This is a genomic window from Pseudomonas profundi, from assembly GCF_008638305.1.
GTDB lineage: Bacteria > Pseudomonadota > Gammaproteobacteria > Pseudomonadales > Pseudomonadaceae > Halopseudomonas > Halopseudomonas profundi.
This window is the reverse complement of record NZ_VTPZ01000003.1, coordinates 57,672-113,676: the sequence shown is the minus strand read 5'-3', so window position 1 is coordinate 113,676 and position 56,005 is coordinate 57,672. Positions and strand designations below refer to the sequence as shown.

Annotated in this window: 58 protein-coding genes (1 of these 58 running past the window's edge); 31 read left to right on the top strand and 27 right to left on the bottom strand. The window is 59.2% G+C overall.

The features are described 5' to 3' along the window. Positions 1-31: 31 nt before the first annotated feature. The 5 genes from FZE95_RS05600 (at position 32) to FZE95_RS05580 (ending at position 3,860) form a co-directional block, all read left to right on the top strand. The gene (locus FZE95_RS05600) at positions 32-373 is read left to right on the top strand and encodes a con-10 family general stress protein (RefSeq protein ID WP_150299859.1); all 342 of its coding nucleotides are present in this window, start codon (positions 32-34) and stop codon (positions 371-373) included. A gap of 175 nt (positions 374-548) precedes the next feature. Beyond that, the gene (locus FZE95_RS05595) at positions 549-1,100 is read left to right on the top strand and encodes an ATP-dependent Clp protease proteolytic subunit (RefSeq protein ID WP_150299858.1); all 552 of its coding nucleotides are present in this window, start codon (positions 549-551) and stop codon (positions 1,098-1,100) included. Between the two features lie 222 nt (positions 1,101-1,322). Then, positions 1,323-2,447 (top strand): alpha/beta hydrolase family protein, encoded by a 1,125-nt coding sequence (locus tag FZE95_RS05590; RefSeq protein WP_223824980.1) that lies wholly within the window; start codon positions 1,323-1,325, stop codon positions 2,445-2,447. Between the two features lie 14 nt (positions 2,448-2,461). Next, positions 2,462-3,298: a penicillin-insensitive murein endopeptidase gene (mepA, locus tag FZE95_RS05585; RefSeq protein WP_150299856.1), complete on the top strand. Its 837-nt coding sequence runs from the start codon at positions 2,462-2,464 to the stop codon at positions 3,296-3,298. After that, positions 3,288-3,860, top strand: coding sequence for a sugar O-acetyltransferase (locus tag FZE95_RS05580; RefSeq protein WP_223824979.1), 573 nt, complete (start codon positions 3,288-3,290; stop codon positions 3,858-3,860). The genes mepA and FZE95_RS05580 overlap by 11 nt, the downstream gene beginning before the upstream one ends. 5 nt (positions 3,861-3,865) lie before the next feature. On the opposite strand, the gene FZE95_RS05575 is transcribed toward FZE95_RS05580, so the two are convergent. The 5 genes from FZE95_RS05575 to nirB all read right to left on the bottom strand — a co-directional run bounded on the left by FZE95_RS05575 (position 3,866) and on the right by nirB (position 10,082). Further along, positions 3,866-4,402 carry a DUF1523 family protein gene (locus FZE95_RS05575; RefSeq protein ID WP_150299855.1) on the bottom strand — a complete coding sequence of 179 codons (537 nt, stop codon included), beginning with the start codon at positions 4,400-4,402 and terminating at the stop codon, positions 3,866-3,868. A 109-nt stretch (positions 4,403-4,511) separates the two neighbouring features. Further along, a complete protein-coding gene (locus tag FZE95_RS05570; protein WP_223824978.1) occupies positions 4,512-6,281 on the bottom strand; it encodes a bifunctional protein-serine/threonine kinase/phosphatase in 1,770 nt (589 codons plus the stop codon). Between the two features lies 1 nt (position 6,282). Then, a complete protein-coding gene (locus FZE95_RS05565; RefSeq protein ID WP_150299854.1) occupies positions 6,283-7,110 on the bottom strand; it encodes a formate/nitrite transporter family protein in 828 nt (275 codons plus the stop codon). A gap of 42 nt (positions 7,111-7,152) precedes the next feature. Beyond that, complete coding sequence (gene nirD, locus FZE95_RS05560) at positions 7,153-7,524, bottom strand: nitrite reductase small subunit NirD (RefSeq protein WP_150299853.1); 372 nt, start codon at positions 7,522-7,524, stop codon at positions 7,153-7,155. Further along, positions 7,521-10,082 carry a nitrite reductase large subunit NirB gene (gene nirB, locus FZE95_RS05555; RefSeq protein ID WP_150299852.1) on the bottom strand — a complete coding sequence of 854 codons (2,562 nt, stop codon included), beginning with the start codon at positions 10,080-10,082 and terminating at the stop codon, positions 7,521-7,523. Before nirB ends, nirD begins: the two co-directional genes overlap by 4 nt. Positions 10,083-10,637: 555 nt before the next feature. On the opposite strand from nirB, the gene FZE95_RS05550 reads away from it, so the two are divergent. Then, a complete protein-coding gene (locus FZE95_RS05550; RefSeq protein ID WP_150299851.1) occupies positions 10,638-10,832 on the top strand; it encodes a hypothetical protein in 195 nt (64 codons plus the stop codon). Between the two features lie 99 nt (positions 10,833-10,931). Here the strand turns inward: FZE95_RS05550 and FZE95_RS05545 are convergent, their stop codons facing one another. Continuing rightward, positions 10,932-11,294, bottom strand: a complete 363-nt coding sequence (locus FZE95_RS05545; RefSeq protein WP_150299850.1) for a hypothetical protein — start codon at positions 11,292-11,294, stop codon at positions 10,932-10,934. Between the two features lie 176 nt (positions 11,295-11,470). On the opposite strand from FZE95_RS05545, the gene FZE95_RS05540 reads away from it, so the two are divergent. Then, a complete protein-coding gene (locus FZE95_RS05540; RefSeq protein WP_150299849.1) occupies positions 11,471-12,016 on the top strand; it encodes a glutathione peroxidase in 546 nt (181 codons plus the stop codon). On the opposite strand, the gene FZE95_RS05535 is transcribed toward FZE95_RS05540, so the two are convergent. Next, positions 11,988-12,326, bottom strand: a complete 339-nt coding sequence (locus FZE95_RS05535) for a hypothetical protein (protein ID WP_150299848.1) — start codon at positions 12,324-12,326, stop codon at positions 11,988-11,990. The two genes, FZE95_RS05540 and FZE95_RS05535, sit on opposite strands and share 29 nt — an antisense overlap. Before the next feature lie 131 nt (positions 12,327-12,457). Between FZE95_RS05535 and FZE95_RS05530 the strand changes: the two genes are divergently transcribed. From FZE95_RS05530 to FZE95_RS05495, 8 genes are all read left to right on the top strand, one after another. Further along, positions 12,458-12,982 (top strand): cytochrome b, encoded by a 525-nt coding sequence (locus FZE95_RS05530; protein WP_178100941.1) that lies wholly within the window; start codon positions 12,458-12,460, stop codon positions 12,980-12,982. A 112-nt stretch (positions 12,983-13,094) separates the two neighbouring features. Beyond that, complete coding sequence (locus tag FZE95_RS05525) at positions 13,095-13,700, top strand: paraquat-inducible protein A (RefSeq protein WP_150299847.1); 606 nt, start codon at positions 13,095-13,097, stop codon at positions 13,698-13,700. Continuing rightward, the gene (locus FZE95_RS05520; RefSeq protein WP_150299846.1) at positions 13,697-14,320 is read left to right on the top strand and encodes a paraquat-inducible protein A; all 624 of its coding nucleotides are present in this window, start codon (positions 13,697-13,699) and stop codon (positions 14,318-14,320) included. Before FZE95_RS05525 ends, FZE95_RS05520 begins: the two co-directional genes overlap by 4 nt. Then, the gene (locus tag FZE95_RS05515) at positions 14,304-15,983 is read left to right on the top strand and encodes a PqiB family protein (protein ID WP_150299845.1); all 1,680 of its coding nucleotides are present in this window, start codon (positions 14,304-14,306) and stop codon (positions 15,981-15,983) included. Before FZE95_RS05520 ends, FZE95_RS05515 begins: the two co-directional genes overlap by 17 nt. Further along, complete coding sequence (locus FZE95_RS05510; protein ID WP_150299844.1) at positions 15,980-16,591, top strand: PqiC family protein; 612 nt, start codon at positions 15,980-15,982, stop codon at positions 16,589-16,591. The genes FZE95_RS05515 and FZE95_RS05510 overlap by 4 nt, the downstream gene beginning before the upstream one ends. Positions 16,592-16,765: 174 nt before the next feature. Further along, on the top strand, positions 16,766-17,281 hold the full coding sequence (locus tag FZE95_RS05505; RefSeq protein WP_150299843.1) for a DUF1440 domain-containing protein: 516 nt from the start codon (positions 16,766-16,768) through the stop codon (positions 17,279-17,281). 49 nt (positions 17,282-17,330) lie between these two features. Continuing rightward, a complete protein-coding gene (locus FZE95_RS05500; RefSeq protein ID WP_150299842.1) occupies positions 17,331-17,894 on the top strand; it encodes a hypothetical protein in 564 nt (187 codons plus the stop codon). A gap of 60 nt (positions 17,895-17,954) precedes the next feature. Next, a complete protein-coding gene (locus FZE95_RS05495; RefSeq protein ID WP_150299841.1) occupies positions 17,955-19,406 on the top strand; it encodes a hydroxysqualene dehydroxylase in 1,452 nt (483 codons plus the stop codon). Here the strand turns inward: FZE95_RS05495 and FZE95_RS05490 are convergent. After that, on the bottom strand, positions 19,385-20,044 hold the full coding sequence (locus FZE95_RS05490) for an acetoacetate decarboxylase family protein (RefSeq protein WP_190324503.1): 660 nt from the start codon (positions 20,042-20,044) through the stop codon (positions 19,385-19,387). The two genes, FZE95_RS05495 and FZE95_RS05490, sit on opposite strands and share 22 nt — an antisense overlap. Before the next feature lie 133 nt (positions 20,045-20,177). On the opposite strand from FZE95_RS05490, the gene FZE95_RS05485 reads away from it, so the two are divergent. From FZE95_RS05485 to FZE95_RS05475, 3 genes are all read left to right on the top strand, one after another. Continuing rightward, positions 20,178-20,717: a type 1 glutamine amidotransferase domain-containing protein gene (locus tag FZE95_RS05485; RefSeq protein WP_150299839.1), complete on the top strand. Its 540-nt coding sequence runs from the start codon at positions 20,178-20,180 to the stop codon at positions 20,715-20,717. A gap of 93 nt (positions 20,718-20,810) precedes the next feature. Further along, a complete protein-coding gene (locus FZE95_RS05480) occupies positions 20,811-21,032 on the top strand; it encodes a CopZ family metallochaperone (protein WP_150299838.1) in 222 nt (73 codons plus the stop codon). 99 nt (positions 21,033-21,131) lie between these two features. Beyond that, positions 21,132-23,057: an alkaline phosphatase D family protein gene (locus tag FZE95_RS05475; protein WP_150299837.1), complete on the top strand. Its 1,926-nt coding sequence runs from the start codon at positions 21,132-21,134 to the stop codon at positions 23,055-23,057. On the opposite strand, the gene FZE95_RS05470 is transcribed toward FZE95_RS05475, so the two are convergent. Next, positions 23,054-24,148, bottom strand: coding sequence for a calcium/sodium antiporter (locus FZE95_RS05470; RefSeq protein ID WP_150299836.1), 1,095 nt, complete (start codon positions 24,146-24,148; stop codon positions 23,054-23,056). The two genes, FZE95_RS05475 and FZE95_RS05470, sit on opposite strands and share 4 nt — an antisense overlap. Before the next feature lie 166 nt (positions 24,149-24,314). Between FZE95_RS05470 and FZE95_RS05465 the strand changes: the two genes are divergently transcribed. The 3 genes from FZE95_RS05465 to FZE95_RS05455 all read left to right on the top strand — a co-directional run bounded on the left by FZE95_RS05465 (position 24,315) and on the right by FZE95_RS05455 (position 27,649). Next, on the top strand, positions 24,315-25,937 hold the full coding sequence (locus FZE95_RS05465; protein ID WP_150299835.1) for a methyl-accepting chemotaxis protein: 1,623 nt from the start codon (positions 24,315-24,317) through the stop codon (positions 25,935-25,937). Between the two features lie 302 nt (positions 25,938-26,239). After that, positions 26,240-26,518 (top strand): hypothetical protein, encoded by a 279-nt coding sequence (locus FZE95_RS05460; RefSeq protein ID WP_150299834.1) that lies wholly within the window; start codon positions 26,240-26,242, stop codon positions 26,516-26,518. 159 nt (positions 26,519-26,677) lie between these two features. Further along, a complete protein-coding gene (locus FZE95_RS05455; RefSeq protein ID WP_150299833.1) occupies positions 26,678-27,649 on the top strand; it encodes a phosphoribosyltransferase in 972 nt (323 codons plus the stop codon). A 15-nt stretch (positions 27,650-27,664) separates the two neighbouring features. Here the strand turns inward: FZE95_RS05455 and FZE95_RS05450 are convergent, their stop codons facing one another. The 3 genes from FZE95_RS05450 to FZE95_RS05440 all read right to left on the bottom strand — a co-directional run bounded on the left by FZE95_RS05450 (position 27,665) and on the right by FZE95_RS05440 (position 29,371). Further along, positions 27,665-28,393, bottom strand: coding sequence for an ROK family protein (locus FZE95_RS05450; protein ID WP_218573652.1), 729 nt, complete (start codon positions 28,391-28,393; stop codon positions 27,665-27,667). Between the two features lie 98 nt (positions 28,394-28,491). After that, the gene (locus tag FZE95_RS05445) at positions 28,492-28,851 is read right to left on the bottom strand and encodes a hypothetical protein (protein WP_150299832.1); all 360 of its coding nucleotides are present in this window, start codon (positions 28,849-28,851) and stop codon (positions 28,492-28,494) included. Positions 28,852-29,005: 154 nt separating this feature from the next. Beyond that, positions 29,006-29,371 carry a response regulator gene (locus FZE95_RS05440; protein WP_150299831.1) on the bottom strand — a complete coding sequence of 122 codons (366 nt, stop codon included), beginning with the start codon at positions 29,369-29,371 and terminating at the stop codon, positions 29,006-29,008. A gap of 418 nt (positions 29,372-29,789) precedes the next feature. Here FZE95_RS05440 and FZE95_RS05435 point away from each other — a divergent pair, with 418 nt between their 5' ends. From FZE95_RS05435 to FZE95_RS05425, 3 genes are all read left to right on the top strand, one after another. Next, positions 29,790-30,962 carry a zinc-dependent alcohol dehydrogenase gene (locus FZE95_RS05435; RefSeq protein ID WP_150299830.1) on the top strand — a complete coding sequence of 391 codons (1,173 nt, stop codon included), beginning with the start codon at positions 29,790-29,792 and terminating at the stop codon, positions 30,960-30,962. A gap of 12 nt (positions 30,963-30,974) precedes the next feature. Continuing rightward, on the top strand, positions 30,975-31,520 hold the full coding sequence (locus FZE95_RS05430) for a transcriptional regulator (RefSeq protein ID WP_150299829.1): 546 nt from the start codon (positions 30,975-30,977) through the stop codon (positions 31,518-31,520). Between the two features lie 127 nt (positions 31,521-31,647). Beyond that, positions 31,648-32,232: a YqaA family protein gene (locus FZE95_RS05425; RefSeq protein WP_218573651.1), complete on the top strand. Its 585-nt coding sequence runs from the start codon at positions 31,648-31,650 to the stop codon at positions 32,230-32,232. A 49-nt stretch (positions 32,233-32,281) separates the two neighbouring features. On the opposite strand, the gene FZE95_RS05420 is transcribed toward FZE95_RS05425, so the two are convergent. Next, positions 32,282-33,124, bottom strand: coding sequence for a CvfB family protein (locus FZE95_RS05420; protein ID WP_150299828.1), 843 nt, complete (start codon positions 33,122-33,124; stop codon positions 32,282-32,284). Positions 33,125-33,480: 356 nt separating this feature from the next. On the opposite strand from FZE95_RS05420, the gene FZE95_RS05415 reads away from it, so the two are divergent. Then, on the top strand, positions 33,481-33,966 hold the full coding sequence (locus FZE95_RS05415) for a GFA family protein (RefSeq protein ID WP_150299827.1): 486 nt from the start codon (positions 33,481-33,483) through the stop codon (positions 33,964-33,966). 51 nt (positions 33,967-34,017) lie between these two features. Here FZE95_RS05415 and FZE95_RS05410 read toward each other — a convergent pair whose 3' ends face one another. Next, positions 34,018-34,296, bottom strand: coding sequence for a peptidylprolyl isomerase (locus FZE95_RS05410; protein WP_150299826.1), 279 nt, complete (start codon positions 34,294-34,296; stop codon positions 34,018-34,020). 29 nt (positions 34,297-34,325) lie between these two features. Beyond that, positions 34,326-35,201: a transcriptional regulator HexR gene (gene hexR, locus FZE95_RS05405; RefSeq protein ID WP_150299825.1), complete on the bottom strand. Its 876-nt coding sequence runs from the start codon at positions 35,199-35,201 to the stop codon at positions 34,326-34,328. Between the two features lie 148 nt (positions 35,202-35,349). On the opposite strand from hexR, the gene zwf reads away from it, so the two are divergent. Further along, entirely contained in the window at positions 35,350-36,897 is a 1,548-nt protein-coding gene (gene zwf / locus FZE95_RS05400) for a glucose-6-phosphate dehydrogenase (protein WP_150299824.1), read from the top strand. Positions 36,898-36,904: 7 nt separating this feature from the next. Here the strand turns inward: zwf and FZE95_RS05395 are convergent, their stop codons facing one another. After that, positions 36,905-39,745, bottom strand: coding sequence for a putative bifunctional diguanylate cyclase/phosphodiesterase (locus FZE95_RS05395; protein ID WP_150299823.1), 2,841 nt, complete (start codon positions 39,743-39,745; stop codon positions 36,905-36,907). A 203-nt stretch (positions 39,746-39,948) separates the two neighbouring features. Here FZE95_RS05395 and uvrD point away from each other — a divergent pair, with 203 nt between their 5' ends. After that, a complete protein-coding gene (gene uvrD, locus FZE95_RS05390; RefSeq protein ID WP_150299822.1) occupies positions 39,949-42,129 on the top strand; it encodes a DNA helicase II in 2,181 nt (726 codons plus the stop codon). A gap of 58 nt (positions 42,130-42,187) precedes the next feature. On the opposite strand, the gene FZE95_RS05385 is transcribed toward uvrD, so the two are convergent. From FZE95_RS05385 to FZE95_RS05355, 7 genes are all read right to left on the bottom strand, one after another. Next, on the bottom strand, positions 42,188-42,580 hold the full coding sequence (locus FZE95_RS05385) for an acyl-CoA thioesterase (protein WP_150299821.1): 393 nt from the start codon (positions 42,578-42,580) through the stop codon (positions 42,188-42,190). A gap of 1,376 nt (positions 42,581-43,956) precedes the next feature. After that, positions 43,957-44,682, bottom strand: a complete 726-nt coding sequence (gene phoU, locus FZE95_RS05380; protein WP_150299820.1) for a phosphate signaling complex protein PhoU — start codon at positions 44,680-44,682, stop codon at positions 43,957-43,959. A gap of 17 nt (positions 44,683-44,699) precedes the next feature. Beyond that, complete coding sequence (gene pstB / locus FZE95_RS05375; RefSeq protein WP_150300065.1) at positions 44,700-45,566, bottom strand: phosphate ABC transporter ATP-binding protein PstB; 867 nt, start codon at positions 45,564-45,566, stop codon at positions 44,700-44,702. Positions 45,567-45,647: 81 nt separating this feature from the next. After that, positions 45,648-46,583: a phosphate ABC transporter permease PstA gene (gene pstA, locus FZE95_RS05370; RefSeq protein ID WP_150299819.1), complete on the bottom strand. Its 936-nt coding sequence runs from the start codon at positions 46,581-46,583 to the stop codon at positions 45,648-45,650. A gap of 8 nt (positions 46,584-46,591) precedes the next feature. Further along, positions 46,592-47,530 (bottom strand): phosphate ABC transporter permease subunit PstC, encoded by a 939-nt coding sequence (gene pstC, locus FZE95_RS05365; protein WP_150299818.1) that lies wholly within the window; start codon positions 47,528-47,530, stop codon positions 46,592-46,594. A gap of 97 nt (positions 47,531-47,627) precedes the next feature. Further along, a complete protein-coding gene (locus FZE95_RS05360) occupies positions 47,628-48,629 on the bottom strand; it encodes a PstS family phosphate ABC transporter substrate-binding protein (RefSeq protein WP_150299817.1) in 1,002 nt (333 codons plus the stop codon). A 305-nt stretch (positions 48,630-48,934) separates the two neighbouring features. Then, positions 48,935-49,261: a c-type cytochrome gene (locus FZE95_RS05355; protein WP_150299816.1), complete on the bottom strand. Its 327-nt coding sequence runs from the start codon at positions 49,259-49,261 to the stop codon at positions 48,935-48,937. A 266-nt stretch (positions 49,262-49,527) separates the two neighbouring features. On the opposite strand from FZE95_RS05355, the gene FZE95_RS05350 reads away from it, so the two are divergent. Both FZE95_RS05350 and FZE95_RS05345 read left to right on the top strand, forming a co-directional pair. Beyond that, a complete protein-coding gene (locus FZE95_RS05350) occupies positions 49,528-50,694 on the top strand; it encodes an iron-containing alcohol dehydrogenase (protein ID WP_178100939.1) in 1,167 nt (388 codons plus the stop codon). A 372-nt stretch (positions 50,695-51,066) separates the two neighbouring features. Further along, positions 51,067-51,969, top strand: coding sequence for a response regulator (locus FZE95_RS05345; RefSeq protein ID WP_150299815.1), 903 nt, complete (start codon positions 51,067-51,069; stop codon positions 51,967-51,969). Here FZE95_RS05345 and phoR read toward each other — a convergent pair. The 4 genes from phoR to FZE95_RS05325 all read right to left on the bottom strand — a co-directional run bounded on the left by phoR (position 51,951) and on the right by FZE95_RS05325 (position 55,552). After that, on the bottom strand, positions 51,951-53,267 hold the full coding sequence (gene phoR, locus FZE95_RS05340) for a phosphate regulon sensor histidine kinase PhoR (RefSeq protein ID WP_397387104.1): 1,317 nt from the start codon (positions 53,265-53,267) through the stop codon (positions 51,951-51,953). The two genes, FZE95_RS05345 and phoR, sit on opposite strands and share 19 nt — an antisense overlap. Before the next feature lie 62 nt (positions 53,268-53,329). Then, entirely contained in the window at positions 53,330-54,019 is a 690-nt protein-coding gene (gene phoB, locus FZE95_RS05335; RefSeq protein WP_150299813.1) for a phosphate regulon transcriptional regulator PhoB, read from the bottom strand. A gap of 87 nt (positions 54,020-54,106) precedes the next feature. After that, positions 54,107-54,997, bottom strand: a complete 891-nt coding sequence (gene ubiA, locus FZE95_RS05330; RefSeq protein ID WP_150299812.1) for a 4-hydroxybenzoate octaprenyltransferase — start codon at positions 54,995-54,997, stop codon at positions 54,107-54,109. Positions 54,998-55,027: 30 nt separating this feature from the next. Continuing rightward, entirely contained in the window at positions 55,028-55,552 is a 525-nt protein-coding gene (locus FZE95_RS05325) for a chorismate--pyruvate lyase family protein (RefSeq protein ID WP_371923524.1), read from the bottom strand. Positions 55,553-55,689: 137 nt separating this feature from the next. Here FZE95_RS05325 and FZE95_RS05320 point away from each other — a divergent pair, with 137 nt between their 5' ends. Both FZE95_RS05320 and FZE95_RS05315 read left to right on the top strand, forming a co-directional pair. Continuing rightward, positions 55,690-55,857 (top strand): rubredoxin, encoded by a 168-nt coding sequence (locus tag FZE95_RS05320; RefSeq protein ID WP_150299811.1) that lies wholly within the window; start codon positions 55,690-55,692, stop codon positions 55,855-55,857. Between the two features lie 22 nt (positions 55,858-55,879). Continuing rightward, positions 55,880-56,005, top strand: the 5' end (the start) of a protein-coding gene (locus FZE95_RS05315; RefSeq protein WP_150299810.1) for an NAD(P)/FAD-dependent oxidoreductase. The gene runs 1,029 nt beyond the window's last position; 126 of the gene's 1,155 nt are visible here — the first part of the coding sequence; its start codon is at positions 55,880-55,882; its stop codon lies beyond the right edge, outside the window.

Here is a 56,005-nt window from a genome sequence, read left to right as displayed (position 1 = left end):
GTGATGTTGCACTTGTCTAGAGGAGAGTTGTATGTCCAGTAAAGACAACATGAGCACAAGCCAGGCCGGTCAGAAGGGCGGTCAGAAAACCTCGCAAACCCACGACAAGGAATTCTATCAGGACATCGGTAGCAAGGGCGGCCAGAACAGCGGCGGCAACTTTGCCAACGACCCTGAGCGCGCCTCTGAGGCTGGCAGCAAAGGCGGCCAGAACAGCGGAGGTAACTTCGCCAACGACCCGGAACGGGCGTCGGAAGCGGGCAGCAAAGGCGGTCAGAACAGTGGCGGCAACTTCGCCAATGACCGCGAAAAAGCATCCGAAGCCGGACGCAAAGGCGGCCAGAACAGCCATAGCGGCGGCCGCAATAGCTGATGCAGCTGGGCGGGAGCACAGGCTCCCGCTTTTTTTGGTTGGGGATGTAGGTATTAATTTTTATGCCTCAACCGAAGCAACAGCCCCAGGTGCGGACTAGGCTAGGGATAACTTCCGTCGCAGACCGAGCCTGAATCAAGCATCACGATGGAGATCACCAGACCCGAGGATCGCCATGACGTCATATGTCGTTCATTTCACCGGCCCGATCAACTCATCGACTACCGGACAGCTCATCAGGAAATGCTCGGACGCGGTCAATAGCGAAGCATCCGAGCTGATCGTCAAAATTGCCACAATGGGTGGTGAGTGCAGCTACGGATTTTCGCTGTACAACTTTTTGATGTCTTTGCCCATTCCAGTGCATACCCATAATCTGGGGACGGTCGAATCCATGGGCAACATTATTTATCTCGCGGGCGAGCGTCGCACTGCCTGTAAACACAGCAAGTTCCTGTTTCATCCTTTTCACTGGACCTTGCATGGTTCGGTCGATCATTCGCGCATGTCGGAATATGCCATGAGCCTGGATTACGACCTTCAGATGTATGCGGATATCGTCCGCGAACGGACCGAGGATGTCGGCGACTCGCTGGATACCCTCAGTTATCTGACCGCAGCACCGCGTATCCTCAATCCGAGCGAGGCGATAGCGACCGGACTGGTCCATGAGGTCGACGAGCTGACAGCGCCGCGGGGCGCGACGATCTGTTGTATCCACGCCTGATTGAGTCGCTTCGAGCCACAGCAAGCCAGGGGTCCGGCTGAATGAGCCATGGCCGGCAACCAGGAGCGGACTCTCGGGGCATGACCATTCGATCCGGATGTCGCAGACTCCCAGCTGATCGGCAGAACATTTATCCAGACCCGGAGTCGCAGAATATATAGCCGTCAATCAGCGCGGCCGAGTACTGCCATGGCAAGGAGCGCCCACGATCGGAGACACCCCATGATCCAGTCCAGGCGTATCACCAGGTTCGGTTTACCCATCGCGCTCATTTTTGGGTTGTTGACTGTTTCTGGCTGTAGTGACTCAAACTCCAGCCCGGCAACGGCTTCGCAGGGTGATGGCCATGGCGGGGCGCAGGTTCAGGTCGAGCATCCGAGCGAACATCTGCGGGTGACGGAATTTCCGGGCGGTCTGGTCGCGGCGGATCTCTCCAGGTGGCGCGAACAGGTCCCCGATGTGAAAGACATCGAGATACCCGCCTCGGCTGACGGCGCTTCGCAGAAGGCGCTGTTTTATGACTCCGGTTCGGATCAGGAGAAACCGCTGCTGCTGGTGCTGCATAGCTGGAGCACAGACTATCTGCAGAATATCGATATCCCCATCGCGCAATTTGCGGTCGCCAACGATTGGGTGTTCATGCATCCGGACTTCCGCGGTCAGAATGACGGCCGGCCCGAGTCCACCGCCTCTGACCTGGTGATGTCCGACATGCAGGATGCCCTCGATTATGCGCGCGAGAACGCCAATATCGATCCGCAGCGGATCTACCTGCTGGGTTATTCAGGCGGGGCTATGAATGCCATGCATCTGGCCAGCCGTCATCCGGACGTGTTTGCCGGGGTGTCGTTATGGGTGCCGGTATATGACCTGATTGCCTGGTATCAGTGGAACGACTCGCAGGGTGCGAAATACGCCGGCGAAATTGCCGGCGCCTGCGGTGGCGCGCCGGAGCAAGGCACCGATGCCTATGCCGAGTGCCTGGAACGCAGCCCGCGGTCGCGATTACAGGACGTACGCGGTGAATTCCCGGTTCATATCGCGCATGGCCTGGGCGATGAGACCGTTCCGCCGGAGCAGGCATTGCGCGCCTTCAACGATCTGGCCAAGGAGGACGACAGGATCGCACCCGACCTGATCGAACAGCTGAACGCCGAGCGCAGCATCCCCGAGGCGCTGAGCGAGCGTTCGATTCATCAGGACGGCGACTATCCCCGGTTCGAAGAAGCAAACGCGAACGTGGTGTTACATCTTCAGTCGGGCCCGGCCGAACTGGTGATCTTTGAGGGGGAGCACGACATGCTCTATCGTCCGGGTCTCGATTGGCTGGCGCGCCAGCACAAGTGATAAGGCCAGCTTCCATGCGCAGTTTTTTCAATCCGATCCGTACTGCCTTGCTGGTGCTCAGCCTGATGACAGTGGGCATTCTGACAATCACCTGGCCAACCGACGCCGCTGCCCAGCAGGACTGGTCGACGGTGGTGGGGCCGGTGGAGGGTGAGCCCCGTATCATCGGGCATCACGGCGGTGCCTGCCTGATCGGCGCGCAGCAGCTGCCCGAGCAAGGCACGGGCTATCAGGCGGTCGATCTCGAGCGGCGTCGCCATTATGGACACCCCTCGCTGGTTGATTACATTCAGGCGCTCGGCCAGCGGGTGGATGAGGAAGGCTTCGGCCCGATACTGGTGGGCGATATGGCGCAGCCGCGAGGTGGTCCCATGTCCTATGGGCATGTCAGTCATCAAAGCGGCCTGGATGTGGATATCTGGTTCCGGCTTGATTTGCCGGCGCTGGAACCTGGTCGCCGAGAGAAGCTGGAACAGCCCATCCTGGTCGATCCGGAGACCGGCAGAATGGATCCTGAGCGCTGGACCGACAGGCACGCCGAGCTGATTCACCTTGCCGCGCTTGATGACCGTGTGGCGCGCATCTTTGTCGATGCCGCCGTCAAGCGGGATCTGTGTGAGCGCAACTGGGAAGACCGGAGCTGGCTGCGCAGGATCCGGCCATGGCCCGCGCATGACGAGCATCTGCATGTCCGTCTGCGTTGCCCTGCGGGTTCGCCGGAATGCGTCGATCAGCCTGCACCGCCCCCAGGAGAAGGCTGCGATAACATCCAGCCAACCCCCCGACTGGCGCGCGAATCCAGTCCGCGCCGCACTGTACCGGCAGCCTGTGAGGCCGTACTTGAGCAATAGCACGGTTCCAGAACGAGACAAGATGCTGCGTGGCGAACTCTATGATCCGCTGTCGCCGGAGCTGGTAGCCGCGCGGAACCGGGCGCGGCTGCTCACCAGAGCATTCAACCATACCAGTGATAGCGAGCAGGCCGAGCGTGACCGGCTGCTCCGTGAGCTGGTGCCTGACTGCGGTAGCGATGTGACGATTGAGCCGCCCTTTTTATGTGATTACGGCGATAACATCACGCTCGGGGACAGGGTCTTCTTCAATTTCAACTGTGTGATTCTGGATGTGGCGCGCGTCGTTATTGGCTCGAACGTGCTGTTTGGGCCGGGCGTGCAGGTGTATGCCGCAACTCACCCGATGAGCGCAGCACAGCGGCGCACCGGACTTGAGTCAGGCAAACCAGTCACCATTGGCGATGACGTCTGGGTTGGCGGCGGCGCTGTTGTCTGTCCGGGCGTAACTGTCGGTGCCGGTACCGTAATCGGCGCGGGCAGCGTGGTGACCCGCGACATACCGGCTGAGGTGTTTGCCGCGGGCAATCCATGCCGGGTGATCAAGGCCATTGCGGATTGAGCTGTTTAAATGGGCCTATCCAGACGTCGCTGCGAGCGTCTACGCGTCGCCAGGAAAACCGCCATAATCACACCACCGACCACCAGGAAGAACAGTATATTGAATATAGGCAGGGGCTCGTCCCGGGTGGTGGTGGCCTCGATGTCAGTGATGTTCGGAAATGTCGAGAACATCTGTAGCCGCCAGCCGTAATAGCGAATCAGCGCCAGCTGATTGCTGTTCCGCGAAAAATCCTGAGCGCGGGCTTGCACATCGGCGGAGTCGAACTTGAAATACCAGGGGAAGCCCCAGCCGGTATCTTCGTTACGGTACACCCGCACCTTGTTGCTGTCGGGATCCGCGGTATTGATGAAGTACATGTCGCGGGTAGGCCCTTCAGCCGGATTCTCGGCATTGACCACGCCGTCATCATCGACCCGTTTGACCTCAACGCCGGTGACATGCACAACGTCATGTTTTGGCAGTATGTAATGCAGGCCCAGCGCCGCGCTGATAACAAGGGCCACGATGACGACTGTGCCCAACCGCTTGATCCATCTCATCCGTCTACTCCGATCAATGCTTCTGAATATTCACGAGTGTAGAGGATAGGCGCAGGGTGAAGGCTAAAGGTTCCACGAAGTTGGCCATTTAGCCTGATTAGCGGCCAGGTCAGCGCATCAACAGCAGAATAATGACCACGAGTAAAACGGCAGAAATCCACTGCCAGACCAGCACAGGATTGCGTTTGATCAAAGGTGGGCGGGCGCGATTGGCCAGCTCGCGGCTGGGACGGCGCAGCTCGAAGGCGAACTCCGATAGCTCTGTGTAACGCTTGTTGGGGCTAGGCTGCAGCGCTTTTCTCAGTACCTCGTCGAGCCAGGCGGGAATCTCGCGGTTGTCGTCCAGCACTGACTGGTATTTCAGCTTGTTCTGCGCGGCGCGCGTACGACACTTGGCCACTTCCGCACCATAGGGCAGTTTGCCAGTGAGCATCTGATAGGTAATCACGGCCAGCGAAAACATATCTGAAAGCGGCGTGCCGCTCTCGCCCAGGAAGTATTCGGGAGCGGTGTACTGGGCTGTTCCGAGAATGTCGTTGTGTTGCACCGCTGCGGTGATCTCTGCCAGACCGGCCACCTTGGCGGAGCCAAAGTCGATGATCTTCACTGTGCCGCTGCTGTCGATCATGATGTTTTCGGGGCGCAGATCCTGATGCAGCATCTCCGCTCGATGAAAGGCCTGCAGCCCTTTGGCGATCTGCTCGACAATGCCGCGAACGGTTTCGACATCCGGCGTCGGGTTGTCGAGCATCCATTGGGCCAACGTCTGCCCTTCGATGTATTCGGTAAGGGTATACAGATAATTGCGCGGCCGATTGATCGGACAGGGCTTGAGTACGTGGTTGCTGCGGATGCGGCGGGCAATCCACTCTTCCGTCAGAAAGCGTTCCAGATAGGCTGAATCGTCCCGTAGATCAGTAGACGGGGTTTTCAGAACGATAAACCCGGGTTCCTGTTCGTCCTCGGCCAGATATACATGGCTGCGACTGCTGGCATGCACTTCACGGATAATCCGGTAGCCATCAAACACCTCCCCCGGCTGCAGGATGGGCGGTGGCGGCAGTTCGGTCAGTCGTTGATGCAACTCATCGGCGGCCTGATCCGGCAACTCTTCGATACGTATGATCTGCGCCGTGAGATTGTCGTCGCTGCCTTGCTCAAGCGCTTCTTCAACCATGCGCTGGGCGGCCAGGTCCAGATCCAGGGGGTTCGCCGCGATGGCAGCGAGCATGAAGCGACTGCTGGCATGCTCGTACACACCATCGGTGAGCAGCATGAAGGTGTCGCCAACTTCAACTTGCAGGGTGCGGTAGTCGATATCCAGCCAGGCATCAATGCCCAGAGCGCGGCTCAGGTAACTCTTGTCCGCGGATACCCGCATCCGGTGATCTTCAGTGAGCTGTTCCAGCGCGTTGCCCTGTACACGGTAAATGCGGGCATCGCCGACGTGGAAGAGGTGTGCCGTGCGCGATTTCACTACCATGGCGCTGAAGGTGCACACATATCCGCGGTCGAGATCGTAGCGGTATTGGCTCTGCCGGGTCTGGGCGTACAGCCAGGAGTTGGTGGCAGCCAGAACGCGCTGCACGGATTTTTTCACTGACCAGGTTTCGGCGGTGCAGTAGTAGTCTTCGAGAAAACTCGCGACCGCTGACTGGCTGGCAATATGGCTGACATCGCTGCTGCTGATGCCGTCTGCCAGCGCAATGGCGATGCCCTTGGAGCTGAGCAGCGGCTCGCAGGGTATGCACAGCCCGTGAAAATCCTGATTGGTCTGCTTGCGGCCCTTGTCGGAGTACTGGCCGACGGCAATGCGCAAATGACCAGGCCCGGGGGCCTGATCACGGCCCAGCCGCAGACACGACTGGGTTACTCCCACTTTAGAGCGCCTTGGCTGCGTAGTTAGGGCGCTTGGGCGCGGTTCTAACGTGGGTGGTGTAGAGCGTCAGGCCGGTCAGTGACAGACCGCCGATCAGGTTGCCGAGCACCACCGGTAGTTCATTCCAGATCAGGTAGTCCAGTAGCGAGAAATCGCCGCCCATGATCAGGCCCGAGGGGAACAGGAACATGTTGACCACCGAGTGCTCGAAGCCCATCGCGAAGAACAGCATGACAGGCATCCACATGGCGATGACTTTGCCGCTTACTGTGGTCGAGATCATCGCGCCAACCACGCCCAACGAGACCATCCAGTTACAGAGCACTCCGCCGATGAATACGGTAAGCATCCCCGCCGCGCCGTACTGCTTGTAGCCTACGGTACGGTTCTCGCCGATGTTGGCAATCACTTGTCCGACTTCACCGGGTTCGATGGAAAAGCCATAGGTGAAGGTGATCGCCATCAGCACCGCGACAGTCAGGGCGCCGCAGAAGTTGCCGACGAACACAAAACCCCAGTGTTTCAGTACGCCGCCTATCGTTACGCCCGGACGCCGATCAATCAACGCCAGGGGTGTAAGGACAAACACGCCGGTAAGCAGGTCGAAGCCCAGCAGGTACAACATGCAGAAGCCGACCGGAAAAAGGATCGCACCGACAATCGGGACGCCGGTCTGTACTGAGATGGTCACGGCAAATACTGCCGCCAGAGCGAGAATGGCGCCGGCCATGAAGGCTCTGATCAGCACATCGCGGGTGGCCATGAAGATTTTTGATTCACCTGCATCGACCATTTTGGTGACGAATTCAGCGGGTACCAGATAAGACATAACAATTTACTCAGATATGTAAGAGGAGGTGTCGCGGAGGCATCAGGCCTCCGCGATTTCCACCAGATCACCGTTAAGACGCACAGGCCACGCCCGCAGGCGCTGTTCGGGATACTCCAGACAGCTGCCGTCCTTCAGGCGAAAGTGCTGCTTGTATAAAGGCGAGGCAATTACCAGCTCGCCCTTGAGGTTGCCGACGATGCCGCGGCCAATGACATTGGCGCCGGATTTCGGGTCGCGGTTTTCCAGTGCGAATATCTGTTCGCCCTGTTCCGTGCTTGGCAGGTGGAACAGCGCAACCTGCGCTTCGTCAAGCCAGGCCACCACGCCTGAGTTGGCGACCAGGTCGCGGCGTTCGCAAAGGGGGCGCCAGCTGATGGCGCGGGCGGTGTTATCAATATTCAGTTGGGTCATGACAGAGCCTCCTGGGTGACGGGAATCAGGTGCAGTTCGGATGCGCGGGCAGGGCGAGGCTGGCCGCGCTCCTTGACGAAATGAATGTCCGGATCGCCACGCTGGTCGTTGACGAAGGTGCGGAAGCGCTTGAGTTTCTCCGGATCCGCGATCGCGTTGGCCCATTCGCATTCGTAGCGATCAACGACCAGTTGCATCTGCGCCTCGAGTTCGTCGGCCAGACCCAGGCTGTCGTCGATGATGACTTCCTTGAGATAGTCGAGGCCGCCTTCAAGACTCTCGCGCCATACCGAGGTGCGCTGCAGCTTGTCGGCGGTGCGCACGTAGAACATCAGGAAGCGGTCGATGTAGCGGATCAGTGTCGCGTCATCAAGATCGGTGGCGAACAGCTCCGCATGACGCGGACGCATGCCACCGTTGCCGGAGACGTACAGGTTCCAGCCGTTTTCAGTGGCGATCACGCCGATGTCCTTGCTCTGGGCTTCTGCGCATTCGCGGGTACAGCCGGAGACGCCGAACTTGATCTTGTGCGGCGCACGCAGGCCCTTGTAGCGATCCTCAAGGCGGATCGCCATGCCGACGCTGTCCTGCACGCCGTAGCGGCACCAGGTGCTGCCGACGCAGGATTTGACCGTGCGCAGCGACTTGCCATAGGCATGACCGGTTTCGAAGCCGGCCTCAATCAACTCGCCCCAGATATCCGGCAGCTGATGAAGTTGCGCGCCGAACAGGTCGATACGCTGGCCGCCGGTGATCTTGGTATAGAGATCGTATTTCTTCGCCACAGCGCCGAGGGTAATCAGCTTTTCCGGGGTGATTTCGCCACCGGCGATGCGCGGCACGATGGAGTAGGTGCCGTTTTTCTGCATGTTGGCCATGAAGGTGTCGTTGGTGTCCTGCAAGGGCACCAGCGTCGGATCGGTGATGGGCTGGTTCCAGCAGGAGGCGAGAATCGAGCCCACCGCCGGTTTGCAGATATCGCAGCCGATATGACCGCGACCGTGTTTGGCCAGCAGCTCGTCAAAGCGGGTAATGCTATTCACCCGGACAATGTCATACAGCTCCTGACGGGTGTGAGCGAAGTGCTCGCAGAGGCTCTTGTCCACCTCGACCCCGCGGGCGCTCAGCTCGTGCTCGAACACCTGCTTGACCAGCGCCGCGCAGCCACCACAACCGGTCCCGGCCTTGGTCTGTGCCTTGAGCTCGCCGAGATCGGTACAGCCGGCATCGACTGCGCAGCACACCGCGCCCTTGCTGACGTTGTGACAGGAGCAGAGCGTGGCGGTATCGGGCAGTGCATCGGCGCCCAGCGTCGGTGCGCCCTCAGACAGCGGCAGAATCAGGCTGGACGGGTCCGCCGGTAGCTTGATGCCGTTCTGCGCGTACTGCAGCAGGGTGTCGTAGTAACTGTTGTCGCCAACCAGAACCGCGCCGATAACGGTGCTGTTGTCGGCGGATACGACAAGCCGGCGATAGCTGTTGTTGGCTTCATCGATATAGCGATAGCTTTTCGCACCCGGTGTGGCGGCGTGCGCATCACCGATTGACCCCACGTCAACGCCGAGCAGTTTGAGCTTGGTCGACATGTCGGCGCCGGAGAAGGCTTCGTGCTGCTCGCCAACCAGCTGTGACGCCAGGTTGCGCGCCATGCTGTAGCCGGGGGCTACCAGGCCAAAGCAGCTGCCATTCCAGGAGGCGCACTCACCGATGGCGTAGATGGTCGGGTCGCTGCTGCGGAAATCGTCATCGATGATTACCCCGCCACGCTCGCCCACTTCCAGGCTTGCGCTGCGCGCCAGCGCATCCTGTGGGCGGATGCCGGCGGAGAAGACGATCAGGTCGGTTTCAAGATATTCACCGTCGTTGAAGTTCATCCGATAGGCGTATTCCTCGCCCGGGACGATTTCGCTGGTAGCACGCGAAAGGTGTACGCCGACGCCAAGCGCTTCGATTCTTGCCTTGAGTGCCGCGCCGCCCAGATCGTCCAGCTGTACCGGCATCAGCCGCGGAGCGAATTCCACCACGTGTGCTTCAAGGCCCAGGGACTTCAACGCATTGGCGGCTTCCAGCCCAAGCAGGCCGCCACCAACCACCACGCCGCGGCGAGCTTTGGCTGAGGCGTCGCGGATTGCATCCAGGTCATCCAGCGTGCGGTACACCAGGCGGGAGTTGCCTTCGGCACCCGGAATCGGCGGTACAAAGGGAAAGGAGCCCGTGGCCAGGACCAGGCGATCATAGCGCTGACGCCCGGCGCTGGTAACGATTTCCTGATTGTCGCGATCGATATCCAGCACCTGGACACCAAGGTGCAGGTGCACGCCGTGGGTGCCATACAGGTCTGCTTCGCACAGCGCCAAGGACTCCGCATCACGCCCACCGAAATACTCCGATAGATGCACACGGTCATAGGCGCGCTGGCGCTCCTCGCCATACACATGGATATCGTAATGCGCCATGGCACCGCGTTCGATCAACTGTTCCACGCAGTGATGGCCAACCATACCGTTACCGATAATGACCAGCGTTTCGCTCTTGATGGATGAAATGTCAGCTTTCATGGCCTTTCCTCAGTCAAGGCAATCCGGAACGCTGAGTCTCAAAGCGGTTCAGGCTTCGATCTGTCCCGGATATCGTTATTAACGCCACGGCGCGGACCGGCGTGATCACCCCTGGGTGGTTATGTAAAGGAGAGGGGGCGACGGCTGGTTGGCCTGGCAAGCTTACTAAGGGTTGAGCAAGGAGCGTGCCAGGGATGGTCTGCACCCTTCGGTCATCCCGTTGAGCTTTGCGCGAGCCGTTAATGACGCGGGTTCTGGCCAGGGAAGAAAAAAATATGAAAGATGCGCACCGCCCCCGGTAGACCTCCCATGGTGCAAGACGATGAACCATAAGGGTGCGGTTCGACGCCTCGCTTCCCGGTATTGGTGCGCCATGTTGGGGCCTGAGCATAATGCTGAGCGAAGAAGGTGCAGCGAACGCTACGCTAGTGACCAGTGGCTCACGAATATCAAGGGTGTCTAACGCCACAACCGGTAGGGACTGAAAAGCTGGATTGCTAAACTTTCTCGGTTTGGGAAGTGCGGATAGTTGATCATTTATGACAAGTGCTCGGAATGACCCTGGGTATGGGGACAGATGTGATCTTCTCCGATACGCATGATCCTCTCAGTGCGGCCCATGGCGATCGCCTGAGCTTTTACATGCCTTATGAGGAGATCCGGAAGGAGTGGGAGCGGTATCAGGTTATCCAGGCGCGAAGAGCCGAGGACGACAAAGCGCCAGACAGCTTGTTTGCGAGTTCGGACTGACCGCAATGGATTATCGATAGCCAACCAGGCATGTGCTCGGCTGGGTTGGATGGCCGCGATGTCGGGGAATAAAAGCGGTGATCCCCGGCATGCGTGCGCTCAACGGCGTTCGGGTAGCGGCGGTCGGCCCTGCTGGCGCAGGGCATGGTTAACCACCGGTTCGAGCATAGACATGACCGTGAGATAGCCTGGTAGGGAATCGACCAGGATAAGGTCGAAGTTGTCGCCATCTATATTGACGTCGAACATCCAGCGCGCACCGGCCATTTCCTCCTGCCCGCCCTTTTCCCAGCGGCGATACATGGTGTAGACGTCCAGTACTTCGTCATATTTGCCGAAGCCCAGCCTGCCGAAAAATTCATCATTGGAATCGTCCTCGTCCTGCCAGTCGGCGCCGACGATATGCTCGAGGTCGTTTGCCACCCAGACCAACTGGCCCTGCTCTACCTTATAAATTGCCATGCCGTTGCTCCACCACCGATACGTACGATGCCGCGATGATATCACTATGACATTCATGTGCTGGACAATTCGACGATTGGCTTGCGATAGGGTTATGGCCGATGAGCTTGAGCTTGCGTGGTGCGGTGAAACCGGTACAGTCGAAATCTTCAATGCTTCTGACCAGGAAAATAGCCATGGCATCAATCTATGATATTCCCGTGCAATCCATCGATGGCGAACAGACCACGCTCGCACCCTACAAAGGCAAGGTGTTGCTGGTCGTCAACGTGGCGTCCAAATGCGGTCTGACGCCACAGTACGAGGGACTGGAGAAGCTGTACGAGAACCGCCGCGCCGAGGGTCTCGAAGTGCTGGGATTCCCAGCCAACAATTTCAAGGAGCAGGAGCCCGGCACCGATGCCGAAATCCAGGAATTCTGCACCCTGACCTACAAGGTTCAGTTCCCTTTATTCAGCAAGATTTCGGTGGCCGGAGAGGATCGCCATCCGCTCTACAGCCAGTTGACCGAGGCGCTGCCGCGTACCACTGGCGAGGGTCCGATGCGGGATCGTCTCTCCGGTTTCGGTATCCAGACCAACGCTGAGCCCGAGGTGCTGTGGAATTTCGAAAAGTTTGTTGTTTCCCGGGATGGCAAGGTGGTTGCCCGCTTCGCGCCGGATGTGGCACCCGAAGACCCGCGCATTCAGGAAGTCATCGAGGCTGAGCTAGCCAGGAAGTAACCCCGTCGGGCGATATCAGCCCCACACCGTCATGGCCGACCACTGTGGATGCTCCAGCTCCGATCAGCTGGTCGATCAGCCGGACCAGTGTCGAGCCGTCCTCACCGACCAGCACGGCGAGTTGTTTCTGGCTCAGCCCATCACCCGCTTCGTCCATCCGGATGCGCGGCGCCCAGCTGGCGCCATTGATACCGGCGGACCGCCGGTGATCGGGCGCTCGCCGCAGCCGGGCGGACATGGCGGACAGCGAACCAAAGCCTGGTCTTGCGGCATGTTCTGCCGTAAAAAACAGATGGGCGCTTCCAGACATGCGTGCAGAGTGCGATGAGTGGCTCGCCTGGGGCGCGACTGTCGCGCAGAGCCTATACTCAACCTCATCCGTGCTCCCTACGGCGGCGCAATCCAGCTTGCCTTAGGGCATGTAACCGACTGGAGCTCGATATGCTGCATGACAACTCCACCCGCTACGGCAGCGTCACGCGCTGGTTCCACTGGCTGATGACACTGCTGATCATTCAGCAGTTCTTCAAGCTGACAGACCGGATAGGCGAGGGCGAACACTGGCTGGGCGATAACTTCGGCCCGTGGCATGTCTCCATTGGCGTGCTGGTGTTGACGCTGGTTGTACTACGCATCGCGTGGGTGCTGAGTCAGCTCGGGCATCGCCCCGTCCACCGCGGCCCCACGGCACCCTTTGTCCGCCTGGGGCACTTCGTGTTGTACGTCATCATGTTGCTGATGCCCGTCACCGGTATCTCTTACATGCTAGGCAATGGCTACGGATTAACCGTTTTTGGAATGGAACTGGCCGAACGTACCGACATCGAAACGCCGTGGCTGGCCAATATTGGCAGTGTGCACTCACCGCTTGCCTGGCTATTTCTGGGAATGGTGCTAGGGCACACTATCGCCGCGTTCTATCATCACTGGGCCCTGCGCGACGACACCATCAAAAGGATGCTCTGATCCTTGGCTACACGAGCAACACGCGTTCCGTTCAGTTATTCTTCCGCTCTGATCGGCCATCAGTAAAGCCGAGCATGGTGGTCAACGGGACGTTCCTCACTGCGGAAGTGGTATGCAGCCTCAACTGATCATTTGCGAACACTGCGATTCGGTATATCAACGTCCGGCGCTGACCCCGAAGCAAACCGCGCACTGCCAGCGTTGCGGTGCGCTGCTGGAGCGCGGCCGGCATCTGACTACCGATCAGCTGCTGGCGCTTACCGTCGCCGCGGCGATTCTGTTCATGCTGGCCAACGCCTTTCCCATTGTCGAAATAAGCATGCAGGGACTGAGCAATGAGGCCACCCTGTGGGCAAGTGTCGAAGCCCTGGCTGAAGGTCGCATCACCATCATCGCGCTGGTCACTGGCTTGAGCATTATCTTCGCGCCCGCATTGCAGATCATCTTGCTCGGCTGGGTGCTCTACCACGCTCGCGGCGGGCGCATAGCGCCGGGCTTTCGCACCTGCATGCGCGCGCTGGAACATCTCCGGCCCTGGAGCATGCTCGAGGTCTGTCTGCTGGGCATCCTGATCGCCATCATCAAGCTGGCGGGCATGCTGGAGGTGCATGCCGGTCTCGGCCTGTGGGCGATGGCCATGCTTACGGTGTTGATTATCCTCATCAGCGGCCGGGATGTGCGGGACTTGTGGAATGAGCTACAGGTACCGGTGCGATGAGTTCACCCCCCTTTGCCAGCGAACTGGACCTGCAGCTGTGTCACGATTGTGGTCAGGTGTGTCAGTCGGGAGCTATCGAATGTCCGCGCTGCGATGCGCTATTGCATCACCGCAAGCCAGACAGCCTTGCCCGAACCTGGGCGCTGCTGATCACGGCGCTGATCCTGTACGTGCCCGCCAATCTGCTTCCGGTCATGTATACCGACATGTTCGGCAGTGGCAGCGAAAACACCATCCTCAGCGGGGTGATTGAATTCTGGCGGGATGGCTCGTGGGATATCGCAGTGATCATTTTTATCGCGAGCGTAGTGGTCCCCTGCGCAAAATTCCTGGTGCTTGGAGTGCTGTTGGTGACGGTCCAGCGCCGCAGTCGCTGGGCCATGCGCGAGCGAGCGCGGTTGTATCGCTTCATTGAGACTATCGGCTACTGGTCGATGCTGGACGTTCTGGTCGTTGCGCTGGTGGCCGCCCTGGTGCAGTTTCGCGCCTTGAGCACCATTGAGCCGCGGCTGGGCATATTGTTTTTCGGTCTGGTTGTCGTCCTGACGATGATCGCCGCGATGACTTTCGATCCGCGACTGATATGGGATGCAGAGATAAACGATGACAGACACGCCTGAGCATAACGCCGCTTCGAGTGCCGGACACCCTGAAATAAGGCAGCGTCGTGTGCGTATTTCGCTGATCTGGCTGGTGCCGATCGTGGCGGCCCTGGTCGGACTTTCAATGGTGGTGCAAAGCTGGCTGTCGGCGGGGCCGCAAATCACCGTGAGCTTCGAAACAGCCGAAGGTCTCGAGGCCAACAAGACCGAGGTCAAATACAAGAACGTGGTGATCGGCCGGGTGACCGGGATCAACCTGACCGAGGATCAGACCCGCGTGGTTGCGACCATTGATCTTGACCAGGGAACCGAACCCTTCACCCGCGAGGATGCGCATTTCTGGGTGGTCCGCCCGCGTATCGGTGCCAGCGGCGTGTCGGGCATTGGTACGCTGTTATCGGGTGCATACATCGGCGCCGACCCTGGTCAGGCAACTGAGACTCGCCGTGAGTTTCTCGGGCTTGAAGCCCCGCCTGCGGTGACATTCGGCGTCGAGGGTAAACGTTTCACATTGCGCACCGGGGATCTGGGTTCGTTGGGGATCGGTTCGCCACTGTATTTCCGCCGGATCCCGGTAGGCCAGGTGGTGTCCTACACTTTGACCGGCGACGGCAAGGGCGTCGAAGTGCAGGTGTTTGTTAACGCGCCCTATGACGAGTTCGTTACCGACGACACGCGTTTCTGGAACGCCAGCGGGGTCGATGTGTCAGTGGCGGCCGATGGGTTGAAGGTCAATACCGAGTCCTTGTCGGCGATTCTTGCCGGCGGTATTGCTTTCCGCGCGCCAAACTACAGCCCCAACGCGATGTCGGCGGAAGAGGGCAGGGAGTTCACACTGTACAACAATGTGCGGCAAGCGATGGCGCCGAGCGATGGCCCGCCTCATTTCGTGCAGATGCGCTTTGATCAGACCCTGCGTGGGCTGAATGTCGACGCCCCGGTAGAGTTTCTCGGTGTACCGATTGGTCAGGTGGTTTCAGTGAAGCTCGACTATGACGAGCAAAGCCAGAGCTTTCCGGTGGTAGTCGGAGCGGTGGTGTATCCGAATCGCCTGGGTGACGCCTACGACAAGCTGCTGGAACGTCTTGGTAGCGATTCCGAACAGGACACCGTTCGCCTGTTCCAGCTATTGGTAGAGCGGGGCCTGCGTGCCCAGGCCAAAACCGGCAATCTGCTCACTGGCCAACTGTATATATCGCTCGATTTCGATCGCAAGGCGCCAGCGGTCGTGTTTGATGCCAATGCCCGACCGCTGACCATCCCGACCATTGCCGGCCGATTCGACAAGTTGCAGGACCAGCTCCAGGAGATAGTCGACAAACTCAGCAGGCTGCCCATCGAGTCGCTGGTCGACAACCTCGATGGCAGTCTCAGTGAGCTGCGCTCGACGCTCAAGCAGGTCAACGCCGATGTGTTGCCCCAGTTGCAGCGCACGCTGGAGCAGTCTGAGCAGACATTGCAGAACGCCAATCAGTCCCTCGCACCCGACTCGCCGGAGCGTCAGGAGCTGGGCGACACCCTCAGGGAGGTCCAGCGGGCAGTGCGCTCTGTACGGGTCTTGTCGGATTACCTTGGCCGTCACCCGGAGGCCCTGCTTCGTGGGCGGAACGACGGCGCCGCGCCGGGCAGCTTCGAAGGTGGCGCCACCTCGCGTGAACTTAACTCGGAGCCCCAGCCATGAACCTGTCTTTTCGCCTGTTACTTGTCTGCGGCCTGTCCACGCTGGTTGCCTGCACCGCATCCCCGGTTCGCTATCACACCCTGATCCCTGTGCAACCGAAGGCCAGCGCGCAGAGCGCCGCGCCGGCGGATTTTCAGCTGCAAGTCATGCCCGTGCGCATCCCGCTGCAGGTGGATCAGCCCAGTCTGGTAGTGCGGGAAAGCGACGGTCAGCTGCTGATTCTGGAAAGCGCACTCTGGGCGTCTCCGCCGGCTGACGAATTTCACGACGCCCTGGCCTTCGAGCTGGAACAGCGCTTCGGCGTCCGCGATCTCGCCGGCCTGCCCGGCACCACGGGTCAGCCGGTATTGAGCGTACGTGCCGATGTGCGCCGCTTTGATTCCTTGCCCGGCCGGCATGCTGCGCTGGATGTGGTGTGGAGCCTGGAGCTGAGCAGCCCGGATAGCGAACGCCGTCGCCTGACCTGCGCCAGCGTGGTCGAACAGCCAGCCGGCGTTGAGGTGGAAAGCCTGGTGCGGGCGCATCAGCACGCCATCGCTGCGCTCGCCGATGAGATGGCCGAAACAGCGCGCCGATGGGCCTCCAGTAGCGCAGCAACCTGTCCCTAGCGCCACCAACGCGTATCAGGCAGACGGTGTGCTCAAGCCGCCGTTTGCTTCCCAGACCCTAGATCGCGATGGAAGGTAGGCATTATCTACGCCCTGGGTGAACTCCCCTGTCCAGAGCTGCTCTCAATTTGAAGGTCATATCCCTTAGAGTTCCTAACGCTTAACGGAGGATTCATGTCCTTTCGTAATCAAAGTAGGTCGACCAATGCCTTGGCTGGTGCGGTAGCCGGAGCTGCCGCTGGGGCATTGGCTGTCTGGGTGATGGATCGGGTCGACTGGTTTGCATACAACCGTGAATCTGAACAGGCCAGACAGCGCACAATCGCGGCGCGTCCCGGCGGCATGGACCCTGGCCACGTTCTGGCAAGCAAGGTCGCAGGCGCTGTCGGAAAGGAAATCACCCAGCCGCATCCCGCCGGAATATCCGCTCATTATGTATTTGGTATGGCGCCCGCTGCGGTCTATGGAGCGCTATACGAGAGCGTCCCTGCCTTGAGCGCCGGAAAGGGAACCCTGTTCGGGCTCGGGATGTTTCTTATGCATGACGAAGGGTTGAACGCCCTATCAGGATTGTCAGGCAAGCCGCAGGCGTATCCCTGGCAAGCCCATGCCCGTGGCTTTCTCGCACACCTGGTGTATGGCGTGGTATTGGACATCGGTGTAAGGCAAGCCAGAAAGCTGCTGAGGTGAGCGAAGCAACGCGAGATGACAACAACCGCAAACGAACGGAGATTTTGGCATGTCCACAACATCCGCAAGCCAAACCATTCAAAGCTGGCCCGAACAATCACGTGAAGCCGCCCAGCTGGTAATCGATCAGCATGGTGAGCCCGATGAGGTCACCGATTCGCAATTTGTATGGCACCAGCGCGAACCCTGGAAACGTATTGTCGCCACCAAGGCCTATTTCAAGCACAACTTCCCGACTGAGCACATCGATTCGGTCGCGACATTCATCGACTATCGCGTCCCGGTCGACAAGTTCAGCGATCTTGCTGCGTTCGATGGAAGCATCAAAATCGAGCGGACCTCGGGCGAGGTGTCGGCTCGCTGCCATGACGAGCAGGCCAATATGCTCGCGCTCAACCTGATGCATGACATCGTGACCGGCGCGAAAAACGTCGATGAGGCGCGGTCGTACTATGCCGAAGAGTTTCTTAACTACCGACGCAAGCAACCGACGCCTTATATGGAAAAACTCCACTTTTCGCCAGGCGATGCGAGTGCAGCCGACCCCGATGTGCGGCTGCTGTCCGATGAGGACCTTCAGAAAGCCGTCGATGAGGGCAAGAGCCACGGCTAGGTAAACCAGCAGAAACGGGGCGGGTTGTGAACGACGTTGGGATTTTTGACCGGTCGATGTATGCGGCCTGATGTGCTCATCATAGGGGCCGGCGTGGCTGGGCTGGCCTGTGCAACCTTGCTGGCTGACAACGGGCTGCGCGTGCTTGTGCTCGAAGCGGATGACATTCCCGGCGGCAGGGCCCGCAGCTGGACCGATCCGGAGACCGGCGACGTTGTGGATATCGGCCCGCATGTCCTGCTGAACAAATACAGCAATATGCTGGCCTGGCTGGAACGCCTGGGCACCGCCGACCATATCTACTGGCAGACCGACGAACTGCTCACCGTGGTCGACAAACATCGGCCCATTCACTTCAAGGTCGGCGGTTTGCCGGCACCCTTGCACTGGGTGCGTAATCTCGCGCGTGTGTTGCCGAGCGTACCCTTGCGCCGCTTGCTGACTAATAGCCGGGTCGGCTGGCAGGTGCTGCGCAGTACCGGTGATGATCTGCTGGCGCTGGACCAGCGTACCGGACGCGATTACCTGGAAGAGATGGGCGTGAGCCCCGAATTTATCGACTGGTTCTGGGCCTCGGCGGCAATCGCTTTTCTCAATGTGCCGATAGAAGACTGTTCGGCGGCGGCGCTGATGCGAATAATTGCTCAGGCGCTGGGCCACAACGACGTGGCTTTTGGCATCTCGCAGACAGGCCTGAATGATCTCTACGCCTGGCCTGCCATTCGGTATATCGAAAAGCGCGGCGGCGAAGTCAGGCTGAATAATCCCGCCGATTCGGTGGTTTATCGCAGCGGCCATCCGGTGGGGGTTGCGCTGGCAGACGGAAGCCAGATCGATGCACCGAACATCGTGCTGGCCGTGCCGCCCACGGCGATCGCTGCACTGCTCCCTGATACCCATCCGCTGGTTTCAGTATCGCGGCGCTTTCGGCCCAGCCCTTATATCAGCTGCTATCTATGGTTTGATCGCAAAATCACTGAAACGCCCTTCTGGGCGCGGCCCTGGTCGCCAGACGAGCTCAATACCGACTTTTACGACTTGTCGAATGTACGCACCAGTAGCACCGGCCCTTGCTCAATGATCGCCACCAACATCATTTACAGTGATCGGGTAGCGCATCTGTCCGACGCGGAGATCATCAGCGCCACCATCGAGGAAATCGCCGACTTCGCGCCGCAGGTCAAGCAGGCTCGGCTGATCGCGCAGGCGGTACACCGAATTCCAATGTCGATTCCCTGTGCGCTGCCTGGGATCGAGGAATTGCGTCCCGCCACGCGTGTGGAGCGCGGTCTGTTTCTCGCCGGAGACTGGGTCGATACCGGATTGCCGTTCTGCATGGAAAGTGCAGTCCGCGCCGGGGCCATGGCCGCCGAAGCCGTGCTTGCCGAGCGCGGCGTGGGTGCTGCGCTGGCCAAGCCTTTACCGGTTCCGGGCGGGATAGGGCGCCTGCTGCGCCGGGACAGCGGCGACCGCCAGCGGGTGCAGGGCGGCTATAACCCGAAACGCCCCTGAAGCGAATCCATTCGCAGGCTGACAAATGGGGTTCGGCCATGCAGGAATGCCAGGGGTCCGGATGCAGGAAAGTCCCACAGTGCACGGCCTGAACGTGCCTTGCCTTTGACAGCGCATCGGGTCCGGATCGGTCCGCCTGCGCCGCTTTGAATGATAAAACCCTGCAGCGGCAGCGTACCGGGAATATCAAAGCGCGATTCAAACTGCAGCGAGGCGAGCGTATTGCCTTGCTGGTCTGTAGCCCGCACTGCCGCGCCCCGGCCGAGCGCAGAGAGTTCGCCCGCGAAATTCGCTAACTCCTTGGGTATGGCCCAGAGGCGTGTGCCGCCTGCGGCTGCAAGCGGATCGCTGACCCATATATTGATGATGCTGCAGGCCGGGTTGAACAGGCCCGCGCCGCGCGCCATTACCGCAACCGCCAGCTCGTCGTAGCTCAGCGTACCGCCAGGCGCGTAACGGGCCCACAGGGTTGCGACCAGCGTGTGGCCCGCCACGTCGACAAAGCGAATGCCTGGCGCCGAGTCCGGCAACGCCTCGGTTGGCAGCCGCCACAGCGAAACACAGGCCGAACCCTGTAGCTGCCATGGCGCCGGCGGTATGTCCCGTTCAGCGATGTTTTCGATTCCGGATGATTGCATATGCCACCCCAATGGTTGCCTGTAACCAATAAGACCCGCTATGAGCGCTGTGGGTCCCGGCGGGATGGGCGGCATGAACTTTCATTGTGGTCCCTGTCGTAACAGGAACACTGTTTCATAACTGGAGACTGCAATGAGCAATTCCCTGAACGGCAAACGCGTCGCCCTGTTGGTCACCGACGGCTTCGAGCAGGTTGAGCTGACTGGCCCCAAACAAGCGCTGGAAGACGCCGGCGCGACAACCGAGATTCTGTCGAACACGAGCGGCAAGGTGAAAGGCTGGAATCACACGGATCCCGCGGATGACTTCGATGTGGACAAGACCTTCGATGCGGCGAAGATTGAAGACTATGACGCCATCGTGCTACCCGGCGGTGTGGTCAATGGCGACAATATTCGCCTGGAAGAATCGGCCAAACTTCTGGTTAGCGGAGCAGCCGGCGCCGACAAGGTCATCGCGGTGATCTGCCACGGCGGTTGGATTCTCGCTTCGACCGACCTGGTACGCGGCAAGACCATGACCAGCTGGCCATCGCTGGCTGACGATCTGCGCAACGCTGGCGCCGACTGGGTCGATAAGGAAGTGGTTGTAGACGGCAAGCTGATCAGTAGCCGCAAACCCGACGATCTGGACGCGTTCAACAAGGCGCTTGTGTCTGCCCTGGGAGGTTAGGGCGTCGTCGCTTCGTGCGGGGCTTGACCATGACATGGTGTCAAGGAGGAGGATTGAAGCCTGTCGATTGCCGGCGTGATTGAGGAGCAAGCTATGAGCACCGTTTTTCTACAAGTCGAAGGTATGAACTGTGGTTCGTGCGTCAAACATGTCACCAAAGCGCTGAACGAGGTGCCTGGCGTGAACGATGTGGCAGTGGATCTTGACGCAGGGCGGGCGACCGTCGAAGGCAGCGCGGACTCGTTAGCGCTGACTGCAGCCCTCAAGGACGCCGGGTATCCCGCCACGGTGGACGAATCGGCCAAGCCAGCTTGAGGTCCGGTTCAGGCAGCGCGCTGCCTGCCTGAACTGCCTAGCGCGCCTTGTCGGCAGGCATGTCCGGAACTCCCTCGGCTGCGCTGAATCATAGGCTGCATGCCCGAACCTGCGAACGTCGCTTTGCCCACCTTTCTCACCGGCCCCCTATTGCGCCGGCTCGCTCCAGAGCGGCTGCTGATATGGTTGGTGGCCACGCGGCCGCTCGATTTTGAATTGGTCCTGCAACCGGCATTGGCTGCGGAGCGATCTGTCACGCTCGACGGACACAGGTGTCGCAGGATCCCGATCGGCCGCCACGCCTGGATTCATATGCTGGACGTGGCGATGGTGCCGCCATTGCCAGCCGATACGGACATTGAATACGACCTGTTGTGGGAGGCAGGCGGCGCGCCGCTGCGTTTATCTACGGCCCTGCCTTACCTTTGCCATTCCGGGCGTGAGCGGCCTGCGTTCGTTATTGCGTCCCACAATCGCAATCTCCTGCACGGCTCCTGCCGCAAGCCACACTTTGACGGCCTGGATGGACTGGTGCGTGCCGATGCATGGTTGGCAGAACGGCTGGACCAACCAGAGCAGCGGCCCGCCTGGCTGATCATGACCGGTGACCAGGTGTATGCCGACGATGTTGCCGGTCCGATGCTGGTGGCAATCCATCAACTGATCTCGCGTCTCGGACTGTTCGATGAAGCGCTTGAAGGCGCCACGGTGCCCGACAGTCAGGCGCTCTATGCCGCCGGGCAGGGCTATTATCAGCGCGAAGAACTGCTGCCTGACGTGGCGTCGAGCGCGGCGGTGCGGCGTCGCTTCTTCGGCGGAGCCAGAAAGCCGATCTTTACCTCGGCGCACGCACATAATCATCTGATTACCTTTGCCGAGACCATGGCCATGTATCTTCTGGTCTGGTCGCCCGAGCCGTGGCATTTGGTGGATGTAGTCGAGCCTCGGTTATCTGCCGAGCACCGGAAAACCTTTGCGCAGGAACGTGAGATTCTGCAGCGATTCACCGCCGGGTTACCCAGCGTGGCCCGGTTGTTGGCGCATCAGCCTTCGCTGATGATCTTCGATGACCACGATGTGACCGATGACTGGAACCTCTCCGCCGAGTGGGAAAGCACCGCCTATGGTCATCCCCTGTCAAAGCGCATCATCGGCAACGCCCTGCTGGCTTATCTGTTATGTCAGGCATGGGGTAACGCGCCTGACAAGGTAGCCGATGCGATTGACCGGGCCGACACATTCCTGAACAAGCTTGGCAGTGAAGGACAGCTGGATTCGCAGGAGCAGGACGCCTGCATTGACTGGCTATTGAGATACCAGGGCTGGGAATACGAGGTGCCAGGCACGCCGCATCTACTGGTGCTGGATACGCGGACCCGGCGCTGGCGCAGTGAGCGCAGCCCGGGTCGGCCCTCCGGACTGATGGACTGGGAAGCATTGACCGAAATGCAGCAAGCCTTGCTGGATAAACCGAGCGTGGTAGTGGTCTCGCCGGCGCCGATGTTCGGGGTAAAGCTGATCGAGATCATCCAGAAGCTGTTTACCCTGGCCGGCAAACCGCTACTGGTGGATGCGGAAAACTGGATGGCGCATCGGGGCGCGGCGCAGGTGATGCTGAACATCTTTCGCCATTCACGCACCCCGGGTAACTACGTGGTGTTGTCCGGGGACGTCCACTATTCCTACGTGTATGACATCCGTATCCGTCACCGCCGACAGGGCCCGCGTATCTGGCAGATCACCAGCAGCGGATTGAAAAATGCCTTCCCGGATACGCTGCTCGACTGGCTGGATCGACTCAACCGCTGGCTCTATGCACCCTGGTCGCCGCTGAACTGGCTGACCAAACGCCGCCGCATGCGCATTACGCCCCGGGATCCCGAAGGCGCCAGGGCCGGCGAGCGCCTCTGGAACGGTACGGGCGTCGGCCTGGTGAGGCTGGACGCACAGGGCCGCCCGGCAGAGATTCGCCAGCTTGATGCGCGTGGTCCCGAGGTGTTGTTTCCCCCCGCCAGCCAGCCCTAGCGAGCAGTTTTCTGCTGCTGCCACGCACGGCCGCCGACGACGATCAGCGTGATAGCAGTCAATGGCAATACGTAGCCGAGCATGGCGTCACCAAACACCTCGGCTACCGGGCGCCCGGCTGAAAAAACCACCAGGTAGAAGGTATAGGCAGCGTAGTACGCGAGAAACAACAGACCTTCCCAGCGGTTGATGCGGTAGCCGGAGAAAAAGATCGGCAGGCACGCCACAGCGACCGCAATCATCACCGGGAAGTCGAATATCAAGGCGTTGGCCGCAACCAGTATCGGCTCAGGCGACACCAGAGCCGCCAGCCCGAGGACGCAGAGCAGGTTGAAGATATTGCTGCCGACAATATTGCCCACCGCGATGTCCCGCTCGCCTCGAATGACTGCCAGCACGGAGGTGGCGAGCTCAGGCAAGGAGGTGCCGATCGCCACCACCGTCAGGCCGATGACCAGCTCTGACAAACCCAGAGCCCGTGCCAGGCTGACCGCACCGGTCACCAGAAAATTGGAGCCCGACACCAGCAATACCAGGCCGACCACAACCAGTGCCAGGTTGATCAGCCAGGCGTAGGGCTTTGGCGTCTCGTGCAGTCCATATTCCTTGTCGAACTCATCATCCGCTGCGTCCTGCTTGTCGCGGCGGCTACTGATGATCAGGAACGCGGTGTAAGCCAAGATGCAGACGAACAGTATTGCCCCGTCGAGTTTGCTCAGCGCGCCATCCCACGCCAGCGCCAGAGCCAGCAGGCTGGCGCCGATCATGATCGGTACATCCAGCCGGATCAGCTGGCGCGACACTATCAGCGGGGCGATCAGGGCTGTCACGCCGAGAATGAACAGCACGTTGGCGATGTTGCTGCCGACCACGTTACCGATTGCCAGATCACCGCTGCCATCCAGTGCCGCCTGTACACTGACGGCGGTTTCCGGCGCGCTGGTGCCAAAGGCAACCACGGTAAGGCCCACAATCAACGGAGGGATGCCGAACTGAGCAGCGAGTTTGGCTGCCCCCTTGACCAGGATTTCTGCACCTGCAACAAGCAGGATCAAACCGGCGATCAGGTATCCGAACGTCATAAGGGTCATTGCGAGGGCTCCAGTGGTTGTGCGGCCAGTATAGTGTGGCCGCCGGCGTCTCGTAAGCTGGCCGGTGAGCTTTACACATCTTTATTTTTCGCAGTCTCGATCGCTCAAGTTCGGGGCTTTGCGGCCGAAACACACACTTCACTCCACGAAATAGAATTCCCTGATCATGGCTACATCCTCTTCACTTCGTACCCAGACCCTGGTGCTGCTGGTTGGCAGCCTGACGCTGATGGTTCTGGTGGCATTAACCAGTCTGAATACGCTATCGAAGGGTATGAGCAGCTATCGCTCGCTCATCGAGGGGCCGCTGCAGGCGTCAAGCCTGGTCAACGATGCGAACCTGGCCTTCAAGGGGCAGGTACAGGAGTGGAAGAACGTATTGCTGCGCGGCGGCAACGGTCAGGACATGGAGCGCTATTGGGCCCAGTTTGAAAAGGAAGAGCAGCAGGTTCAAGCATTGCTGACGGAAATTGCGGCTCTGGATATCCAGCCCCAGGCTCGCCAGCAGGTCGAACAGTTGCGCACGGAGCATCAGCGGCTCCGCGACGCATACCGTGTCGGCCTGCAGGCTTACAGGACTGGCGGTTTCGATCCGCTGGCCGGCGATCGGAATGTGCGAGGTATCGATCGTGCGACCAGCGATCAGATGGCGTCACTGGTCGATACCATTGAGTCCTACGCCCTCGAGCAGGGCCGGATTATCGGAGAGCAGGCAAGTCGTGCCATCTGGATTGGCGTTGGCCTGTTGCTGGGCTCGACCGTGCTGATCTGCATGCTCAGCGTCTGGCTGGTGAACCAGCGTCTGGTCGCACCCATTACGGGCTTGATCAGCCAGATAGAGCAGCTTGCCAGTGGCCGTATCGGTTTGCCGAACAAAACCGATCGCAACGATGAGCTGGGTACGCTGGCGCGGGCGGCGAACCAGCTTCGTGATTTCCTTGCCGATACGTTTCGCAAGCTTGAACAGAGTACCAGCGAGCTTGACCACGCCAGCGGCGAACTCAACACGGTGGCGACACGTATGACTGATGGTGCAAGGGAGCAGTTCTCCCGTACTGATCAGGTCGCCGCTGCCATGCAGGAAATGTCGGCGACCGCCGCCGAAGTGGCCCGGCATGCCGCAGACGCCGCCAGTGCAGCTGACCTGGCCGACGATCACACTCGCCAGGGCGAGCAAGATATGAGCCAGACCGTTTCGGCCATGCAGTCGATGCTCGGTGAGATTTCCCGTACTGCCGAAATCATTGGACAGCTCGAAGGGGATAGCCAGCGTATCGGCAAGGTACTTGAGGTCATTCAGGGCATCGCTGCGCAAACCAATCTGTTGGCGCTGAACGCGGCAATCGAAGCGGCTCGAGCCGGTGAGGCCGGGCGTGGGTTCGCTGTTGTGGCAGATGAGGTACGCACCCTGGCCCAGCGCACCAGTGCGTCAACCGCCGAGATCCAACAGATTATCGATAACGTCCGTGACGGCGCGGAGCATGCCGCGCGTGCCATAGAAGGGGGGCAGTCAAGCAGTGAAACCGGAATGCGCCAGGTGAATATGATGGGCGAGCGCCTGCGTGAAATAACACTTTCGGTCGAAGCGATCCGCGATATGAATCGCCAGATCGCCACCGCAGCCGAGGAGCAGACCAGCGTGTCAGAGGATATTTCTCGCAATATCACCGAGATAAGCGAAATTGCCGCGAGCAACCAGCGTGACGTCGAGCGCACCGCCCAGGCGAGTGCAGGTCTGCACGAAATGTCTAACCAACTGAGCGAGTTGACCAGACGGCTGTCCCTTTGATCGCTCGCAGGCCACCCTACGGCACCGAAGCCAATGATGGTTGTCCAATTTATTGTCTCCACTCCGTTGCCGTACGTGGCGCGTCAACCTGGTTGAAGTAAAGTTCCCGCCAGGACGCAGAACTTTGCACTTTGCACGATATCGAAGCGCCACATCATGCACCCTGCATGGTGGCAACGCTTTTTGTATTTCGTAAGCTATTGTTTTATATGAGTTTACCCAAAAGTGTGAACTGGCACAGGACTTGCGATATTTACCCAACGCGTTAGAGCTCTTTCAGCCAATGCTTTGGGGAGATGCACATGAGTCTTGAACGTCTACAACGAGCGCCTCTAGTTCTGGCCGTTATGGCGATTGCCATGGTTGCTGGGCCGCAATCCTCGCAGAAGATCATCCCATCTGCTCCCGCCTGGGAGCGCTCCGCTGGCATGCAGTTCGATTCTGTCAGCTTCGAAGAAAGCCCGGCGCAACCCCTTTCGATTACCCAGCAGAGCACCGCCAAGCCTGCGACGCTTCCGTTTGTCGCCCAGGGCGAGAACTACGCCGAGAACAAGGCAAGCGCTCAACGCTGGGTATTCTAAGCATACAAGCATGGCCAGTCGTGGCCGGGCTAGCCCGTCACGAGGCTGGCCAGCGATCTGACTGAGCCAGACAAAGGCGGTACACGAGGACGCAAATTGAACAGACCGCTGGAGTGGGTAGCAGCGGGAATAATAAAACCGTTAGGCTGAGGAGCAGCTATGAATTACCGAAGTGTCAGTGATCTGTCGACACTCACCAATCGATTCGCGAGTAAAGTGCCCACTGACGTAGACCTGGTTGTGGGTATCCCTCGCAGCGGAATGCTGGTAGCCAGTATTGTCGCGTTGAAACTCAATCTACCGCTGACCGATCTGTACGCCTTCGAACGCAACGATGAATTGAAGAAGGGGCACACTCGCACGTACAAGCATGAAGCGCTACGCCTGCCGCAGCAGGCCCGGAAAATCCTGCTGGTGGATGACAGTATCGCCTCAGGCGGGTCCATGCGCGAAGCTCGCGACAAGGTCAGCAGCATCTTTTCGGGCGAGGTAGTGACCATGGTTGCTTTCGCTCAGCGAAATAACGCTGAGGCAGTGGATATCTTCCTCGAGGCGGTAGAGCAGCCACGTGTATTTGAATGGAACATCATGCACCACCCGCTGATCAGCCATTCGTGCCTGGATATCGATGGCGTGCTGTGTGTTGATCCGACGCGGATGCAGAACGATGATGGGGCAAACTACCTCGGGTTTCTCGAGCATGCCAGGCCGCTATTTATCCCTTCGGTCGAGGTGAAGCATCTGGTTACCAGTCGGCTGGAGAAATACCGTTGCGAAACAGAAGCCTGGCTCGAACGTCACGGGGTGCGCTATCAGCAGTTGCATATGCTGGATCTGCCCAGTGCCGCCGAACGACGGCGCCTGGATATGCACAAACAGTTCAAGGCTGATGTCTATCGTAGCGACCCGCATGCTGTGCTGTTCATTGAAAACGAAGAGCTTCAGGCTCGCGAGATCATGCGGCTCACCAGCAAGCCGGTGTTCTGTCTGGAAACAAACGAGATGTATTCCCCGGGGGCAAGTCTGTCAGGGTTGAAGTCTCAGGCGGTACGCAAAAGCTTGTCGTTTCGCGACAAGGCCCTGGGCAAGGTCAAGCGGTTCATGGACCGCCATCTGCCGTTGACACCCTGACGTAGCGGTCCACGGTTACCGGGCAGGATCTCCAACGCCCTGGCTCTGGTGCCGCCACAAGGCGGCGCCGCCGCTGATACCTGTATCGCTGGGCGCCATCCTGACCGAGGATGGCAGGTCGACCGTGACCAGCCGCACGTTGCCTCCCGTCAGCACGATGTGATCGGGATGCAGCAAGACCTCCAGCACATCGAGCACGCGCAGTAACCGCTCGTTCCACACCTCTGCGTTGATCTGTTTCAGCGCGGCATTTCCCAGATATTGGTCATAGGTCAGGTTGTCAGCCACCGGATGGTGCGCAAGCTCCAGGTGCGGCATTAATTGCCCGTCGCGAAACAGTGCCGAGCCGAAGCCTGTGCCCAGAGTAATAACCAGCTCCAGTCCCTTACCCCGAATCAGGGCAAACCCCTGCAGATCGGCATCGTTGATGATCCGTGCGGGATGATTATCCATTCGGCGGGAAAGGGCATCAGGCAAGTCAAAACCAATCCACTCGCGGCTATCGAGGTTGGCTGCGGTGAGAATGAGTCCATTGCGAATCGCGCCGGGGAATCCGATGGATATGCGATTGTAGGCCGGACAGAGCGCGACCAGCTGGACGAGGGTGTCGACAAGCACCGAAGGCAGACATGGATGCGGGGTGGGCACACGCAAGCGCTCGCTCAGAAGATTGCCTTGCTCATCAACTACCGCGGCCTTGATGCCGCTGCCGCCGATGTCGAATACCAGAATGCCCGGTTTCAATATGGCTCCCGTGTTATGTGTGGAAGATGGGTTATGGTCGGTGCGTCTGATCAGGCCGGATCCGGGCAGTCGCAACCATTCCGGATCCGGCTAACACCTCAGCTTTCTTCTTCGCAGACCAGTTTCGAGCGAATGGTCGCGCTTGAATAGCTGCCTTCCAGACGCAAGGTGGCTGAATCGCCCGCTTCGATAAGGGTTTCAGGCGAGCCGGTCATCGCTGGCTCGGATGGATGAGGTTCAAGTCTGCAGTTGGCAGTGACGTCGCCATTATTGGTTACTCTGAGTGCCTGGACTCCGCTGGTTCCGCCAGTAGCGGGGCCCGCGGTGGTGCCGGTGTCGCCCACCACTTCAGTCTGAATATCCAGCCCGTTCAATTCCTTCTCCAGCTCTACGTTATCTGCAGCGGCAACAAGAGGAAAGCAGGTGGCCAAACCACAAGCTAAGAGGATCTTTTTCATTTTCTACCTCTGACATCAGGAATGTTCAGATATAGAAGGGGTGAATAGCGCTGAAGTTCCTTGATGCAGGAACCAGTAGCGCCAAACCACGGACAGACGTGTATCCAGGCAGACCAGAACCTCCAGGAGCGAGCAGAGTGCGAGACGCTGGTGCCTAGCCTGCCGCAGCGACCGGTGCGCTTGGTACCAACTGTTGGATAGTCGCAATCAGCGAGTCGATTTCGTATGGCTTGCTGAAGACCGGACGATCCGCCCACACCTCAGGCATGCCGGCCGCGCCGAAGCCGGTCGTGAACATGAACGGAATGCCCCGGTCGGATAAGCGTTCAGCTACCGGAAACACCGAGTCGCCGCCCAGGCTGACATCCAGAATGGCCACGTCCACGTCCAGCGATGACGCCATGGTTTCGCCTTCAGCCAGTGTCGAGGCATGCGCCGCGACGTTATAGCCGCGGGTATCGAGCATTTCTTCAAGAAGCATTGCGATCAGTGCTTCATCTTCTACGATCAGTATGTTCATGATGCGACCACCAGAGTTTGAAAACTATCGCCGAACGGCTGCGGCTGTCTGTTTCGCCTGTTTCGCAGCCCTCAGGTAGATGTTGAGGCCGGCAAGCGAGGCGGGGCGATGTAGGGATCCGCTATAAAGATTCCTATGTTGCTTCCAAGTTCCCCCGAATATGCCGAATAAGATTCCTATTTGCGGCGAATGTGTCAGAAAGCGGAACAGCTCGTCGGTAACCGGCGGCAATCTTGCACGTCTCGGCAACTTTTGTCTTCCCGCCATGTACTAACCCTTTGTATGCAATCGCCGCGGGACGCCGGCCGTATGCTTCCGGCACATCATTGCAGTGGAACGCGCACTGCTGCGCAATCGGCGTAGTAGCACATCGAAGGAATCACCACGCGGCATTCGTTCATCCGAACAGGAGATTCCCATGAGAGCACTCCGCTGGCATGGCAAGAAAGATATTCGTTGTGACAATCACGTACCCGACCCCTCCATCGAAGATCCGCGTGACGCGATTGTAAAGGTATCCTCGTGCGCTATTTGTGGGTCCGACCTGCACCTGTACGACGGCTTCATGCCGGGCATGACCCACGGGGACATCATGGGCCATGAGTTCATGGGGGAAGTGATGGAAGTCGGGTCTGCCAACAAGAAGCTCAAGGTTGGCGATCGGGTTGTCGTGCCATTCACTATCAGCTGCGGGGAGTGCGACCAATGCCGGCGCGGCAATTTTTCAGTGTGTGAGCGAAGTAACCGCAACGCCAAACTGGCCGACAAGCTGTTTGGTCACACCACCGCCGGCCTGTTTGGTTATACGCAGCTCACCGGTGGCTACGACGGTGGTCAGGCTGAATTCGTAAGAGTGCCCTTCGCTGATGTCGGGCCTGTGGTCGTGCCAGAGGGCATGACTGATGAGCAAGCATTGTTCCTTGGCGATATCTTCCCGACGGGCTGGCAAGCGGCCGTGCAGTGCGATATTCAGCGTACCGACACTGTGGCTATCTGGGGAGCGGGTCCGGTTGGTCAGTTCACCATACGCAGCGCCATTCTGCTTGGCGCCGAGCAGGTCATCTGTATCGACAATGTTCCGGAGCGGTTGTCCATGGCCCGTGCTGGCGGCGCGATCACCATCAACTTTGATGAAGAAAGTGTGGTTGAACGACTCAGCGAGCTGACCAAGGGCAAGGGGCCCGAGAAATGCATCGATGCGGTCGGAATGGAATCCCACGCAGCGCGCTCGATCGACGCGATGTATGACCGGATCAAGCAGGCTACCTTCATGGAAACTGGCCGCCCGCATGTGTTACGCGAAATGATGTACGTCTGCCGCCCCGGCGGTACCCTGTCGATTCCCGGCGTGTACGGCGGTCTGCTGGACAAGCTTCCCTTCGGTGCAGCCATGAACAAGTCACTGACCTTCCGCATGGGGCAGACCCATGTCCAACGCTGGGCTGATGACCTGCTTAAGCGCATTCAGGACGGGCAGATCGATCCGTCGTTTGTCATCACCCATACGGCCAAGCTTGAAGATGGCCCGGACCTGTACAAGACCTTCCGCGACAAGCATGACGGCTGCGTCAAAGTCGTGCTGAAGCCCTGAGGAGATATGATCATGCAACGTAAATCGAGTCGGGAATACCGCACCAATCATGCTGCACACAAGGCCGCACGGAGCCTGGGCTGGCTCAGCATTGGCCTGGGTGTCGCCGAGCTGCTGATGCCGCGCGCGCTGGCCAGTACCGTTGGCCTGCCGGGCCGGGCCGGATTGCTGCGGCTTTATGGTCTGCGCGAGATTGCCACCGGGGTCGGCTTGTTGATGACCGATAAGCCCGCGCCATGGATCTATGCGCGCATTGGTGGAGACGCACTGGATCTGGCGACGCTGGGGGTTGCGGCCCAGCGCGGTAACGAACCGGTGAACACCGCCATCGCGCTGGGCGGTGTAGCGGCGATTGCCGCCGCTGACCTGGCCTGCGCCCGGGGCTTGGGCAAGGAGAAGCAATTGGTCACGGTGTATGACTATAGCGATCGTAGTGGTTTTTCCGAACCTGCTGAGAAAATGCGCGGACGGGCCGCAGCAGGGGACGGTAGCATCAACGATGCGCCGCAGGTGAGCGGAATGCAGGCTGCGGATAGAGAAACCGCCAAGCGGCCCTGAGGGGCGTACCGACGCAGCGTCCGCTGCGTCGGTATGTATGGCTCAGCGCGTATAGTTGCGTTGAAAGCGAACCAGACCTGCGACGCGACGGTCTCACCAAGGTTCTCGTTTTACAAGGATTTCCCGCTTGCCGAAAGTTACCTCACCCAGGGCCTGGCTGGACCGGCTCGATCGCTCACGCCACGCGCTCTGGTTGTTATTTGCCGCCTCGATGGCAGAAACATTGCTGGTGCCGATTCCCATCGAGGTCATCCTGATTCCCTGGATGCTCTGTCATCCCGAGCGCAAATGGACCATTGCAGGTGTGGCGTTGGCGGGGAATCTGACAGCCGCAACACTGGGTTATTATTTCGGCGTCTTCGCGATGGATCACTGGGGCGACACGCTGATTAATTTTTTCGGTAACCAGGACTCATACGAGCAGTTTCAGTCGCGCTTCAGCGAAGAAGGCTTTGTTGCGATCCTTACTATCGGCATAGTGCCGGTGCCCTTTCAGATCGCCATGCTGGCCGCTGGCGCGAATGGTTATCCGATTGCGTTATTCCTGCTTGCCGCCATGATCGGCCGGGGTGCGCGCTATTTTGGTCTGGCGTTGCTGGTGGCGATTGCCGGCGATGCGGCGATGAAAATCTGGGACAAGTATTCCAGGCCGCTCGGGGTGCTGCTGCTGGTGCTGGCTGGCGTATGGCTATGGTTCGAAATTACTGGTTAGGCGCTATGTCATTGGTTGCTTTCGGCCCGGATTCTGACTGCCAGCGCCTTTAGCGCTGGCTGCGTTCAATGCGGTCGGGGTGGATCACAATCAGGCCCTGTTTCAGCAAACCACCGATAGCCTTCTTGAAGCTGCCCTTGCTCACACCGAACGCCTTGGTGATGGCTTCTGGCGGGCTCTTGTCGCTCAAGGCAAGCACCCCCTGCCGGGCATCAAGTTGCTCGAGAATCTGCTGCTGAAGTTGATCGCCAGCCCCGCTACCGACCGGCTGCAAGCTCAGACTGATCTTGCCATCGGCACGAATTTCCTTGATATAGCCTTTTTCGCGCATGCCGCTGCGCAGGAACTTGAACACCTCGTTCTTGTGGATCAAGCCCCAGTGCGAGTGGTTGATGATGGCCTTGTAGCCGAGATCGGTTGGCGACACGATCAGCAGGTCCACCTCATCGCCCGGGTTGTAGCGCACCGGTAGCTTGTCGAGATACCGGTCCAGATATGCCGTAGCGGTGATACGGCGCGTATGCCGGTCCAGATACAGATACACCACACAGTAGTCACCCTCTTTCAGCGGGCGTTTTTCTTCGGAATGGGGTAGCAGAACGTCCTTGGGCAGACCCCAGTCGAGGAACAGGCCGACCCGGTTTATTTCCGCTACTTTCAGACTGGCAAATTCCCCTACCTGGACCTTGGGCGTTTCGGTGGTGGCGATCAGCTTGTCTTCGCTGTCCAGGTAGATGAACACATTGAGCCAGTCGTCGACTTCGGTCGGTTGGTCCTTGGGTATGTAACGGTTTGGCAGCAGTATTTCGCCGTCCGGTCCGCCGTCCAGATAGAGGCCGAATCCGGTGTGTTTGACGATTTGCAGTGTGTTGAAGCGCCCGATTGCAGCCATGGTCAGATTCCGCGTTGAAGTGCCTGGCATTGTAGCAGGAGCTCCGGTGCGCGGGGCGGTTGCCGGCGCGCCTCAGATGCCGCTGCGCCTGCCTACAACGGACTCTGCGGGTCGACGAACGGAGGTGAACGACAGATTTGGGAATGGTCACAAATCCACGGGTCGCGTGAACTCAATCCGATGGCTGCCAACGAAGAAACATCAGGCGAAGCGGTCGCGGATATCGCGCGCGGGGTATGACGTCATGTATCGGCGGCCAGGGTGCCTGGCCGGCTAACCCGCCCAGGCCGCAAACGCGTCAGGCTTTGCCCTGACCTGTCGAGGGCGAGGCGACAGAAATCACCAAGGAGGCATAGATGCAATTGAAAGGTTCGTGTCATTGCGGCGCGGTGCGCTTCGAACTTGAAAGCGCGCACCCCTATCCCTATCAGCGCTGCTACTGTTCGATCTGCCGCAAGACGCAGGGCGGAGGAGGGTATGCAATCAATCTGAGTGGCGATACGGCCAGTATGGAGGTGACCGGCCGGGAAGATATCACCATTTACCATGCAGTGATGCCGGGCGAGGATGGCAGCGTTAGAGCCAGCAGCGCCGAGCGGCACTTCTGTAGCCGCTGCGGATCGGGCTTATGGTTGTTCAGCCCTGAGTGGCCTGAATTGATTCATCCGTTCGCCTCGGCGATCGATACGCCATTGCCGGTCCCGCCGGAGCGCACGCATATGATGCTGGGCTCACGCGCGGCATGGGCGGAGCCGGAGACCCGGCCGGGCGACAAGGAATATCGGGAATATCCCGAGGAGTCGATTGCCGAATGGCACGAACGGCTGGGGTTGAGTCAGTAGTTGAAAGCTAGAGGCTAGAAGCTAGAAGGTGATGTGTGAGAAGGGTGGCTGTCAGTCGCGGTAGAAGACTTGCACCAGGTGATAGCCGAACTGGGTTTTCACCGGGCCGTGGATCTTCTTGAGCGGCTTTTTGAAAATGATCTGATCAATCGCCCTGACCATCTGACCCGGGCGCACTTCGCCCAGGTCGCCGCCGCGCTTGCGTGATGGGCAGGTCGAATATTTCTTCGCCAGCACATCGAAGGCTTCGCCGGCAGCGAGGCGTTTCTTCAGATCTGCGGCTTGTGCTTCGGTCTTTACCAGAATGTGGCGGGCCATCGCGGTAGGCATCGTGTCGAGTCTCCTGCAGAGGAAGGCTTTCAGTCGTGGCTGTCGGCGCTGCGTTGGCCTGCCTTGTGGGACAACCGCAAGCCGCGCAGGCTGCGCTTGACGCTTTTAAGATGATTGACCAGTTCCGGTCCACGGCGCATGGCCATGCCCATCGCCAGCACGTCGATCACCACCAGATGGGCAATACGCGAAGACAGCGGCGTATAAATCTCCGTATCTTCCGTCACATCGATGGGAATGTGGATTTTGCCGAGCTCTGCCAGCGGCGTATTGCTCGGACACAGGCTGATCAGCGTCGCGCCGCTTTCCGCGACCAGCGATGCGGAATGCAACAGGTCCTTGGTGCGCCCGGTCTGCGAGATCGCCACGGCGACATCTTCAGGGCCCAGGGTAACGGCTGACATCGCTTGCATGTGCGGGTCAGAATAGGCCGCTGTGGATACCTGCAAGCGGAAAAACTTGTGCTGTGCATCGCTGGCTACGGCACCGGAGGCACCGAAACCGTAAAACTCCACCCGCCGTGCATGGGCCATCGCCTCGATTGCCCGTTCGGTGGCTGCGGTGTCGAGCCGTTCGCGTACTTCCATCAGAGTCGCCAGTGTCGTATCGAAGATCTTGTGTGACAGCTGATCGACGCTGTCATCCTCGTTTATCGAAAACTGGCCAAAACTGGCTCCGGCCGCGAGGCTTTGCGCTAGTCTCAGTTTGAGGTCCTGGAATCCGGTACAGCCGATAGCCCGGCAGAAGCGCACAATGGTCGGTTCACTCACGCCCACTTCCCGGGCCAGATCGGCCATGGATGAGTGCATTACCTGCGCCGCATGTGCAAGAACGTGGTCTGCGACCTTGAGCTCTGACTTGCGGAGCAGCTGGCGGCTGGCGGCGATGTGCTGGAGCAAATTCACGTGGACTTCATGCTAGTCTGGGTGCCATTGGGATGAGATTTCTTGTAGTTATACTACAAAAAGCGCCGAACCAGCGTTAATGGCAGCGTATTAACGGTTTGAAGAAACTTGCTTCCGCCTCGATGCGGACCGACCCAGACGCTCTCTGATGCCGGGACGCGCCGGTTATTCAAGAATAGCCAGCCTCCCCCAAGGCGCCTTTCAACAGCGTAACAGGAGAATTGCTGTGTCAGCAAAACGCGGCCTGGCCTGCGACATAGTGGTATTTGGTGGCACCGGGGATCTGGCGATGCGCAAGTTGTTGCCTTCCCTGTATTACCTGCATCGAGACAGGCATCTGCATGCCGAGACGCGCATCATCGCTACTGCACGCGGCAAGCACGACGCGCAGAGTTATCGCAAACTGGTGCAGCGTCATGTCAGCCAGCACGTGGCGCAGGGGGATTTTGATCAGTCGGTGTGGGAGGCCTTTGCGCAACGGCTCGAATTCATGACGCTGGACGTCAGTCAACGGACCTCCTATTCGCGTCTGGGTGAAAGGCTGGGCGAGCATCCGGATCGTATCCGCGTGTTTTATCTGGCGACCCTGCCGAACCTGTTTGCTTCCACCGCCAAACATCTGGACTCAGCCGGACTGGTCACCGCCGAAGCGCGCATTGTGCTGGAAAAGCCGCTGGGCCAGAGTCTGGAAACCGCCAATCAGATCAATGATCAGATCGGCTCGGTCTTTGATGAGTCGCGCGTGTTCCGTATCGACCATTATCTCGGCAAGGAGGCGGTACAGAATCTGCTGGCGTTGCGTTTCGGCAACGCCCTGTTCGAACCGCTCTGGCGCAATGCGCATGTTGATCATGTGCAAATCAGCGTGCTGGAAACGGTAGGCGTGGAAAATCGCGGCGATTATTACGACAAGGCCGGCGCGATCCGGGACATGGTACAGAACCATCTGTTGCAGCTGTTGTGTCTGGTGGCGATGGAAGCACCGGTGCACTTCGAACCTGAGTCGGTGCGTAACGAAAAACTGAAAATTCTCGAAGCTCTGCGGCCCATCGGTGGCATGGACGTTCAGGACCACACGGTGCGGGGCCAGTATTCAGCGGGGGTGCGGGCAGGTGAGAAGCTGCCCGCTTACTATTTTGAGAAAAGCGTCGATCACGACAGCAATACTGAAACCTTTGTCGCGCTCAAGGCTGAGATAGACAGCTGGCGCTGGGCCGGAGTGCCGTTTTACCTGCGTACCGGCAAATCGCTGGCGCAGCGTAAATCCGAAATTGTGGTGCAGTTCAAGGCTGTGCCGCACCGGTTGTTCCCGCAGCGCGGCGATTTCGCGCCCGGTAACCGTCTGGTCATCCGGCTGCAGCCTGACGAAAGTATCAGCCTGTCATTGATGGCCAAATCGCCCGGCCGGGGCATGGCATTGCAGGAAGTCGAGCTGGATCTGAATTTCGCCGATGCGTTCAAGCGCCGTCGCTGGGACGCTTATGAACGCTTATTGCTCGATGTGATCGACGGGGATGCCACGCTGTTCATGCGCCGTGATGAAATCGAGGCCGCCTGGCGCTGGGTTGATCCGATTATCGAAGGCTGGCAGAACAGCTACCGGTCGCCCAAGCGGTATGCTGCCGGGAGCTGGGGACCTGAAGCGGCGGACAGTCTGCTCGAGCGCCAGGGACATACCTGGCTCGACGAACGCTAGCCCCGGGTCAGATGGGCAGGCTTTGCTGGGCGTCAGTCAGCAGTCTGGCAAAAGCCTGGGCCGGCAAGGGGCGGCTGATCAGGTAGCCCTGTATTTCATCGCAACCGTAATCGCGGAGAAGCTCGAGTTGACTTTCCAGCTCGACGCCTTCGGCCACCACGTTGAGACCGAGACTGTGCGCCATGGCAATAATGGCGCGCACGATCGCCGCGTCCTGCGCACCGTCCTCAAGCTCCGCGATAAAGGCCCGATCAATCTTCAACGTATGCAGCGGGAAACGCTTTAGGTAGGCGAGAGATGAATAACCCGTGCCGAAATCATCCACCGCCAGCCTGATGCCCATCTCCTGGAGCTCGGCGATATTGCGTGTCACCACGTCCAGATGCTCAAGTAGCATGCTTTCGGTCAGCTCCAGTTCCAGGAACTGAGCCGGCAGATCGGATTCTTCAAGAATATCGAGCACAACCCGCGAGAAGTTCTCCTGACGTAGCTGCTGCACCGACAGGTTGACTGCTATACGTACCGGCGCCGGTCCCTGGTGATACCACCGGCTGGCCTGTGCGCAGGACTGGCGCAGCACTATTTCCCCCAGCGGGACGATCATGCCGGTCTCTTCGGCCATTGCAATGAACTGCCCGGGCAACAGCAACCCGCGCTGCGGGTGTTGCCAGCGGACCAGTGCCTCGGCGGCCGTGACGTGGTCGGTCGTCAGGTCCAGCTTGGGCTGGTAATGCACGACCAGCTGAGAGTCGACAAGCGCCTTGCGCAGCTGATTCTCCAGTTGTAGACGATCAAGGCTGTAGGACTGCAGCAGATGGGTATAAAACTGATAGTTGTTACCGCCAAGATGCTTGGCGTGATGCATTGCCTGGTTGGCCTGGGCAATCATATGCAGGCTGTTACGCGCTGTACCGGGAAACTGGCTGATCCCGATGGATGCCGTCACTACCAACTCGTGCGCACCGATCAGGGTCGGGCTGCGTACTTCCTCAAGCAGGGTCGCTGCCAGTTGCTCCAGGTCGTGGCGGCTCATCTGTCTCTCTACCAGGATGACAAACTCGTCGGCTGAGAGTCGCGCGAGGAGATCGGACTGATCCATCTCGCCCAGCCGCAACGCGATCTGTTGAAGCAACAGGTCTGCCACAGCGTGACCCAATGTATCGTTGATATGCTTGAATCGATCCAGATTCAGGTGCAGCAGCGTTATATTTCGCTTGTCGGTGCGCGCGCGGCCGGTGGCCTGATTAAGCTGCTGGGTAAACAGATTGCGATTGGCCAGCTGCGTGAGCGGATCGTAGTTGGTCAAATAGGTGACCTGTTCTTCGTTCTGGCGATGTACGGTCAAGTCAGCGAAGAAGGCTACATAGTGGATAATCCTGCCGCGCTCGTCGCGTACCACTGCGAGCTGCAGCCATTGTGGATACTGTTCGCCGTTGCGGCGGGTCGCGATCCGCTCACCCTGCCAGCGACCCTGGCTGTGCAACGTGCTTACCAGCTGTTGGTAGTCCTCGGGCTCCATGGATTGGCCGAGAATGTTCAGCACCTTGCCGATGACCTCGCCTGCGGTATAGCCAGTGATCACACTGAACGCCTGGTTGACTGCCAACACCTGAAGCTGCCGGTCGAGAATGAGAATGCCCTCGGATGACGCCTCGAATACAGTCGCCGCCAGCAGCGCTTCCTCTTCCTGGAGCTTGCGCGCAGAAATGTCCCGACGGGTACCGAGCATCCGTAACACGCGGCCTGTGGCGTCGCGTTCCACGGCACGGCCGCTATCCTCGACCCATAACCAGTGGCCGTCGGCATGCTTCACGCGGTACTCGAGCCGGTAGGGTGCCTTCTGATCCTTCATATGTCCGATCAGCGCAGCACGTACTGTTTTCACATCGTCAAGGTGCAGGTGCGGCCGCAGATCCCCGAGCATTGTCGGGCGTGATTCGGGCGGCAGGCCGAAGATGGTGTCCAGCTTGGAATGCTCGACCTGATCCGATTTCAGGTCCCAATCCCACAACGCCAGTCCGCTGACCTCCAGCGCTAGGCTAAGCCGGTCCTGGCTGGAACGCAGTGCCCGGCTGATATCTTCAAGCTCGGCGGTTCGTTGCTGGACTCGCTGCTCGAGTGCCTCATGGCTCTCCAGCAGCTCCTGTTCAGCGCGTCGCCGGTGCTGGACTTCAGCTGTAAGCTGCTCATTGAGTGCTTTGGCCTGCTGGTGGGTCTGCTCCAGCCGGGCGACCAGCGCAAGGTTGTGATCGTCTGCACGAATGGTCCGGGTAACGGAGCGGTTAATGAAAGCCCCGGCAAGCAGAATGCAGGAAAATACGGTCACCCCCATGACACCCCAATACACACTGATAGAGTCATCACGGGTCAGTAAAAAGATGATACTCGGCAGCCAGGCGGGCACCAGAAAGCTGGCAAAAGCAAGAAACCGGCTGGCGTAGATGATGCTGACACACAGGCTGACACCGGTAGTCAGGCTGTAAGCAGGAGCCTGCAAGGTGAATGTTTCCAGTGGGACCAGGCCGATCTGGATGTAGGTCGCAGCGAAGCCGGTCAGGGCATTGCCAAGATAGAAGAGCACCCGCCATCGCGGTTTCAAACGCGCCTCGGGCGGACTCTGTCGATACTGGCTGGTCAGCAGATTACGCAGCAGTGTCAGTGCGAGAACCAGCGCCAGCCAGCCAAGCAGCAGGGTATGATCGACGTGATCCCAGACCAGGATGCTGATCAGAACCGCGGCGAGCAGGATCAACCATTGCGGTAGGCGAGAATATTCATATAGCAGATCGAGCTGGCGTATGCGCAGGTCGATATGAGTGCCGGGTGCGTAACTGTCCTGAAACGCCATGGTCAATGATCCCTCAAATGCTCAGCGCTTCCGCTCCAAGAATGCCATCATGATGGCATTTCTCCCTGAACACGCACCTTACATCACCGCCCGGGTTTGGCACAGCCCCCCCCGCACGGCTGAAACCATGACATCCAGCGCTGACATCAAGGCTGTGGTCGGTTTCCTACCGACCGGTGGGCAGCGGCTGGTAGAATGCGCGCATGGATATCTCTCATCTGCTTAATTCGCTCAATGACGCCCAGCGCCAGGCCGTATCTGCGGCTCCCGGACAACAACTGGTGCTGGCTGGCGCCGGCTCTGGAAAAACCCGCGTGCTGGTGCACCGTATCGCCTGGTTGTGCCAGGTTGAGAACGCGTCGCCCTGGAGCATTCTTTCGGTGACCTTTACCAACAAGGCCGCCTACGAGATGCGCGCACGCATCGAACAACTGCTGGGAATCTCGCCCCAGGGTATGTGGGTCGGAACCTTCCACGGGCTGGCGCACCGCCTGTTGCGGGCGCACTGGCGCGAGGCGGGGTTAGCCGAACAGTTCCAGATTCTGGATGGCGACGATCAGCTGCGGCTGGTCAAGCGCGTCATTCGCGAGCTGGGTCTGGATGAAAACCAGTGGGCCCCGCGTCAGGCGCTCTGGTGGATCAATGGTCAGAAGGATGAAGGCTTGCGTCCGCAGCACATTCAGCCGGCCGGCGATCTGTACCTCACCACCATGCTGCGCATCTACCAGGCCTACGAACAGGCCTGTGCCCGCGCCGGTGTGGTGGACTTCGCCGAATTGCTGCTGCGCTCGCTGGAATTGTGGCGCGATAATAACGCGCTGCGTGAACAGTACCAGGCGCGTTTCCGGCATCTGTTGGTGGACGAATTCCAGGACACCAACGCGGTGCAGTACGCCTGGCTCAGGTTGATCGCCGGCAAGAATCCCAGCCTGATGGTGGTCGGCGATGATGATCAGTCGATCTACGGCTGGCGCGGCGCACGCATCGAAAACATCCAGCAATTCCAGACGGATTATCCGTCCGCCGAGTTGATTCGCCTGGAGCAGAACTACCGTTCAACGGCGAACATCCTCAAGGCCGCAAACTCGCTGATCGGCCACAACGCGGGGCGTTTGGGCAAGGAACTCTGGACCGAAGATAACGAAGGCGAGCCGATCGCCTTGTACGCCGGCTTCAACGAGCAGGATGAAGCGCGCTTCATCGTTGAACGGATCGAACAGGCAGTCGGTGAAGGCATGGCGCGTAGCGAGATGGCCATTCTCTACCGCTCCAACGCACAATCCCGGGTGCTAGAAGAGGCCCTGCTGCGCGCGGCGATTCCCTATCGGATCTACGGTGGCCAGCGCTTCTTCGAGCGAGCCGAGATCAAGAACGCCATGGCCTATATGCGGCTGATTGCCAACCGCGGCGATGACGGCGCACTGGAACGCATTATCAACGTGCCCGCTCGCGGTATCGGCGACAAGACCGTTGAATGCCTGCGCCAGCACGCCCGCGAGCAGGATGTGTCGCTGTGGCAGGCCGGCTGCGATTTGCTCGACAACAAGGGATTGCCTGGCCGCGCCGCCAATGCCGTTCAGGCGTTCATGCAGATGATCGAAGACATCACCGAACGGGTCGAGGGGATGCCCTTGTACAGCATGGCCCAGCAGGTGATCGAGCACAGCGGGCTGTTGCGTTTCCATGAGCAGGAGAAGGGCGAGAAGGCGCAGGCGCGGGTGGAAAACCTTGAGGAACTGGTATCGGCTGCGCGGGCTTTTGAAAACGAGATGGCCAGCGAAGAAGAAGAAGGCGACACCCTGCTGGCCTTCCTGGCCCACGCGTCGCTGGAGGCGGGTGAGACGCAGGCCGACCGTTTTGAGGACAGCGTACAGCTGATGACGCTGCACAGCGCCAAGGGCCTCGAGTTTCCGCTGGTGTTTCTGGCCGGAATGGAGGAAGGGCTCTTCCCGCACAAGATGAGCCTGGAAGAGCCGGGTCGGCTGGAAGAGGAGCGCCGGCTGGCTTACGTCGGGATCACCCGGGCCATGCAGCAACTGGTCATCACCTGGGCAGAAACACGGCGGCTATACGGCAGCGAGACCTTCAACAAGGTGTCACGCTTCGTTCGCGAGATCCCGGCGGAACTGATCCGCGAGGTGCGCCTGGGCAGTCAGGTCAGTCGGCCCTTCGGCCCCGGCAAGGGCAAAGGCACCATGTTCGCTCAGGAAGCGACCGAGAGCACCGGTTTCGCGTTGGGCCAGCGGGTCATGCATTCGCTGTTTGGTGAGGGCGTGGTGCTGAACTATGAAGGGCACGGCGCGCAGGCGCGGATTCAGGTCAACTTTGATGATGAAGGCAGTAAGTGGCTGATGGTTGCCTACGCCAAGCTTGAGGCGATGTAGCGGTATGCTAGACGGCGCTGGGTTTTAGCTCCAGCGCCTGAGCTACGGCGACGCAGAATCAGGAAGGTATGATACGCGTGCGGCCACGGTCATCGATGGCGACAAAAACGAATATCGCTTCGGTAACCTTGCGAATCCCATCGTGCGCCAGATCCTCACTCCACACCTCAACGCAGATCTTGGTCGAGCTGCGGCCAACATCCAGAACGTGACAGTGAAACGCCAGCTGGGCTCCGACCGATACCGGCACCATGAAACCCATGCGATCGATTGCGACGGTGGCGACCCTGCCGCGGGCAATGCGCGCCGCAGTGCTGGTGCCGGCGACGTCCATCTGTGCTACCAGCCAGCCGCCAAAAATATCCCCGAAACTGTTGCAGTCTCGTGGCAAGGTGGTGATCTTGAGCGCCAGCTCTCCCCGAGGGGTTGGATCCATGTCTAGGTCTTGCATCGAATGCTCGGTAATGTGCGTTTTAATTTTTGTAGCAGCAGTCAAGCGGGAAAACTGAAAACTGCGAAGGCGCCTATGTTATGTGATAGCGGGTTATCACTCAATGGTTAGGGGCTGTTGCCGGCGTTCGACCCCGGACGTAGCCGCTAGTTTGAGTTGAGTGAAAGCTCGAAGCCAGCTGCCGCGAGCCGACAGGGCTGCGCCGACACGCTGCAAATACGTCCCTGTAAGCTCGCCGATGACATCCCTGTCATCGCACGGTCGGCTCAACCCTGTCGCCTCGCTTCGCATAGAGATTTGAGTTGCCTGATGGCACACCCCAACACCGGTTTACTCTCCGCATCACGACGATGCTCGACCGAGCCCACCGGCTGTCAGGGTGAAGCAAGTGTTGAAAACAGGGATGTTTTCACCAAGCCCCCAGGGATGGGTTTACGGCGTCTTGCGTAACCCTGACAGCCGGTGGGCGACTGGCCTGGGACGTAGCCGCTAGTTTGAGTTGGGTGAGAGCTCGAGGCCAGCTTCCGCGAGCCGACAGGCCTGCGCCGACACGCTGCAAGTACATCCCTGTAAGCTCGTCGATGACATCCATGTCATCGCACGGTCGGCTTAGCCCTGTCGTCACGCTTCGCATGAAGATCGGAGTTGCCTGACAGGAAAATCTGGAAGCGCTTTTAATCTCCGCTTCACGCCAATGCTCATTCAAGTCCGCCGGCAGTCAGAGTGGAGCAAGTGTTGAAAACAGGGATGTTTTCACCAAGCCCCCAGGGAGGGGTTCACGGCGTCTTGCGTAATCCTGACAGTCGGTGGGCGACTGGCTTGGGACGTGGCCGCTAGTTTGAGTTGGGTGAGAGCTCGAGACCAGCTTCTGCGAGCCGACAGGGCTGCGCCGACACGCTGCAAGTACGTCCCTGTAAACTCGTCGATGACATCCCTGTCATCGCACGGTCGACTCAGTCCTGTCGCCTCGCTTCGCGTAGAGATTTGAGTTGCCTGATGGCACACCCCAACATCGGTTTAGTCTCCGCATCACGCCGATGCTCGACCGAGCCCGCCGGCAGTCAGAGTGGAGCAAGTGTTGAAAACAGGGATGTTTTCACCAAGCCCCCAGGGAGGGGTTTACGGCGTCTTGTGTAATCCTGACAGCCGGTGGGCGACTGGCTTCGGTTCAGCCGGGCACAATGACCTTGAGCCAGTCTGGCGAAACATTTTGAGTCGAAAAGCCAATCCCCCTAGCCCCCTTTGCCAAAGGTGGTTTGGTGCTTTCCGGGGATGAACGTGCTCGTGGGCTACCGCTAATCCGGTCGGACAGTTTGTGCCAAAACAAATAAAAAAAGGGCCTGTATAGGCCCTTTCAGCTTCATTGCGAACCGACCTCAACCTCGACCCTCGACAGCGCGCTCGGCTATTTCCATCGGCGCGTGGCGCACGTCGGTGCCTTCGACCATATAGATAACCTGCTCCGCCAGATTACCGGCGTGGTCGCCGACGCGTTCCAGTGCGCGCAGTACCCACATGATATTCAGGCAGCGGGTGATGTTACGGGTGTCTTCCATCATGTGGGTGACCAGGGTGCGGGTTGCGCTGCGGTATTCGCTGTCTACGGTATCGTCCTCGCGCATGACCTGCAGGGCTACCTGGGTGTCGAAGCGGGCGAAGGAATCCAGGGCATCGCGCAGCATGACGGCGACATGATTACCAATATGCCGGACTTCGACGCGGCCCCAGGGGCTGGTCGTTTCTTCGGCTAGTGCGATAGTCAGCTTGGCAATCTTTTTCGCCTCGTCGCCGATACGCTCGATATCCGCGACCATCTTCACCACCGACATGACCAGACGCAGGTCGCTGGCGGTGGGCTGGCGCTTGGCGATGACGCGGTTGGCTTCTTCATCGATAGCCAGTTCCATGGCGTCGACCTTCTTGTCACCGGCTTTGACTTCACGGGCCAGCTCAACATCGCTGTTGATGAGTGCCTCGACGGCCTGGCGCAGTTGCTGTTCAACCAGCCCACCCATTTCCAGCAGATCCTGCTTGAGCTGACTGAGGTCGGCGTTGAAGCGGCTGGAAATATGCTTAAGGTGGCTTTCGCGATCTGTTGTCATTATCTGGGACTCCTTTATCAGCCGAACCGGCCGGAAATATAGTCTTCCGTGCGTTGGCACTTCGGGCGGGTGAACAGCGCATCGGTCTCGTTGAATTCGACCAGTTGACCCATGTACATGTAAGCGGTGTAGTTGGAGATACGCGCAGCCTGCTGCATGTTGTGCGTCACCATCAGGATGGTGACCTGACCTTCCAGCTCATTGAGCAGATCCTCGATGCGCGCCGTCGCGATCGGATCCAGCGCCGACGTGGGTTCGTCGAGCAGCAGGATATCCGGTTGTACCGCCAAAGCGCGGGCGATACACAGGCGCTGCTGCTGACCGCCGGAGAGGCTCAGGGCAGATTGATGCAGGCGGTCCTTGACCTCATCCCACAGCGCCGCCTGGCGCAGCGACTTCTCGGCCATTTCATCCAGCACTGCGCGCTTCTTGATGCCGCGAATGCGCAACCCGGCGATGGTGTTTTCGTAGATGGTCTTGGGAAAGGGGTTGGGCTTCTGGAAAACCATGCCCACTCGCAGGCGGACCACCATCGGGTCGAGCTCGATGAGATTCACGTTCTCCGGCATCAGGGTGATCTCGCCGGAATATTTCACGCCTTTGTACAGGTCGTGCATGCGGTTCAGGCAGCGCAGGAAGGTACTCTTGCCGCAGCCTGAAGGGCCAATCAAGGCAGTGACGCGCTTGTCTACCAGAGGCATATTCAGTTTCTGGATAGCCTGGGTACCGTCGCCATACCAGAACTCCAGATCAGACACCCGCGCACGCAATTCCTCTTCCGGTTCGAGCAGCCAGGTATCTTCCTGTCCGGCCGAGGCGGGCGGAGGGGCGCTATGGGTCCGTTTGGTTGCTACGGGTTCTGCGGTCGTGCTGACGTTTTTCATCATGCCAATGCTTTTGCTGAAGGAAGTCATATATGTTTACCGTAATCGTCTATGTACGAGGAGCCTGGTTTGGGACCGGTATCAGTCCTTGTGGCGAACCTTGTAGCGAATGTAGATAGCGATGGCGTTCATCATCAGCGTCAGCACCATCAATACAACCCCTGCTGCCGCGGCGTTGATCTGGAACTCGGCTTGCGGACGAGACACCCAGCTGAACATCTGGATCGGCATGACCGTGAACGGGCTGGTGATCCAGTCGAAATTGATGAACGGGAAGTCGCCGCTGATCGGCGCGTTGGGCAGGAACGCAATGTAGGTCAGCGCGCCGATGGTGATGATCGGTGCTGTTTCGCCGATCGCCCGTGACAGGCCGACTATCGCGCCGGTGATGATGCCCGGACGCGCCGCTGGCAGGATGTAGGCGTAGGTGGTCTGCCATTGATCCGCGCCAAGACCGATCGCGGCTTCCTTGTACGCCTCCGGTATCGACCGGATGGCTTCCCGCGTGGAAACGATGATTACCGGCAGAATCAGCAGCGACAGCACCAGGCCCGCGACCAATACCGTCTCGCTCATGCCGAACGCATAGATAAACAGGCCGAGCGCCAGCAGGCCGTACACGATTGACGGCACGCCGGCGAGGTTGGTGACATTGATCTCGATGAGGTCGGTCATCCAGTTGGAGCCAGCGTATTCCTCGAGATAGACGCCAGCAGCGACGCCCAGTGGTATCGAGATGGCAGCGGTAACGATCATGACCAGGATAGTGCCGACCCAGGCCGAGAGGATGCCCGCTTGCTCCGCCTTGCGCGACGGGAAGCTCATGTAGAAGTCAGGATCCTGCAAGCGTGGCAGGCCGGTAATGAACAGATCCAGGAACATCGCCAGCAGCGTAGAGATGGCGATCACCAGGATCAGCATGCCCAGCCCGGCGATCAGGATGTCCTGATTCTTGTTGCGCCGGACCAGCGAGGCATGGCCCTGCGCGTCACTGATAGTTTGATTTAACGTAGCCATGTTTTACCTCAATAAGCCAGACGGTAGCGGCGGCGCAGCATGAAGCCGATGACGTTGAACAGCAGCGTCATCAGGAACAGCACAAGACCGACCGCGAAGATGGACTGGTAGCCAATCGAGCCATGGCGTACGTCGCCGAGGCTGACCTGCACGATGAAGGTGGTGATGGTCGCGGCACCTTCCATTGGGTTGAAGGTGAAGTTGGCCATCTGGCCTGCCGCAATCGCCACCACCATGGTTTCTCCGACGGCGCGGGACATGGCAAGAATGAAGGCCGCGGTAATACCGGAAATGGCTGCCGGGATCACGACCTTGATCGCTGTGTAAAAACGTGAATATCCCAGTGCGTAGGCGCCTTCTCGCAGCTCGCGCGGTACAGCGCGCATGGCGTCCTCGCTGAGCGAGGTCGTATAGGGAAGGATCATGATGCCCATAACGATACCCGGCGAGAGCATGTTGAAACCGGGCAGCCCCGGAATGAAGGCCTGCAACAGGGGCGTCACCATCATCAGGGCGAAGTAGCCGTAAACGATGGTCGGTACGCCTTCGAGCATCTCCAATACCGGTTTGACTGCTTCACGCACCTTCGGCGGTGCGTACTCGCTCATGTAGATCGCCAGCAGCAAGCCGAGTGGAATGGCGATCGACAGGGCAATCGCGGATACAGTCAGCGTACCGGATAGCAGCGGCCAGATCCCGAAGGAGGGTGCTGCGAAAAGGGGAGTCCAGGTGGTGGACGTCAGAAATTCCGTCAGCGAGACGTTCTCAAAGAAAACCAGCGACTCGCTGACCAGAATGTAAACGATACCGATGGTCACGAAGACCGATACGGCGGCAGCGGCGAACAGAATACATCTCGCCAGCTTGTCGATCATTGCACGCTTGCGCAGGAAGTTGGGAGCCGGGGTAACAGCGGCTCGCAACTGGTCATCTGGCGTGTTAAGCATAATAGGCCTGCTGCGGTGAAACTTGCTGATGGTCAGGGTTCAGAAACGGCAACAAGAGCGCGCCATCTGGCGCACTCCTGCTTTTCTGCCGATCTACTCAGTAGTGCTTGTCGCGGCTGAGCAACTCTACAACGTTCACGCCGATCTCTGAACCGGTGAAGGCAGTGCCTACTTCCAGTTCACGCAGGGTGCGCAGGGCTGCCTGGTAGGATTCTGAGCTCATCGGCACATAGCCAACTTCCTCTACCAGGTCGGCGGATTTATCTTCGTTCAGATAGTATTCCATGAATTTCATGGAATGCGGTTCTGACTGCATCTTGTTCTTGCTGGCGTACATGAAGATCGGACGCGACAGCGGCTGGTAGGAACCGTTGCCAGCGGTCTCGACGGAAGGCAGTACCGCTTCCTTGCCCTTCCATGAAATCGCTACAGCGTCCAGCTTGTCCTTGTTTTCTTCATAGTAGGCAAGACCGAAGAAGCCCATGGCGCTCGGGTCGTTGGCCACGCCCTGAACCAGCACGTTGTCATCTTCACTGGCGGTGAAATCGCCGCGGCTGGAGTGTTCCTTGCCGACGATGGCAGCGGTGAAGTAGTCATAGGTCCCGGAATCGGTGCCGGCACCATAGAGGCGCAGCGGCTTGTCGGGGAAGGAGGAACGGATCTGGTTCCAGTTGGTGATCTTGCCCTGTGCTTCAGGCTCCCAGACTTTTTTCAGTTCCTCGACCGTCATAGTCGTGGCCCAGTCGTTATCGGGGTGGATGACAACAGTCAGTGCATCCATGGAGACAGGGAGTTCGATGAACTCGATACCGTTCTGCTTGCACAGTTCGGCCTCTTCTTTTTTGATCGGACGTGAAGCACCTGTTGCGGCGGTTTCACCATTACAGAACTTCTTGAAGCCGCCGCCAGTACCGGAGACGCCGACGGTCACCCGGATGTCGCCTTTCATTTCCTTCTGGAACTCTTCGGCAACAGCTTCGGTAATCGGGAAAACGGTACTGGAACCATCTACCTGAACGGTTTCAGCTGCCATGGCGAAGGGTGCGGCTAAGATCCCGGACATCAGTGTCACGGAAGCGGCGGTAAGTGCTTTGTTCATGGTCAATATCCTGTCCACATTTAGGTTTGGTCACTAAATCGGTTGAGGTTGCAGCGCATGCCGCTGTGAAACCTGAGCCGACCTTTCGGCGACGAAGCCAATATATCCATGGAAGATGACTCTTTTGTGACAGCCGAAACAAAGCAGAAAAAACGTGGTCGGTTGTAGCTGATGCTCCCTCGACGGCCTTGTTCTTTCTGAAAAGCGCAGTCTAAAGCGGTCTGACAGCGATGCTTGAAGGATCTCCAGGCACAAAAAAGCCCACTTCGATTCAACCGAAGCGGGCTTTTTTTGATACTCAACGGTTATTCGAGAGTCATAACCCATTCAGCGAGAAGCTTGGCTTCATCTTCGGTAACCTGGTTCGGCGGCATGGGGATTGCGCCCCACTGGCCGGAAGAACCATTCTTGATGTTGGCAGCAATGGTTTCGACTGCATTTTCTTCTTCTTGGTATTTGGCAGCGACAGCCTTCAGAGCCGGGCCAACCAGCTGCGCGTCGACATTATGGCAGGCAACGCAGGGCTTGCTTTTGAACAAGGCTTCGCCGCCTTCGCCCGCTTCCTGGGCAGTGACCGCTTGAGCAGAGAAGAGTGCGCCGGTGACGGCAAGGGGTAACAAAAACTTTTTCATGACATATCCTCAGAGGCTGTTCTGTCGCAGGTCAGGCCTGCTTGTTTTGTCGGCGGATTGTAGATCCTGTGACCGCAAGTTTGCACTGCGATTCAATTTAATCAAGCGCCAGGTTGTCGCATGATCCCTGGTAGATAGACTACAGCCCTCGATTTGGGTATGTTTCGGGACAATTTTGAATTTTGTACCCCGGATGGCAGCAATCCAGCGGTCAAGGGTTGTAAAATCAAGCAAATTTCAATCCTGATGAGGGTAGCGGAGAACTCATGGAAATTACCTCTTACAGCATGAATTGGCACTATCCGACAGCGGTAAAAGTCGGCGCCGGACGTATCAGCGAACTGGCCAAGAGCTGTGGTCAGCTGGGTATGAAAGCGCCGCTGCTGGTTACTGACCCCGGCCTGGCCGCACTGCCTATGATCGAGCAGGCCTTGCAGCAATGCCGCGACCACGGTCTGCGTCCCGGACTGTTCACCGGCGTAAAGGGCAACCCTACTGGCGGCAACGTGGCTGACGGTGTTGCGGCGCTTCACGAAGGTGAACATGATGGCGTGATCGCTTTCGGTGGCGGTTCCGCTATCGACGCAGCCAAGGCCATCGCTCTGATCGCAAACCAGAGCTGCACGCTTTGGGAAGCGCAGAACCCGGCTGTGGTCGATGTCAGCAAAATGCTGCCGCTGGTTGCCGTGCCGACTACCGCGGGCACCGGCTCGGAAGTAGGTCAGGCTGCGGTGATATCCGATGAGGAATCGCATAGCAAACGCATCATCTTCAACGCGCGCATGATGCCGCCGATCGTCATCCTTGACCCTGAACTGACCGTTGGTCTGCCGCCCAAACTCACTGCGGCGACCGGTATGGACGCGCTGGCCCACAACATCGAAGCCTTCTTCGCGCCAGTCTTTCATCCGATGGCCGAAGGTATCGCGCTGGAAGGTGTTCGCCTGATCAAGGAATTCCTGCCCCGCGCAACGGCTGACGGCTCGGACATCCATGCCCGTTTGCAGATGATGGTTGCCTCGAGTATGGGCGCCACGGCGTTCCAGCGCGGGCTGGGCGCGATTCATTCGGTATCGCATAGCGTAGGCGCGCTCTACGACAGTCACCACGGTTTGCTTAACGCAATCATGCTGCCCTACGTCATGGAGGCCAACCGGCCCGCCATTGAACAAGAGACTGTCCGTCTGGCGCGCTACCTGGGACTGGAACAGGCCAACTTTGACGGTGTGATGCAATGGATACTCGACCTGCGCAAGGAGCTGGACATCCCGCACACGCTGGCAGAGATCGGTGTTGACGACAGTCAGGCCGAACTGGTTGGCAAGATGTCAGCCAAGGATGTAACAGCTCGCACCAACGCTCGCCAGCTGGATGCAGCAGCGTATCAGAAGCTATTCCTCAACGCGGTCAACGGCACCGTTCAGGGCGTCTGACCCGCTAGGGTCTGTTGCCGTTTCGTCACGGCCGCGACGGGCCCCGTCCCTTCGGGTGGGGCCGCCTAGGTTGCCTGGCAAATGACCCCATGAGGCGTTGCGGACTGGGCAAGGGAACAACCATTTCCTGCGTCCCGCGCCTTGCGGATCGCCGCCCGGCCTGGCGCCATTTGACACAGCAACGCGGCTCGCGATGAAACGGCAACAGACCCTAGTCCCCCGCCTGTCGTCATGGCGGGCGGGGTGTTGTCACTTCTCCTCAGGCCGAACCCTCTGCCACGCGCTAAATTGCCTGAAATCCCCGCTGGTTGATTGGGGTTTGCCAGCACTCTGCGGTAAGCTGCGCAGGTTATCTGTTCAAAGAGAATCAACATGGCGAAAGTCTCGGTCCTGGTAGTCGACGACGCTCCGTTCATCCGTGACCTGGTGAAAAAGGCTCTGCGTAGTCATTTTCCCGGCGTGCAGGTCGAAGAGGCGGTCGATGGTCGCAAGGCCCAGCAGATCCTCAGTCGCGTGGGTTTCGATCTCATTCTATGCGACTGGGAGATGCCCGAGATGAATGGCCTCGAGTTGCTCCAGTGGTTCAGAGGGCAGCCGGACGCGGCGGCTATACCCTTTATCATGGTGACCAGTCGCGGCGACAAGGAAAACGTGGTCGAAGCCATACAGTCCGGGGTCAGCGACTACATCGGCAAACCATTCAGCAACGAGCAGTTGGTGGCCAAGGTGCGTAAGGCGCTGCACCGCGCTGGCAAGCTTGAACTACTGGAGGGGCGAAAGGCCCGGGCCAGTGTCGGTACGGCTCAGGACACCATTGCCAATCTTACCGGTGGGCACAAGCCCAGCTCGGCTCCGCCTGCCAGCGCAGCCACTCCGGTCTCTTCGGCGTTACCCGCTGAAACTGACAAACCCGTAGCCGGTCCGGTTGCCACGCAACCGGTGCGCGGCCAGGGACAATTGCGTTTACCGGGCCGGCAGTTGCCGTGCGTTATCAAGACGCTGAGTCTGCGCGATGCGCTGGTGGTGGTCCGGCGTGGTGAGCAGATGCCGCAGATATTCGAGAGCGGCGTGCTGGATCTTGAACAGGATAGTGACCGCTCGGTAGCGCGAATCAACGCCTATATCCATTCGGTGGCCTCGATGGAAGCGCGTATGGACTGCGAGTGGTTGAAGGTTACGCTACGTTTTGTCGACCAGGACCCGGAAAAGCTCGACTACCTGTCGCGGCTGATTGCTACCGGTAGCAGCCAACAGCATTACTCGCCGAGCGCCTGATCCATCGGAACCAGCCGTCTGGCGGGGAAATGGCAGATAAAACAGCTGCCCGTGCCTTCTTCACTGATAATTTCCAGCCGGGCCTGATGGCGCAGGAGCACGTGCTTGACGATCGCCAGACCCAGGCCGCTGCCCCCGGTGTGGCTGTTACGGCTTGAGTCGATGCGGTAAAAGCGTTCGGTCAGGCGCCCGATATGTTCCGGCGCAATACCCGGCCCGTCGTCGGTGACGCTCATATGGGCTCCCGCCCCGTCTGACCACCAGCGTATCTGTATCGCGCAACCGTCCGGGGTGTACTTCACTGCGTTGAATACCAGATTGGAAAAGGCGCTACGCAGTTCGCCGGCGATGCCGATGAGTGGCTGTTCGGTCTCGTTGGCCAGCGTTATGCGGTGCTGTCGTTCGCCGGAAAATGCCAGCGCATCGTCCCGGATACGCGTGAGCAGCAGATGCACCGATACCGGTTCTTCATCCAGGGTCGTGTCGGTGGTTTCCAGGCGCGACAGCAGTAACAGATCATTAAGCAGGGTGTGCATCCGCGAGGCCTGCGTTTGCATCTGTAACATGGCGCGCTTCCAGCGAGAGGCGAGTACGTCTTCGTTATCCAGCAGGGTTTCCAGATACCCGATCACTACGGTGAGCGGGGTGCGCAGCTCGTGGGATACGTTGGCGACGAAGTCCTTGCGCATCAGTTCGAGGTTATGCAAGCGGGTAATGTCGCGCACGATCATCAGGCGTTCACCCTGCCCGTAACGGGTAATGGCGAATTGCAGATGAGTATTCTTGCTGGTCGGCGAGTCGAGACTCAGTGGTTCGGAGTGCGAACCTGTCTCGTAATAGGTCACGAACCGCGGATCACGAATCAGACTGGTGACATGTTGCCCCTTGTCCGCCGGGTTACGCAATCCGAGTAGTCGATCGGCCGAGGCGTTCCACCATTGCAGGCGGCCCTGCCGATCTATCATGACGACTGCTTCGCTCAAGGCAGCAGTAGACGCCTGGATCTGGTCAATTATTTCTTGCAGCTTGTGTTGGCGCCGGGCTGCGCTTTGTCGCTGTCGATGGATCGTACTGAATATCTCGCCCCATATGCCGCGGGCATCGGGAAGATCTGCTGAGGGATTGTCGATCAGCCAGTTATGAAACCACAGCAGCTGGCGAAGAGTCCAGCTGACGTACACCACCAGACCAAACACCAGCGTCCAGGCCAGATGTCCGGTCAGCAGGCCTACCGGCAGACAGATCAGCGTGAGCCAGAACAATCTGACAAGTAAGGCCCGGGTCCAGCTGGTGGTCAATTCCGTCTCCGTGATGATTACGGCATCTGTCGCGCCGGTTAGCCGCTCCATGGTTGAGCCCTTCAGCCCTTGGTGGAGAACCGGTAGCCGGTTCCTCGGACTGTTTGCACGAGGTTTTCGTAGCGGCTTCCCAAAGCCTTGCGAAGGCGCCTGATATGAACATCTACGGTGCGTTCTTCAACATAGACATTGCCACCCCAGACCTGGTCAAGCAACTGGCCGCGGGTGTAGGCGCGCTCCTGATGCGTCATGAAGAACAGCAACAACCGGTATTCGGTGGGTCCGATCTCGCCAGGCTCGCCATCAATAGTAACGCGGTGGCTGACCGGGTCCAGACAGAGCCCGTCCACTTCCAGCGGTGTTTCAGCATCAGCGGGGCCTGCGCGGCGCAAAACCGCCTTCAGGCGCGCCACCAGTTCACGCGGGGAAAAGGGTTTGGTGATGTAATCGTCAGCGCCCACCTCAAGCCCCTGGATCTTGTTGTCTTCCTCGCCCTTGGCGGTGAGCATGATGATCGGGATATCTGCAGTCATTTCGTCGCGCTTGAGCCGGCGTGCCAGTTCGATACCGGTGGTGCCTGGAAGCATCCAGTCGAGCAGTATCAGGTCAGGCTTACGGTCGACGATGCTGGCATGGGCCTGTTGGGTGTTGTCTGCCTCCAGGCATTCATAGCCGGCCATTTCCAGAGCGACGGCAATCATCTCCCGGATAGGTGCTTCATCATCGACGATCAGTATCGTTTTTCCCTGCATGGTATCTACCGTCCCGTTGCGGATTGAAACATGCGTCGATTAGATAACATTTTTGTTGCAGTTGTATGACCGCAGAGCGAGCGCCGATCAGCCTAGCCAAAAATCCAGTGCCAGTCCGATAAACACCAGCATGCCGCTCCAGTGGTTGGACAGAAATGCAACGAAGCAGGCGTGCGGTTCGCGTTCGCGAATCAACCACTGCTGCCAGCCGAAGCTGACCAGCATCGCCAGCAGGCCGAGGTGGTAGTAAAGCCCAAGATCGAAGCGGGCACCTGCCAATAACAGGCAGATCAGGGTCAGCCCCTGCAGCAGGCCAATGATATGCCGGTCTGATTCGCCAAACAGAATGGCGGTCGATTTCACGCCAATACGCAGGTCATCTTCGCGGTCACAGATGGCGTACTCGGTATCGTATGCCACGGTCCACAGCAGGTTGGCGAGAAATATCAGCCACAGCGCACTCGGCAGGGCTTCGGCCTGGGCAGCAAAAGCCATGGGGATCGCCCAGGAGAAGGCAGCGCCGAGCACTACCTGAGGATAGAAAGTGAAGCGCTTACAGAATGGGTAAATGCTGGCGAGGAAAATGGCGCCGAAGGCCAGCAGTACAGTCATGCGGTTGGTCAGCAACACCAGTATGGCGCTGACCGCTACCAACGCCGCAAAGGTGATCAATGCCTCACGCGAACTGATGCGGCCGGTCGCCAATGGCCGCTGCGTGGTGCGCCGGACATGCCCGTCGATCTTGCGGTCGGCAAAGTCATTGATAACGCAGCCGGCGGCGCGCATGAAGATTACGCCGAGCACGAAGATGACCAGCACTGACCAGTCGGGAACCCCTTCGGCCGCAATCCACAATGCCCAGAGCGTCGGCCACAGAAGCAGATAGGTGCCGATGGGTCGGTCCATGCGCATCAGCTGGATGAAATCATTGGCCCGTGGGTGGACGCGGCCAAAAGGTCTGATCAACAAGCCAAGCAAAGCAGTTCTCCGTGCGACATGGGATTGGGATCAGCTGGCGGGCGGCCAGCCTTCTAGAAACACTTCACACACCAACAGCTGCAGGCGACCATCGCCGAAGCGTGAGCGGCGTGCCCAGCATCTTTCGCTGCGCCACGCCGACGGCAGCCACTCGGCGGGATAACGGCTGATTTCAATCGGCCCGCGGCTGATTCCCAGGCCGCCGCGAAAAAGCAAATCGCCGAGACTGCGGGTGCCCAGGTTGGTCAGGTCGCCCTTCCCTTCCGTCAGCGTGTGCATGGGCGCGACGCTGCGGGCAAATACGCGCGGTGCGCCAGCAGTATGCAGTAATACTTCACGCACCCACACCTGAGTGCCGGGCTCGAGACCCAGCGCGCAGGCTTCGTCTGCACGCGCGGGCTGCAGCGATTGCTCCAGCAGTTCAACCCTGAAATCGTTGTCGCCGGCTTCGGTCAGACGTTGGGTCAGCGACCCTTCGTTCTGCAGCCAATCCAGCAACATTCCGGCAGGTTTGCAGGGATGTCGGGCGGCGGAATGCCAGTCGGGAAGTCTCACGTGTCATAGCCGGATTGCAGATGGATAGTGCGGCAAGGTTATCACGAATGCCTCGTGCAGCGCGCCAGTGCCTGTGCTTGGCGTCCGCCGGCGAATCCGGTAGTGTCGACGCAGTTTTGGCTACCAAGGATCCGTGAATGAAAAAATGGCAATGTATCGTGTGTGGTTTTATCTATGACGAAGCCGAAGGCTGGCCGGACGACGGAATTGCGCCGGGAACTGCCTGGGAAGATGTGCCTGCCGACTGGCAATGCCCCGATTGCGGTGTGGGCAAGGAAGACTTCGAGATGATCTCGATCGGCTGATCTCTGTTCAAGGATTCATATAGTGTCTGATGCATCTCCGCTGGTTATCGTTGGTACCGGTTTGGCCGGCTATAACCTGGCAAAGGAATTTCGCAAGCTCGACAGTAGCCGTTCGCTGCTGTTGATTACCGCCGACGACGGTCGATTC

Coding starts and splice junctions, on each gene's coding strand:
- FZE95_RS05600 (WP_150299859.1), top strand. CDS start 32: ATGTCCAGTAAAGACAACATGAGCACAAGCCAGGCCGGTCAGAAGGGC.
- FZE95_RS05595 (WP_150299858.1), top strand. CDS start 549: ATGACGTCATATGTCGTTCATTTCACCGGCCCGATCAACTCATCGACT.
- FZE95_RS05590 (WP_223824980.1), top strand. CDS start 1,323: ATGATCCAGTCCAGGCGTATCACCAGGTTCGGTTTACCCATCGCGCTC.
- mepA (WP_150299856.1), top strand. CDS start 2,462: ATGCGCAGTTTTTTCAATCCGATCCGTACTGCCTTGCTGGTGCTCAGC.
- FZE95_RS05575 (WP_150299855.1), bottom strand. CDS start 4,402: ATGAGATGGATCAAGCGGTTGGGCACAGTCGTCATCGTGGCCCTTGTT.
- FZE95_RS05565 (WP_150299854.1), bottom strand. CDS start 7,110: ATGTCTTATCTGGTACCCGCTGAATTCGTCACCAAAATGGTCGATGCA.
- nirD (WP_150299853.1), bottom strand. CDS start 7,524: ATGACCCAACTGAATATTGATAACACCGCCCGCGCCATCAGCTGGCGC.
- nirB (WP_150299852.1), bottom strand. CDS start 10,082: ATGAAAGCTGACATTTCATCCATCAAGAGCGAAACGCTGGTCATTATC.
- FZE95_RS05550 (WP_150299851.1), top strand. CDS start 10,638: ATGACCCTGGGTATGGGGACAGATGTGATCTTCTCCGATACGCATGAT.
- FZE95_RS05545 (WP_150299850.1), bottom strand. CDS start 11,294: ATGGCAATTTATAAGGTAGAGCAGGGCCAGTTGGTCTGGGTGGCAAAC.
- FZE95_RS05540 (WP_150299849.1), top strand. CDS start 11,471: ATGGCATCAATCTATGATATTCCCGTGCAATCCATCGATGGCGAACAG.
- FZE95_RS05535 (WP_150299848.1), bottom strand. CDS start 12,326: ATGTCTGGAAGCGCCCATCTGTTTTTTACGGCAGAACATGCCGCAAGA.
- FZE95_RS05530 (WP_178100941.1), top strand. CDS start 12,458: ATGCTGCATGACAACTCCACCCGCTACGGCAGCGTCACGCGCTGGTTC.
- FZE95_RS05525 (WP_150299847.1), top strand. CDS start 13,095: ATGCAGCCTCAACTGATCATTTGCGAACACTGCGATTCGGTATATCAA.
- FZE95_RS05520 (WP_150299846.1), top strand. CDS start 13,697: ATGAGTTCACCCCCCTTTGCCAGCGAACTGGACCTGCAGCTGTGTCAC.
- FZE95_RS05515 (WP_150299845.1), top strand. CDS start 14,304: ATGACAGACACGCCTGAGCATAACGCCGCTTCGAGTGCCGGACACCCT.
- FZE95_RS05510 (WP_150299844.1), top strand. CDS start 15,980: ATGAACCTGTCTTTTCGCCTGTTACTTGTCTGCGGCCTGTCCACGCTG.
- FZE95_RS05505 (WP_150299843.1), top strand. CDS start 16,766: ATGTCCTTTCGTAATCAAAGTAGGTCGACCAATGCCTTGGCTGGTGCG.
- FZE95_RS05500 (WP_150299842.1), top strand. CDS start 17,331: ATGTCCACAACATCCGCAAGCCAAACCATTCAAAGCTGGCCCGAACAA.
- FZE95_RS05495 (WP_150299841.1), top strand. CDS start 17,955: ATGCGGCCTGATGTGCTCATCATAGGGGCCGGCGTGGCTGGGCTGGCC.
- FZE95_RS05490 (WP_190324503.1), bottom strand. CDS start 20,044: ATGCAATCATCCGGAATCGAAAACATCGCTGAACGGGACATACCGCCG.
- FZE95_RS05485 (WP_150299839.1), top strand. CDS start 20,178: ATGAGCAATTCCCTGAACGGCAAACGCGTCGCCCTGTTGGTCACCGAC.
- FZE95_RS05480 (WP_150299838.1), top strand. CDS start 20,811: ATGAGCACCGTTTTTCTACAAGTCGAAGGTATGAACTGTGGTTCGTGC.
- FZE95_RS05475 (WP_150299837.1), top strand. CDS start 21,132: ATGCCCGAACCTGCGAACGTCGCTTTGCCCACCTTTCTCACCGGCCCC.
- FZE95_RS05470 (WP_150299836.1), bottom strand. CDS start 24,148: ATGACCCTTATGACGTTCGGATACCTGATCGCCGGTTTGATCCTGCTT.
- FZE95_RS05465 (WP_150299835.1), top strand. CDS start 24,315: ATGGCTACATCCTCTTCACTTCGTACCCAGACCCTGGTGCTGCTGGTT.
- FZE95_RS05460 (WP_150299834.1), top strand. CDS start 26,240: ATGAGTCTTGAACGTCTACAACGAGCGCCTCTAGTTCTGGCCGTTATG.
- FZE95_RS05455 (WP_150299833.1), top strand. CDS start 26,678: ATGAATTACCGAAGTGTCAGTGATCTGTCGACACTCACCAATCGATTC.
- FZE95_RS05445 (WP_150299832.1), bottom strand. CDS start 28,851: ATGAAAAAGATCCTCTTAGCTTGTGGTTTGGCCACCTGCTTTCCTCTT.
- FZE95_RS05440 (WP_150299831.1), bottom strand. CDS start 29,371: ATGAACATACTGATCGTAGAAGATGAAGCACTGATCGCAATGCTTCTT.
- FZE95_RS05435 (WP_150299830.1), top strand. CDS start 29,790: ATGAGAGCACTCCGCTGGCATGGCAAGAAAGATATTCGTTGTGACAAT.
- FZE95_RS05430 (WP_150299829.1), top strand. CDS start 30,975: ATGCAACGTAAATCGAGTCGGGAATACCGCACCAATCATGCTGCACAC.
- FZE95_RS05420 (WP_150299828.1), bottom strand. CDS start 33,124: ATGGCTGCAATCGGGCGCTTCAACACACTGCAAATCGTCAAACACACC.
- FZE95_RS05415 (WP_150299827.1), top strand. CDS start 33,481: ATGCAATTGAAAGGTTCGTGTCATTGCGGCGCGGTGCGCTTCGAACTT.
- FZE95_RS05410 (WP_150299826.1), bottom strand. CDS start 34,296: ATGCCTACCGCGATGGCCCGCCACATTCTGGTAAAGACCGAAGCACAA.
- zwf (WP_150299824.1), top strand. CDS start 35,350: ATGCCGGGACGCGCCGGTTATTCAAGAATAGCCAGCCTCCCCCAAGGC.
- FZE95_RS05395 (WP_150299823.1), bottom strand. CDS start 39,745: ATGGCGTTTCAGGACAGTTACGCACCCGGCACTCATATCGACCTGCGC.
- uvrD (WP_150299822.1), top strand. CDS start 39,949: ATGGATATCTCTCATCTGCTTAATTCGCTCAATGACGCCCAGCGCCAG.
- FZE95_RS05385 (WP_150299821.1), bottom strand. CDS start 42,580: ATGCAAGACCTAGACATGGATCCAACCCCTCGGGGAGAGCTGGCGCTC.
- phoU (WP_150299820.1), bottom strand. CDS start 44,682: ATGACAACAGATCGCGAAAGCCACCTTAAGCATATTTCCAGCCGCTTC.
- pstB (WP_150300065.1), bottom strand. CDS start 45,566: ATGAAAAACGTCAGCACGACCGCAGAACCCGTAGCAACCAAACGGACC.
- pstA (WP_150299819.1), bottom strand. CDS start 46,583: ATGGCTACGTTAAATCAAACTATCAGTGACGCGCAGGGCCATGCCTCG.
- pstC (WP_150299818.1), bottom strand. CDS start 47,530: ATGCTTAACACGCCAGATGACCAGTTGCGAGCCGCTGTTACCCCGGCT.
- FZE95_RS05360 (WP_150299817.1), bottom strand. CDS start 48,629: ATGAACAAAGCACTTACCGCCGCTTCCGTGACACTGATGTCCGGGATC.
- FZE95_RS05355 (WP_150299816.1), bottom strand. CDS start 49,261: ATGAAAAAGTTTTTGTTACCCCTTGCCGTCACCGGCGCACTCTTCTCT.
- FZE95_RS05350 (WP_178100939.1), top strand. CDS start 49,528: ATGGAAATTACCTCTTACAGCATGAATTGGCACTATCCGACAGCGGTA.
- FZE95_RS05345 (WP_150299815.1), top strand. CDS start 51,067: ATGGCGAAAGTCTCGGTCCTGGTAGTCGACGACGCTCCGTTCATCCGT.
- phoB (WP_150299813.1), bottom strand. CDS start 54,019: ATGCAGGGAAAAACGATACTGATCGTCGATGATGAAGCACCTATCCGG.
- FZE95_RS05320 (WP_150299811.1), top strand. CDS start 55,690: ATGAAAAAATGGCAATGTATCGTGTGTGGTTTTATCTATGACGAAGCC.